25 protein-coding genes (1 of these 25 running past the window's edge) are annotated in these 57671 nt (G+C 71.5%); 11 read left to right on the top strand and 14 right to left on the bottom strand.

Annotated elements, in window-relative coordinates; genetic code table 11:
* Both GTY96_RS34235 and GTY96_RS34230 read right to left on the bottom strand, forming a co-directional pair.
* Positions 1-206 carry the start of a lamin tail domain-containing protein gene (locus tag GTY96_RS34235; protein ID WP_161666916.1) on the bottom strand. It extends 1516 nt beyond the left edge of the window, so the window shows 206 of its 1722 coding nt (coding positions 1-206); the start codon lies at positions 204-206; the stop codon falls past the left edge of the window.
* 158 nt (positions 207-364) lie between these two features.
* On the bottom strand, positions 365-1327 hold the full coding sequence (locus GTY96_RS34230) for an alpha/beta fold hydrolase (protein WP_143904758.1): 963 nt from the start codon (positions 1325-1327) through the stop codon (positions 365-367).
* A 129-nt stretch (positions 1328-1456) separates the two neighbouring features.
* On the opposite strand from GTY96_RS34230, the gene GTY96_RS34225 reads away from it, so the two are divergent.
* Positions 1457-2254 (top strand): phytanoyl-CoA dioxygenase family protein, encoded by a 798-nt coding sequence (locus tag GTY96_RS34225; protein ID WP_143904759.1) that lies wholly within the window; start codon positions 1457-1459, stop codon positions 2252-2254.
* A 20-nt stretch (positions 2255-2274) separates the two neighbouring features.
* The gene (locus GTY96_RS34220) at positions 2275-3123 is read left to right on the top strand and encodes a WbqC family protein (protein ID WP_161666915.1); all 849 of its coding nucleotides are present in this window, start codon (positions 2275-2277) and stop codon (positions 3121-3123) included.
* On the opposite strand, the gene GTY96_RS34215 is transcribed toward GTY96_RS34220, so the two are convergent.
* Complete coding sequence (locus GTY96_RS34215) at positions 3063-4928, bottom strand: ATPase (RefSeq protein WP_201756661.1); 1866 nt, start codon at positions 4926-4928, stop codon at positions 3063-3065. The genes GTY96_RS34220 and GTY96_RS34215 overlap by 61 nt on opposite strands.
* Positions 4929-4994: 66 nt before the next feature.
* Here GTY96_RS34215 and GTY96_RS34210 point away from each other — a divergent pair, with 66 nt between their 5' ends.
* The gene (locus GTY96_RS34210; protein ID WP_143904761.1) at positions 4995-6656 is read left to right on the top strand and encodes an acyl-CoA dehydrogenase family protein; all 1662 of its coding nucleotides are present in this window, start codon (positions 4995-4997) and stop codon (positions 6654-6656) included.
* Between the two features lie 55 nt (positions 6657-6711).
* On the top strand, positions 6712-7455 hold the full coding sequence (locus tag GTY96_RS34205; RefSeq protein WP_161666914.1) for a phytanoyl-CoA dioxygenase family protein: 744 nt from the start codon (positions 6712-6714) through the stop codon (positions 7453-7455).
* A gap of 448 nt (positions 7456-7903) precedes the next feature.
* Here GTY96_RS34205 and GTY96_RS37355 read toward each other — a convergent pair whose 3' ends face one another.
* Positions 7904-8653 (bottom strand): hypothetical protein, encoded by a 750-nt coding sequence (locus GTY96_RS37355; protein ID WP_201756660.1) that lies wholly within the window; start codon positions 8651-8653, stop codon positions 7904-7906.
* 172 nt (positions 8654-8825) lie between these two features.
* Entirely contained in the window at positions 8826-11840 is a 3015-nt protein-coding gene (locus GTY96_RS34195; RefSeq protein WP_161666913.1) for an error-prone DNA polymerase, read from the bottom strand.
* Between the two features lie 570 nt (positions 11841-12410).
* Between GTY96_RS34195 and GTY96_RS34190 the strand changes: the two genes are divergently transcribed.
* The 5 genes from GTY96_RS34190 (at position 12411) to GTY96_RS34170 (ending at position 23183) form a co-directional block, all read left to right on the top strand.
* A complete protein-coding gene (locus tag GTY96_RS34190) occupies positions 12411-12908 on the top strand; it encodes an NfeD family protein (protein ID WP_143904764.1) in 498 nt (165 codons plus the stop codon).
* Positions 12899-13981: an SPFH domain-containing protein gene (locus tag GTY96_RS34185; RefSeq protein WP_143904765.1), complete on the top strand. Its 1083-nt coding sequence runs from the start codon at positions 12899-12901 to the stop codon at positions 13979-13981. The genes GTY96_RS34190 and GTY96_RS34185 overlap by 10 nt, the downstream gene beginning before the upstream one ends.
* A 278-nt stretch (positions 13982-14259) precedes the next feature.
* Positions 14260-15762, top strand: coding sequence for an ATP-binding cassette domain-containing protein (locus GTY96_RS34180; RefSeq protein ID WP_161666912.1), 1503 nt, complete (start codon positions 14260-14262; stop codon positions 15760-15762).
* Positions 15763-15924: 162 nt separating this feature from the next.
* Complete coding sequence (locus GTY96_RS34175; RefSeq protein ID WP_161666911.1) at positions 15925-18816, top strand: CARDB domain-containing protein; 2892 nt, start codon at positions 15925-15927, stop codon at positions 18814-18816.
* A gap of 227 nt (positions 18817-19043) precedes the next feature.
* Positions 19044-23183, top strand: coding sequence for a CARDB domain-containing protein (locus GTY96_RS34170; protein ID WP_161666910.1), 4140 nt, complete (start codon positions 19044-19046; stop codon positions 23181-23183).
* Between the two features lie 83 nt (positions 23184-23266).
* Here the strand turns inward: GTY96_RS34170 and GTY96_RS34165 are convergent, their stop codons facing one another.
* The 5 genes from GTY96_RS34165 to GTY96_RS34145 form a co-directional block, all read right to left on the bottom strand.
* Entirely contained in the window at positions 23267-24241 is a 975-nt protein-coding gene (locus tag GTY96_RS34165; RefSeq protein WP_143904769.1) for an SDR family NAD(P)-dependent oxidoreductase, read from the bottom strand.
* A gap of 34 nt (positions 24242-24275) precedes the next feature.
* A complete protein-coding gene (locus tag GTY96_RS34160) occupies positions 24276-24809 on the bottom strand; it encodes a hypothetical protein (protein WP_143904770.1) in 534 nt (177 codons plus the stop codon).
* A 58-nt stretch (positions 24810-24867) separates the two neighbouring features.
* Complete coding sequence (locus GTY96_RS34155) at positions 24868-26385, bottom strand: Y-family DNA polymerase (RefSeq protein WP_161666909.1); 1518 nt, start codon at positions 26383-26385, stop codon at positions 24868-24870.
* A 13-nt stretch (positions 26386-26398) separates the two neighbouring features.
* Entirely contained in the window at positions 26399-27256 is an 858-nt protein-coding gene (locus GTY96_RS34150; protein WP_161666908.1) for an ImuA family protein, read from the bottom strand.
* Positions 27257-27516: 260 nt separating this feature from the next.
* Complete coding sequence (locus GTY96_RS34145) at positions 27517-28734, bottom strand: vWA domain-containing protein (protein ID WP_143904773.1); 1218 nt, start codon at positions 28732-28734, stop codon at positions 27517-27519.
* Between the two features lie 267 nt (positions 28735-29001).
* Between GTY96_RS34145 and lon the strand changes: the two genes are divergently transcribed.
* A complete protein-coding gene (gene lon / locus GTY96_RS34140; protein WP_143904774.1) occupies positions 29002-31461 on the top strand; it encodes an endopeptidase La in 2460 nt (819 codons plus the stop codon).
* Between the two features lie 198 nt (positions 31462-31659).
* The gene (locus GTY96_RS34135) at positions 31660-32640 is read left to right on the top strand and encodes an aldo/keto reductase (protein WP_161666907.1); all 981 of its coding nucleotides are present in this window, start codon (positions 31660-31662) and stop codon (positions 32638-32640) included.
* A gap of 39 nt (positions 32641-32679) precedes the next feature.
* On the opposite strand, the gene GTY96_RS34130 is transcribed toward GTY96_RS34135, so the two are convergent.
* The 4 genes from GTY96_RS34130 to GTY96_RS34115 form a co-directional block, all read right to left on the bottom strand.
* The gene (locus GTY96_RS34130; RefSeq protein WP_143904776.1) at positions 32680-33648 is read right to left on the bottom strand and encodes an FHA domain-containing protein; all 969 of its coding nucleotides are present in this window, start codon (positions 33646-33648) and stop codon (positions 32680-32682) included.
* Positions 33636-34964 carry a S1 family peptidase gene (locus GTY96_RS34125; protein WP_143904777.1) on the bottom strand — a complete coding sequence of 443 codons (1329 nt, stop codon included), beginning with the start codon at positions 34962-34964 and terminating at the stop codon, positions 33636-33638. Before GTY96_RS34125 ends, GTY96_RS34130 begins: the two co-directional genes overlap by 13 nt.
* A 70-nt stretch (positions 34965-35034) precedes the next feature.
* On the bottom strand, positions 35035-35703 hold the full coding sequence (locus GTY96_RS34120) for a hypothetical protein (protein ID WP_161666906.1): 669 nt from the start codon (positions 35701-35703) through the stop codon (positions 35035-35037).
* A gap of 55 nt (positions 35704-35758) precedes the next feature.
* On the bottom strand, positions 35759-57671 hold a 21913-nt coding region (locus GTY96_RS34115; protein ID WP_161666905.1), incomplete at its 5' end, for a non-ribosomal peptide synthetase.

Raw genomic sequence — 57671 nt, 5'->3', positions numbered from 1 at the left:
GTGCCCGCGTCGGTCGCCGGGGTGTTGACCTGACAGCGGTTGTTGCAGCGATCGTTGTCGACGCGGTTGCCGTCGTCGCAGGCTTCGCCAGTCTCAACGATGCCGTTGCCGCAGACAGGATCCTTCGCGTCATCACCACCACACGCCGACAACACCAACAGCACCGCTGACAATGGGACCAGCAAGTGCCGGGAAGACCAGGACATGGAGACTCCGTGTTGAGTACTGAGCCTCCTGCAAACCACAAAATTACAGGGCGACGCAAACCCGTCCGGTCACTTTTGGCCGTGCTGTTACGCGGCTCCTGAGCCACCGGTTTCTTAAAACCTGACAACCTGGGGGGAGGGGCTCCAGCGACGCTGTTTCAGCTCGAGATGACAGGCGGTTGCGGGGATGCCGAAGCCTCCAGATCGTGAGCATCCAGGAAGCCCCGAACAGCCTGGGCGATCTCCGTGCCCGCCTCCAACAGGCCCGCGTGGCCCGCGTCGTCCACCTGGAGCCAGTCGGCCTGGGGCAGTGCGCGGTGCAGCCGCTGCACCTCCGACAGGGGCACGAGGAGGTCGTCTCTCGCGGCGATGATCTGCACGGGCACGCGCACGGACGGGAGGACATCCCAGGCGTGGCCCTCCGTGAGGCCTCGCAGCGTGCGCCAATAGGCCTGGGGACTCATCCGGTGGAGCGCGATCAGGAACTCGGCGATGTCCTCGCGCGGCGCCCTTGCGCGCAGCGCTCCCACGGCCCGGGCCAGCGGATCCGCGAAGCGGCTGGCGATGACGGCCTTCACCGCGGGCGCCACCACGGGCACCCACGGCGTGCCGGCGCGCAGGGCCTGACGCGCCGCGGACAGCGCGACCCGGGAGCCCCAGCGCGAGTCCCCTGACCACGGCACCCCGGCCGTCCCCGCGATGAGCGTCATGGACGGCACCAGCTCTGGGCGTCGGCGGTACAGCTCCAGCAGGATGCGCACGCCCATGGAGAAGGCGATGTGGTGCGGCGGCCGGCCATCCCCGCGCGCCATCGCCGCTTCGGTGACCCGCTCCAGGTCGTCCACGTGCACCGGCACGCGGTAGTCCCCGCCGCTCGAATCGTCGCTCCCGCCGTGGCCTCGGTAGTCCCAGTGCACCACCCGGTGGTCCTGCTCCAGGTCGGCGACGATGTGACGCCAGAAGTTCTCCGACGTGCCGATGCCGTTGGTCAGCAGCACCGTCGGCCGAGCCGCGAGCGCCGCGTCCCGTGCGGCCTCCGGCAGGCCCGCGCTGTGGGTGTGGACCGCCACCCGGGTGCCATCCGGGGCGGAGACGAGGAGCGTGTCGCGGCGATAGGGCATCCACCGTCCACCATGCGACCGGGCAGGTTCGGGTGCAAGGGTTCCCGACCCCTCCCGGTGGGATGCCCGCCCCGCCCTCTCCGCACGAGGGCTTTGACGCCCGCGCCACGCCGGGCGATCTTGGCGTGGATGCTGAGTGTGGAGGCCGAAGGGTTGGACGTGGGGGCGGTGCTCGCCCACTACGAGGCGCAGGGTTTCGCACGCCTGGGTCGCGTGCTGGATGACGCGGGCGTGGAGTCCCTGCGTGAGCGGGCGGACGACCTGATGCTCGGCCGTGTGGTGTACCCGGGGTTGTTCTTCCAGCCGGACGCCGCCTCCGGGCGCTACGAGGACGCACCCCTGGGGTTGGGCTGGCAGGGGCCGTCCCTGGAGTACCGCAAGCTGGAGAAGCTGGAGAAGGACCCGCGCTTCCTCGCATGGGTGGAGAACCCGCTGTTCGAGCGGATCGCCCGCGCGCGCATCCCCGGCGACATCGTCCTGTACCGCGCCATCCTCTTCCACAAGGGCCCGGCGGGCGGCAGCAACCTGCCCTTCCACCAGGACGGCGGGAAGCTGTGGGGCCTCACGCGGGAGCCTGACCTCCAGATCTGGACCGCGCTGGACGACGCACCGGAGGGCGGCGGCTGCCTGGAGGTGATCCCCGGCAGCCACCGCGAGGGGCTGGTGACGGCGCTCGGCGGCGTGATTCCACCAGACCGCGTGGCGGCAGCGGACGTGGAGGCGCGCGTGGTGCCCCTGCCCGTGCGGGCCGGGGAGGCGCTGCTCGTCCACAACCACGTGTGGCACCGCTCGGGACGCGGCCGGCCCGGGCAGCGGCGGCGCGCGTTCTCCGCCTGCTACATGAGCGCGGACACCACCTGCGTGCGCAAGAAGAAGGCCCCGCGCGTGTTCCCGCCGGTGTTCCGCCACCCGGTGCGCGGCGGCTGAAAGGCCCTATCATCCCAGGCGTGTCCGGCCACCCTGGAGTCCTCGTCGCGGAGCAGCCCCACTACCTGCCGTGGGTGGACTTCTACGAGCAGGTCGCGCGCGCCGGAACGCTGGTGGTGCTGGACGACGTGCAGTGGCTCCGGCGCGGCTGGCAGCGCCGCACCCGCGTCGCCCTGCCCGCTGGAGTGCCCACGCCACCGCCCACGGAGCCCGGCTTCCAGTGGCTGTCCATCCCCTTGGAGGATCCGCACCGCGACACGCGGATCCGCGACCTGGCGGTGGACGCGAGCCAGCCGTGGGCGCGCAAGCACCTCCAGGCGCTGGTGACGCTCTACGGAGGCCGGCCCCACTTCCGCGCGCAGGTGCTCCCCCTGTTGGAGCCCTTCTACGACGCTGTGGCGCGCGAGTCCGGCCCGGGCTCGCTCCTGCGCGTGCTGCTCTCCAGCATGGCGCTCTTCCACGCACCGCTGGGCCTCGCGCCGAACATGGTGTGCTCCTCCACGCTGGAGCGCCGGGGCGAGGACAAGACGCAGCGGCTGGTGGAGTACTGCCTCCAGATGGGGGCTCACACCTACTACTCGGGGACGGGCTCCACGGTGTACCTGAAGCCGGAGCGCTTCCGCGCGGTGGACGTGCGCCTGTTGTGGCAGCGCTTCCGGCACCCGGACTACGCCCAGGGGCGCGAAGGGCGTTTCGTCACGGGGCTGTCCATCGTCGACGTGCTGGCCAACGTGCCCGTGGAGACGGTGCGCACGTGGCTCCAGCCGTCGCCGTGGGGGCCGTTCGCGGGGGACGGCCCCCAGCCGCTTCAGCGCGCCGACGCGGAGGTCGGCGCGGACGGCTCGGGCTTGTCGAAGCGCACGAAGTAGCTGCGCACGGCGGCGTCGAGCAGCGCCGGATCCAGGCGCGGCGTGGTGCCCTGGTAGTTCGCCATGTCGATGACCTGATCCAACAGGTCGCGCGGCTGACACGCGGCGAAGGGCCGGTGGGCCGGGCGGTAGTGCTCGTCGATGAGGTAGTCGACGGCGCGCGCGTCGTACGGCACGCCGCGCTTCTTGCACATCACCTGGAAGATCTCATGGAACTGCTCCTCGTCCGGGCGCTGCACCTCCAGCTTGTAGCGGACGCGGCGCAGGAACGCGTCATCCACGAGGGCGCTGGGGTCCAGGTTGGTGGAGAAGGCCGCGAACACGTCGAAGGGCACCTGGATCTTCTTGCCGGTGTGGAGCGTGAGCATGTCCACGTCGCTCTCCAGCGGGACGATCCACCGGTTGAGCAGGTCCTTGGGGGACACCTTCTGCCGGCCGAAGTCGTCGATGAGGAGCATGCCGTTGGTCGCCTTCATCTGGAACGGCGCCTCGTAGTACTTCACCTCCGGGGTGTAGACGAGGTCGAGCATCTCCAGCGTCAGCTCACCGCCCACCACCACGAGCGGGCGGCGGCAGCGCACCCAGCGGCGATCGTACGAGGGCATGCCGGGCTCGTCCTCGACGGCGCGGTGGATGTTCGCGTCGAACATCTTCACCACGAAGTCGTCGATGAGCAGCGCGTGGGGGACGAAGATGTCCCCGTCGTAGCAGTTGACCATGCCCTGGCAGATGGCCGTCTTGCCGTTGCCCGGGGGGCCGTAGAAGAAGATGGCGCGCCCGGAGTTCATCGCCGGACCGATGCCGTCGAAGATGTAGTCGCGGATGATGAGGTCGCCGAACTTGTCCTGCATGCGATGGCGCGTGATGCGGTTGCCGCGCACCGTCTGCTGCTTCACGGCGGCGACCCATTCGTTGAAGGGCACCGGCGCCGGGCCGTTGTAGCGGTTGCGGTCGAGGATCTGCCGCAGCACGTCCGTCACGAAGGTCGTGAGCTGGTAGATCATCGTGGAGCGGCCGACGCCGGAGGCGCCGCCACCGCGGATGTCGATGTACTTCTGGCGGCGCAGGCCCTCGATGACCTCGTCCACCAGGGCGGTGGGCAGTTGCAGGCGCGTGGCCACGTCCATGCCGCGCATCTCGCCCGCGAAGAAGATGGCCTTGAGGACCAGCTCCTCCACGAACGTCGTGTTCAGGCCGGCCTCCTGGAGCGTGCGCGGCTGCGTGGGCCAGAAGCGGTTGGTCGCCGGGGCATCCGAAGCCTCGCCGCGCCGGAAGCCGCGCCGCTCCGGGCCCACATATCCCTGGGGCGGAGGAGGCGCGGCCCCGCCGCGGCGATCCGCGCCGCTGGGGCTGGGGCCACGGCGGTCGCCTTCCGGGGCCGAGGCCCCCCTGCGCTCCGCGTCCGGCCCACGCCGGTCCGAGGCGGAGGCCGCGGGGCGCCCCTCCGAGGGCGGAGGGGGGCCAGGGGGCGCGGTGCGCCGCTCCGTCTGCACGTCCAGGTTCTCTTCGTTGAAGGGCGGCGGCGCGCCCGGCGGCGGCACGCGGGGGCGCGGCATCGGGTCGAAGATGACGGACGGCAGCGGCGCGGACTGCGCGGGGCGTGCGCGGGCCGACACCTCCGACGGGGTGGCCGCGATGGGCTGCCCCGACGGGGCGAGCGGTCGGGCGCGGGGAGGCGCCGCCAGGACGGGGTTCGCCGGCGCGGCGGGCGTCTCCAGGGGGGTGATGTTGCGATTCAGGTCCTGCTCGGCGTCGGGGGAAGACGGACCTGGGCCAGGAGGGGGCCTGCGAAAGAAGTCGGTCATCACGGCTCCGGCGGAGGGGGAGGCCACTCTACCCCACCGCCCTGTGCGAGGTGTTAACTTCGGGCCATGAGCTTCTTCCAGGCGCCCCCCGGTCTTGGCAACCAGTACGACGATGACGCGTTCCTGCAGGGCTATCTTGCCCGCACCCTTCCGGAGGACATCCTCCGTCCGCTCACCGATGACTTCCGGGAGCTGGGTGAGCTGAGCGGCAAGCACTTCTACGAGTTCCAGCAGCGCGACCGGCTGAACGAGCCCGTGCTGACGCAGTGGAGCCCGTGGGGGCAGCGCATCGACCACATCGAGGTGTCGCCGCTGTGGAAGGAGGCGGAGGCGCTGACGGCGCGCAAGGGCCTGATCGCGACGGCCTACGAGCAGAAGAGCGGCGCGCTCAGCCGGGTGCACCAGTTCGCGCTCAACTACCTGATCCAGCCGTCGCTGGACGTCTATTCGTGTCCGCTGGCGATGACGGATGGCGCGGCGCGCTCGCTGCTGTCGCTGGGCAACCAGGCCCTCATCGATCACGCCCTGCCCCGCCTGACGTCGCGCGATCCGGCGACGTTCTGGACGTCGGGCCAGTGGATGACGGAGCGCACGGGCGGCTCGGACGTGGGTTTGACGCTGACGGAGGCGCGCCAGTCGCCTGAGGGCTGGCGGCTGTACGGGACGAAGTGGTTCACGTCCGCGACGACGGCGCAGATGGCGCTGACGCTGGCGCGCCCGGTGGGCAACGGCCCCGGCGGCAAGGGGCTGGCGCTCTTCTTCGTGGAGACGCGGGACGCGGCGGGCCAGCTCAACCGCATCCAGATCAACCGGCTGAAGGACAAGTTCGGGACGCGCAAGGTGCCCACGGCGGAGCTGACGCTGGACGGGACGCTGGCGGTGCCGGTGGCGGGGCTGACGGACGGCATCCGCAACATGGCGATGATGCTCAACGTGACGCGGACCTGGAACGCGATGGGCGCGACGTGGAGCATGCGGCGCGCGCTGGCGCTGGCGCACGACTACGCGAAGCGCCGGGTGCAGTTCGGTGCGCCGCTGTCGGAGAAGCCGCTGCACGTGGACACGCTGGCGGGGCTGGAGGCGGAGTTCCAGGCGGGCTTCCTGCTGGCGTTCCGCGGCGTGGAGCTCTTGGGCAAGCTGGAGACGCGCACGGCGACGGAGCAGGAGCAGCTGTTGCAGCGGCTGGTGACGCCGCTGGCGAAGCTGACGACGGGCCGGCAGGTGGTGCACGTGACGTCGGAGGTGACGGAGTCCTTCGGCGGCGCGGGCTACGTGGAGGACACGGGCCTGCCGCGCATCCAGGCGGACGCGCAGGTGCTGTCCATCTGGGAGGGCACGACGAACGTGCTGTCGCTGGACTCGCTGCGCGCGCTGGCGAAGGAAGGCACGCTGGAGGCGTTCTTCCACGAGGTCGAGGGCCGGCTGTCGAAGGTGACGGACACGGGCCTGCGGCCGTGTGTCCAGACGGCGCACGACGCGCTGGAGCACGCTCGGGCCTGGGTGTCCGGCGCCATGGCGAACCCGACCACGATGGAGGCCGGGGCGCGGCGCTTCTCGCTGACGCTGGGGCGCACGCTGGAGCTGGCGCTGCTGAGCGAGCACGCGCAGTGGTGCCTGGAGCACGGGCACGGGCCGCGCAGCCGTGCCGCCGCGCGGCGGTTCCGGCAGAACGGCGTGGACCTCATCCAGGATGAAATCGACCTGGATGAGTCGCGGCTGCTGGGGTGAGCCGAGCGCGGGGACAGGTGCATGTGGACCGCGCGCCCATTATGAAGCGTGCGCCATGTCCGTCCTGAGCCCCGAGCAGTGCCAGCGCTTCGCCACCGATGGGTATCTCGTCCTGCCGTCCTTCGTGGACGGCGGGACTTGCGAGCGGATGCGGGCCGTCATCCAGGAGCAGTTGGCGACCGGTGAGGGCCCGGTGGAGTACGAGGCCGACGTGGCCTACCCGGGTTCTCCGGCGAGCCGGACGGATGAGGGCGGCCGGACGGTGCGCCGGTTGTTGAAGGCCCACGGGCGCTCGCCCCTCTTCGCGGCGTGGTTCGACGACGCGCGGATGGTGGAGGCGCTGGGGCGGTTGCTGGACGGGCCGGTGGTGCAGGCACGGGCGCACCACAACTGCGTGATGACGAAGCAGCCGCGCTATTCATCGGACACGGGGTGGCACCAGGACGTGCGCTACTGGGCCTTCGCGCGGCCGGAGTTGATCTCCACGTGGCTGGCCCTGGGCGCGGAGACGCCGGAGAACGGCGGCCTGAAGGTGCTGCCCGGGACGCACCGGATGGCCTTCGCGGCGGAGCGCTATGACGAGCGGCTGTTCCTGCGGCCGGAGCTTCCTGAGAACGCGGCGCTGATCGCGGAGACTCGGTACGTGCGGCTGGCGCCCGGGGACGTGCTGCTCTTCCATGCGCGGCTGTTCCACGCGGCGAGCCGGAACCACACGGCGGACACGAAGTACTCCGTGGTGGCCACGTACCGGAGGACCGACAATCCGCCGGTCCCCGGCTCGCGTTCCGCGCGGGAGTAAGCGCGGGGAACGGATGCCTCAGGGCGAATAGGGATATCGCTCGATGAGTTTTCCGTCGGGCGAGACGGCATAGAGTTCGAACCAATCGAGTTCGAAGTTCCCCCCGGGACCGATTCCCTCACAGGCGTCGACGCGACGATTCACCCGAACGCTGTATAGGACGCCAGAATGGCGGGTCCATCCAGCGTCGCGTCGCCATGGGCCCCACGTCTTCAGGCCACTCAAAGGGTGACGTGGCTGCTCCTCCAGCGCCCGTCCCTGCATCCACGTCAGGAGCAGGACGCGTCCGCACAGGAACTCCTGCATCTGGCTTCGATTCATTCCGCGGCGGAGCTGACGTTCCCGCGTCCGCGAGCAACACGGTCAGGACCAGCAGTGGACGCAGGATCACGAGTGTGGGGCGCGCCGCGCCTGGAGGATGAAAGGCGCGGCATACCGTTCAGCAGGACTACTTCGAGGCCTGCGCGAGGGCGTCTTCCACGTAGCGGACGCCCTTCGCGGTGATGGCCTTGCCCTTCTTCGTGTCCTGCGCGTACCCCGCGTGCAGGCGCAGCGCCTTGGCGGCGTTCGGCGCGGCGTACGTCACGCCCAGCCCGCTCCAGAAGCGCGACGTCGTGCCCGACGTGACTTCCACGTCCAGGGACTTCGCCAGGTACAGCGGGATCAGCGAGCGCAGGAGCTGGTCCTTCTCCTTGCCAGCGGAGACCAGGTCCTTCTGGCGCGCATGGCCTCGCAGCGCGGTCTCCAGCACCGCCACCGCGTCCTCGCTCGCCGGCTGCGCGGCCTTCTTCGCCGCGGGCGCCTTCTTCGCCGCCGTCTTCCTGCGCGCGGGCGCGGCCTTCTTCGCCGCCGGGGCCTTCTTCTTCGCGGCGGCCTTGCCGGCGCTCTTCTTCGCCTTGGGGGCCGTCTTGCGACGGGCCGCGGGCGCCAGCTCCATGCGGCCTTCGAAGGGCACTCCCACCACCGTCGCGTCCACCTGCCGCTCGGGCATCGCGTTGCGGAGGGACTCGATCACCTCGTGCATGGAGGCACGCGGAGGCTCGGAGTGCACCGGGCGGGAGACGCGGGTCGGCTGCGGCTCGCTCGCGGGCGGCTTCCCCTGCGCGTAGTACCGCACCCAATCGCTTGCCTCCTCCACCACGTCCTTCAGGCCCACGCGATCGAGCAGCGACCCCAACCACCGAAGACTGTTGCGCACTTGGAGAACCCTCCCGTTCTGATCCACGCTACTACACTCCAGACGGACGCAATCTATATCGCCAGCAATACGGGTTGTTCCATGCCCCCGTGGGTCTTCACTGCACTCCTCCCTCCACCCACCGGGTGGATCAGGGAACAGACGTGCAGATGTAGCGCCGTCAGGCCAAGCCTCACTGCCGCACCGACACCACGCTGCGCGCCTTCACGTTCGTCACCTTCCCCGAGCGCTCCAGCATCCCCTCCCCCACGAGGAACAACGCGCCATGGATCTCCTGCCTGCACCTCGCGTACACCTCCGAGGGCACCACCAGGTTCGCGATCCCCGTCTCATCCTCCAGCGAGATGAAGCAGATCCCCTTCGCCGTCGGTGGCATCTGTCGGCAGATCATCATTCCCCCCACCCTCACCCTCCGACCCGCGGACACCCGCTTCAACCCCTCCGCCGTCACCGCCCCCATCCGATTCAACGTGGGCCGCAACAGCTCCAGCGGGTGCTTCTCCAGCGACAGCCCCACCGTGTCGTAGTCCGCCACCACCCGCTCCTGGACGCCCATGGGCGGCAGCTCCACCGCCGTGCCGTCCATCGCCATCCCGAAGAACAGGTCGTCCGCGTCCAGCGGCCCCAGCGCCTGGATCTCCCACAGCGCCTGCCGCCGCGCGCCGCACAACGACGCCAGCGCCCCTGACAGCGCCAGCCGCGTCAGCTCGTGCCGGGGGATGCGCGCCCGGCGGGCCAGGTCTCCCACGCTCGCGTAGTCCCCCTTCCTCGCGGAGGCCACCGCCCGGCCCGCGGACTCGCCCAGCCCCCGCACCATCCGGAACCCCAGCCGCACCGCCCCGTCCTCCAAGGTGCAATCCCAGTCCGAGCGGCGCACGTCCACCGGCCGGACCTCCACCCCGTGCCGCTGCACGTCCGCCACCAACGTATGCGGCGCGTAGAACCCCATCGGCTGCGAGTTGAGCAGCGCCGTCGTGAACTCCGCCGGGTAGTGGCACTTCAACCAGCTGGACGCATAGGCGATCAACGCGAAGCTCGCCGAATGGCTCTCCGGGAACCCGTAGTGCGCGAAGCCCCGGAAGTGATTGAACCACTCCTCCGCCTGCTGGCGCGTGTAGCCCCGCGCCTCACAGCCCTCCACGAAACGGCCCCGGTACGGGAGGATCCGCGCCTCCGCTTGCTTGTGGCTCAACGCCCGCCGGAGCCCGTCCGCCTCCCCCGCGGAGAAGCCCGCCGCCACCATCGCGAGCCGCATCGCCTGCTCCTGGAAGAGCGGCACGCCCAGCGTCTTTCCCAGGATGCCGCGCACGTCCTCGCTCGGGTACGTCACCGGCTCCTGGCCGTGCCGCCTCCGCAGATAGGGGTGCACCATGTTGCCCACGATGGGCCCTGGCCGGATGAGCGCGATCTGCACCACCAGGTCGTAGAACTCCCGGGGCCGGAGCCGGGGCAACATGTTCATCTGCGCGCGGCTTTCGATCTGGAACACGCCCACCGTGTCCGCCTCGCACAGCATGTCGTAGACCTTCGGATCCTCCGGCGGCACCGTCGCCAGTGACAGCTCGCGGCCATGGTGCTTCTGGATCAACGCGAAGCACCGCGACAGCGCGGACAACATGCCCAGCGCCAGCAGGTCCACCTTCAACAGCCCCACCGCGTTGATGTCGTCCTTCTCCCACTGGATGACCGTGCGCCCCGGCATCGCCGCGTTCTCCACCGGCACCAGGTCCACCAGCGGCTCGCGCGTCATCACGAAGCCGCCCACGTGGATGGACAGGTGGCGGGGGACGCCCTCCAGCTCCTTCGCCACCGACACCGTCCGGAGCACGCGCCCGTCCGACGGCGACAGGCCCGCCTCCAGGAGCACCTCCGGCGTCACCTGGAAGCCGTGCGAGGAGGCGACCCTCGACAGCCGGTCCACCTGATCCAACGACAACCCCAGCGCCTTGCCCGCCTCCCGGAGCGCGAGCCGTCCCCGGTAGCAGATCACCTCGCACACCATGCCCGCCTTCTGACGGCCGTGCTTTTCGTAGACGTACTGCAGCACCTCCTCGCGCCGCTCGTGCTCGAAGTCCACGTCGATGTCCGGCGGCTCCCGGCGCTCCATGCTGAGGAAGCGCTCGAACAGGAGCCCCATCCGCACCGGATCAATGGCGGTGATGCCCAGCGCGTAGCAGACCGCCGAGTTCGCCGCGCTGCCCCGCCCCTGACATAGGATGCCCCGCCCGCGCGCGAACATCACGATGTCCCACAGCGACAGGAAGTACCCCGCGAAGTCCATCGCGGCGATGAGCCGCAGCTCGTGGTCAATCTGCTTCGTCACCTCCGGCGGCACGCCTCCCGGGTAGCGCGTGCGCAGGCCCGCCTCCGTCAGCACCCGCAGGTGCGTATCCGCCGTGCGCCCTTCGGGCAGGTCCTCTTCAGGAAAGTGGTACCGCAGCGCGTCCAGCGAGGCCCCACAGCGCGACGCCAGCTCCACCGTCTGCTCCAGCGCCTCCGGCCGATCCGCGAACAGCCGCGCCATGTCCCCCGGTGACTTCAGCGTCCGCTCCGCGTTCGGGAACAGCCGCGTGCCCGCCTGATCCACCGGCACCCCGTGGCGGATCGCCGTGAGCACGTCCTGCAGGGGTTGCCGCTCGCGGTGGTGCGTGTGCACGTCGTTGTGCACCACCAGCGGCACGCCCAGCGCGCGGGCCAGCGCCTCCGCCCGGGCCTCCCGGGCCGCGTCCCCCGCGGACAGCGAACGGCTCAGGCCCACGTGGAAGCCGCCGGGAAACGCCTCCGCCAGCGGGGCCACCGCCTCCAGCGACGCGGGGCCCGGCAGGAGCGCGAGCAGCCCCGACGCGTGCTCGGCCAGCTTGCGCCAGGGCAGGCCCGCCTCGCCCTTGGGGTGCGTCATCCGGCTGTGGGACACCAACCGGCACAGGTTCGCGTACCCGCCCGCGTCACGGGCGTACACCACCACCGGGGGGCCGTCCTCCAGCGTCAGCTCCGCGCCCAGCAGCAGCTTCACCCCGTGCTCCTTCGCCGCGAGGTGCGCCTTCACCGCGCCGTACAACCCGTCCCGGTCCGTCAGCGCCAGCGCGGACAGCCCCAGCCGCGCCGCGGTGGCCACCAGCTCCTCCGGATGGGAGGCGCCGTGCAGAAAGGAGAAGTGGGACCGGCACACCAGCTCGGCGTAGCTCACACCGGATTAAGACACTGAGCGGGCGTTCAGGCGCTAGATTGGATCTCCGCTTGGAGACAGCGCAACGTCGTGGGTTGTCGCCGTGCGGCATTGAAGACAAACGTTCTCCAGTTCCCACTGCCTTGTCTCGACGTTTGATTTGTCTTTACTCGCGATGGCGTCTCCACCGCCGCCCCGAAGTTCCCCGGCCCCATGCTGGGATGACCGGCACCGCGTCCTCGGGCACCGTGCGCAGGTCGATGGCCGGGCCGCCGGGCGGAGGCTCGCTCCGTCCCTGCCCCGGGGGGCTTGGACGGTGCAGCGGAAGTGCCGCCTCGGGGCTTCCGCCTACCGGCGGAACAGGGGGGCGGCCCACGAAGGATCGTGGCCGAAGCGCACCGGTTCCCCCCTTCCTTTTGTGCCCTCGTAGTACAGTCGGGCGCCAGGAAGGGCGAAGGACGGCATCGGCTTTTCCCCTGGCTTCAGACCCTTTAGGTCCTTGCCGGGAACCCACCCTCCTTCGGACGGATTCCTGATGCCCAGGCCGCCCGGTTTGACAGGAAGCCGAAGCGGCTGCCAAACAAGGACCTCATGGACACCACCGCCTGGCAGCTCTGGTTGATTGCCGCGATCGTCCTGGGGGCGCTGGAGATCAAACTCTCTGGCTTCGTGACCCTCTGGTTCGCCGTGGGCGCGCTGATGGCGTCGCTCACCGCCGGCGCGGGGCTGGGCTTCAACGGCCAGCTCGTCGTCTTCACGCTGGTGTCCGCCGCCCTCTTCGGCGCGTCCCGCACCATCTTCAAGCACGTTTTCATGCGCGACGCGGTGCATTTGAAGACGGGCACCGAGGCGATGCTGGGCCAGGAGGCCGTGGTGACCGAGGCGCTGTCCGATCCTCACGGAGGCACCGTGCGCATCAACGGCGAGCTGTGGATGGCGCGCTCCCTGTCGGGCCCCCTGCCCGAAGGCGAGCGCGTCACCGTGGAGCAGATTGAAGGCCTCAAGTTGTGGGTGCGACGCCCGTCGGCGTCCCACGAAGTCGCGCTGCAATCCGCGCAGCAGAAGAAGGAGACGGCAGGATGGGACTGACCATTGTTTTGCTCTTCGCGGCGGCCGCCGTCGTGTTCGGGCTTGTCACCGGTGTGCGCATCGTTCCCCAGGCCAAGGTGATGGTCGTGGAGCGGCTGGGGAAGTTCCACCACGTGGCCTCCAGCGGCCTCAACATCCTCATCCCCTTCATGGACAGCCCCCGCGCCATGGAGATGCGCGCGGGCAACCGCTTCACGCGCAACACGCTGGTGGACCTGCGCGAGCAGGTCATGGGCTTCGAGACCGTCCAGGTCATCACCCATGACAACGTCAACATGGAGGTCGGCTCGGTCATCTACTACCAGATCGTCGACCCGGGCCGCGCCCTCTACCAGGTGGAGAACCTGGCGCTCGCCATCGAGCAGCTCACCATGACGAACCTGCGCAACGTCATGGGCGGTCTCACCCTGGACCAGACGCTCACCAGCCGTGAGACGGTCAACTCCAAGCTGCGCAACGTGCTGGACGAGGCCACCGAGAAGTGGGGCGTGAAGGTCACCCGCGTGGAGCTGCGAGAGATCGAACCGCCCCAGGCCATCAAGTCCGCCATGGCCAAGCAGATGACCGCCGAGCGCGAGCGCCGCGCGGAGGTCACCAAGGCCGAGGGCGACAAGGCCGCCGCCATCCTCCAGGCCGAAGGCGAGAAGATCTCCCGCATCCTGCGCGCCGAGGCCGAGCGCGACGCGGAGATCGCCCGCGCCGAGGGCCACAAGCGCGCCGTCATGCTGGAGGCCGAAGGCAAGGCCGAGGCCACCCGCCTCACCTTCGAGGCCATCCACACCGGCCGCGCCACGCCGGAGGTGCTGGCGCTGCGCTACCTGGAGACCCTCCAGGAGCTGGGCAAGGGAGACAACAAGATGTTCGTCCCCTATGAGGCCACCGCCGCGCTGGGCTCCATCGCCACGCTGAAGGAGGTGTTCGCCAAGGACGACGCCCCGGCCGAGGCCCCCCGGGCCCCTGCCCGCCCGCCCTCCGCCGCCGCGATGAGCGCCCAGGCCCTGGCCCGCAGCGCCGCGGTCCCGGCCCCCCTCCCGGCCACCCGCCGCGTGCAGCCGCCGCCGTCGGACGAATAGCCGCCTCCCGCGGGAATCGTCGTCAGGGCACCGGCGTTTTCCCGTCGGTGCCCGCGTCCGCGCGCAGGTCCGGGCTTGCAGTCCGCCCGGGCCTCGCCGCATGCTCCCCCTGAAGCATCCGCTGTCCACGTGGGAAGACGTCACAGGCCTTCCCCTGCACGAGGTCCGCATCCCCTTGAAGCTGCACGCCTGAAACCCCGGTCCCTGGCTGTACCCCGCCGCCGCGCGTCCCTTGAGGGTCGTGCGTGCTGGCTTCCGGATTCAGGAGTCGCTTCATCATGCCCTCGTCCTCCGTGCGCGCGCACCGCGCCTGCTTTTCGTTCACCGATGTCGTCCCCGTCCTCACCGACGTGGAGTTCCACCTCGCCCCGGGCTGGACGGGCCTCGTCGGCCCCAACGGCGCTGGCAAGTCCACCCTGCTGCGCCTCTTGTCCGGGGAGCTGATCCCCACGTCCGGGCAGCTCCAGTTCGAGCCTCCATCGCCCCTCGTGTGCCTGTGTCCGCAGGGCGTGGAGGCGCTCACGCCCGACATCCTGGCCTTCTCCGAGTCCTGGGACGCGCTGGCGCGCAGGCTCCAGGGACAGCTGGGCCTGGACGTCACCGCGCTGGCGCGCTGGCCCACCCTGTCTCCGGGGGAGCGCAAGCGGTGGCAGGTGGGCGCGGCGCTCGCCCGCGAGCCGGACGTGCTGCTGCTGGACGAGCCCACCAACCACCTGGACGCGGAGGCGCGCGCGTGGCTCGTGGCCGCGCTGCGCCGCTTCCGGGGCGTGGGCGTCGTCGTCTCCCATGACCGCGAGCTCCTGGAGACGCTCACCCAGGCCACCCTGCGCGTGCACGGCGGGGGTGCGCACCTGTACCCGGGCCCCTACTCCACCGCGCGCGGACACTGGGAGGCGGAGCGAGAGGCCGAGGTCGCCTCGCACCAGCAGTCGAAGGCGGAGCGCGACCGCGCCGCCCAGCTCCTGGACAAGGCCCGGCGCGAGCACCAGGGCGCCACCCAGTCGCGCAGCACCGGCCGGCGGATGCGCAACAAGAACGACAGCGACGCGCGCTCCATCATGGCCTCCACGCTGGCGAGTTGGGCCGAGTCCCGTCTGGGCCAGCAGGTCACCGTGAAGCGCCGCGAGTTGGAGCGCGCCGAGGCCGCGGTGGGCGCCTTCACCGTGGACAAGACTGTGGGCCGCTCCGTGTTCGTGGACTACGTGCGCTCCCCCAACCCGTGGCTCTTCACGTTCGACACGCCGGGCCTCAGGGCCGGCGACGTGGAGCTCCTGGGCCCCACGCACCTGGACGTGGACCGCGAGGCGCGCATCCGCATCGAGGGCCCCAACGGCGCCGGCAAGACGACGCTCCTGCGCGCGCTGCTGGAGCAGGCGCGCGTGCCTCGCGAGAAGATCCTCTATCTGCCCCAGGACCTGGGCGAGACCGACGCCCGCGCCACGCTCGACGCGGTGCGTGAGCTCCCCCCGGAGGAGCGGGGCCGGGTGCTGTCGCTGGTGGCCGCGCTGGGCGTGGACCCCCACCGGCTGCTCGCGTCCGGGCAGCCGTCACCCGGCGAGGCGCGCAAGCTGGCCATCGCGCGCGGCCTGGGCCAGCACGCCTGGGCCCTGGTGCTGGACGAGCCCACCAACCACCTGGACCTGCCGTCCATCGAACGGCTGGAGGCGGCGCTCGGCGACTACCCCGGCGCGCTGCTGCTCGTCACCCATGACGCACCCTTCGCCCGCGCGTGCACCACCACGCGGTGGCTCGTCGACAACAGACGTGTCGCGGTGGATTGAGCCTCCCACCCCAGGGGTGGAGTAACGGCAGACCTCTGTGTGAAAAACCTGAAACTCTTTTTTACACGGATGTTTTGCTCCTAGAAGGACGGTCCGGGGCCGGTCGATGTCACACCGGTCCTGTATGTCTCAGCGCCTTCACCCCCCACACCAGGAGTCCGTATGTCACGACGTTCGCCGTCATGGCGGCATTCGTGTCTGTTCATCACGGGAGCGCTCACGCTCGCCGGCTGCACGGGCGCGTCCACTCCGGAGGAAGTGCCTTCTCCCCAGCAGCAGTCCAGCGCGCTCGCGTCCGGGCCCGACCTGCGCATCACCGGGTTGCAGGCCCCCGACAGCGCGCGTCCGGGCGAAACCTTCACCGTCACCGCGAGGGTTTGCAACACCGGCAACCAGCCCGCGTATGTCGCCGGGAACACCCTGCAGGTGTATCTGTCCACCACCGCGACCCAACAGGTGCCCGCGCCGGGTGCTCCGCCTCCGCCGCCCACGAGTCAGATCACCCTGGGCCAGACGGACGTGGGGCCGCTGGACGCGGGCCAGTGCGTCTCGCGCTCGCTGAGCGTTCCGGCCAACCCGCCCTCGGGCTTCATGGGCAACGGCGCCTACTACCTGGGCGCGAGCGTCGACACGCAGCAGGTGGTGGCGGAGACGGATGAGACGAACAACGGCTTCGTCCGGGGGCTCTTCGGCGTAGGCAACCAGCCCGACCTCGTCGTCACCCGGGTGGACGCGCCCGCCAGCCTGAACCCGGGCCAGCCCTTCACCGCGTCCGCGACGGTGTGCAACGTGGGCACCCTGGAGAGCCCTGGGACGTTGGTGGAGCTGTACCTGTCCACGGTGAACGGGCTGACGCTGCCGTCCGGTCCCCCGCTCACGACCCAGGCGATGGTCGCGGGCGCGACCCTCGGCAGCCTGTCCCCGGGCCTGTGCCGCACGGTGTCGCTCAACGGCTACGCGCAGCCGCCGCCCGCCTCGCCGCCGAACGAGCCGCTGTACCTGGGCGCCATCGTCGACCCGCAGCGCGGCGTGACCGAACTGCGCGAGGACAACAACACCTTCGTGCAGGGCCTGGTGGGCGTGGGTTCCCGCCCGGACCTGACCATCCGCTCCGTGACGGGTCCCGCGAGCGTGCGCATGGGGGACTCCTTCCCGGCGACCGTGACGGTATGCAACGCGGGCACCGTGGCCTCGAATCCGGCGGACGTGCAGGTGCTCCTCTCGACGGTGCCCTCGCTGGCGGCCCCGGGGACGATGCCCCGTCCGACCACCGAGGCCCCGGTGGCGTCCTTCAGCGCGCCGCCGCTGGGGAATGGCCAGTGCATCACGCGCACGGTGCAGGCCTATGCCATCCGCCCGCCCATCCCGCCGTCCGAGGACCCCCTGTATCTGGGCGCCATCGTGGACCTGCCCCGCAGCCAGCTGGAGCTGCGCGAGGACAACAACACCCGCGCGGACACGCTCCTGGGCGTGGGCTCGCGGCCCGATCTCACCATCGCGACGCTGGACGTCCCGCCCACGGTCGCGCCGGGTCAGCCGTTCACCGCCACCGTGAAGGTGTGCAACGTGGGCACGGTGACGTCCCCCAACGCGCCCGTGGAGGTCTATGTCACGTCCGAGCCCACGCTGAGCGTGGTGAGCGGTCCACCGCCGATGTCCCGCATGTTGGCGGGCACGACCTTCGCGCCGTCGCTGGAGCCGGGTGAGTGCGCGACCCGCCCGGTGAATGCCTCCGCCTATCCTCCGCCCGGGACGCCCCTGCCGAACGCGACGCTGTACGCGGGCGCCATCGTGGATCCGACCGCCTCCGTGCTGGAGCTGCGCGAGGACAACAATGTGTCCCCCCTGCCGCGGATCAACCTGGGCACGGGCGCGGACCTGGTCGTGCGCTCGCTGACGGCGCCCGCAAGTGTCCGGCCCGGCAATCCCTTCCTGATGGACGTGACGGTCTGCAACGAGGGCAACCAGTTCGTGCCGTCGTCCACCGTGGGCCTCTTCATGTCCTCCACGCCCACGGTGACGGCGCCGCCCGATACCGGCTCGCCGCCGCCGACCCAGGTGCAGGTGGGAACGGTGGCGGTGTCGTCGCTCGCGGCGGGGGCCTGCGCCGTCTCCTCGAAGACGCTGACCGCCATCCCTCCGCCCGAATCCTCGCCGGCGCAGCCGCTGTACCTGTCCGCCGTCGCGGACCAGCCCTATCAGGTGGCCGAGCTGCGCAAGGACAACAACGTGCGCACCTCCGGCCCCATCAGCGTGGGCTCCGGACCGGACCTCGTCGTGAGCAGCATCACGGGCCCGAGCAGCGTCACCCCGGGCGGCGCCCTCGCGCTGTCCGTGCAGGTCTGCAACGTGGGCACCGAGTCCGCGGCGCCCTCGCAGGTGATCGCCGTGGTGTCGACGGAGGAGACGCTGGCCCAGGACCTCCCATCCCAGGCCCCCCCCACCGAGGCGCCCGTCGGCATGGCGCCCACGCCCACGCTCGTCGCCGGCCAGTGCATCACGGTCTCCGTGAACGGCTATGAGTCCCCGCCGCCCTACACCGAGCCCGGCAGCCCCCGCTTCCTGGGGGCGCGCGTGGACCCGGCTCGGCAGGTGGCGGAGCTGCGCGAGGACAACAACACCCGCGTGACGTCGCGCCTGAGCGTGGGCAATGGACCGGATCTGGTCATCCAGTCCGTGACCGCGCCCACCGGCGCCCCGCAGGGCGTCCCCTTCGTCGCGCAGGTGAAGGTCTGCAACGTGGGCTCCGCGCCCATGAGCGGTTCCGTGCCGCTGGACCTGCTCATCTCCACGGAGCCGTCCGCCTATGTGCCCGCGCAGGGACGCCCGCCGATGACCCAATTGCAGATGCTCGTGGGCGGCTTCAACCTGTCCCCGCTCAGCGTGGGCCAGTGCACCACGGTCCCGGTGCAGGGCACCGTGATGCGGCCTCCCGCGGCCACGTCCGGACAGCCCCTGTACCTGGGCGCCATCGTCGATGCGCCGGGCGCCCTCCCCGAGCTGCGTGAGGACAACAACACCTGGATGGGCGGCGTCTTCACCCAGGCGCAATAGGCCACACGCGGCGGGGCCGGCCCCCTTCAGCAGCGAGTCGTCGGCTGGGTACGTATCCACCCGGCCGGCGATTGTCTTTTCCGCATTCGCGACGACAGCAGGATTGTTTGAATTTCATCGGCTTCGCGCCGTTGAAGACTTCCCACGAATGTCCTCGCGGCGTCGCGCCGGGCCTGGCGGCGGGCGCTTCGTGGACGGCATCGCCACACATCCCAAGGAGAACACACATGTCACGGCTATCGCCGTCATGGAGACACACGTGTCTGCTCATCACGGGCACGCTCCTCATCACCAGCTGCGGAGGTGACAGCGCGCCCTCCGACGCGGCCCTCGCGAAGAGCCAGGGCCATTCGCTCAATCAGGGGGCGGACCTGGTCATCACCGAGCTGCGCGCGCCCGAAAGCGTCCGCGACGGGGAGGCCTTCACCGTCAACGTGAAGGTCTGCAACCCGGGGTCCGCGCCCGCGTACCCCAACGGCGGCCCGCTGATGCTTCAGGTGTACCTGTCCACCACCGCGACCCAGCAGGTGCCCGCGCCCGGGGCTCCGCCCACATCCCAGCAGATCACCGTGGGCGAGGTGGACGTGGGGCCGGTCGACGCCCAGCAGTGTCTGACGCGGGCCGTGAGCGCCTCCGCGATCCGGCCCCCAGGGGCGCCTCCCGCGACGGCCTACTACCTGGGCGCCAGTGTCGACACCTCGCAGCGGGTGCAGGAGCTCAATGAGACCAACAACGGCTTCGTGCGCGGCCTGATGGGCGTGGGCAACGGGCCGGACCTCGTGGTCTCCGACGTGAAGGCGCCCGCCAGCGCGCGGCAGGGAGAGGCCTTCCTGGTGGACGTGCGCGTCTGCAACGTGGGGACCGCCTCCGCCCCTTCGTCCCGCGTGGGGCTGTACGTCTCCACGCAAGCCCCCTTGAGCGTCCCGCCCCCGGGTGCGCCGCCCCCGACCCTGGCGCCAGCGGGCGACGCGTTCGTCCCGCCCCTGGACGCGGGCGGCTGCGTCTTGGTCCAGACGCAGGCGTTCGCTCAGCTTCCCCCCGCGGCCACCACGCCCGGGCAGCCGCTATACCTGGGCGCCATCGCCGATCCGGACCTGTCGATCACCGAGCTGCGCGAGGACAACAACACGCGCGTCGCGGGCCGCCTGGGCATCGGCTCCCTGCCCGACCTGGTGATCACCGAGGTGAAGGGGCCGGCCAACGTCCGGCCGGGGGATCCGATCTCCGCCTCCGTGACGGTGTGCAACGTGGGCACGACCCTGGCCGCTGACGTGCGCGCGGAGGTGCTCCTGTCCACGCAAGCCACGGTGTCCCCCACGCCGAACCCCAGCCCGACGGAGTCCCCCGTCGGTCAGGCGCAGGGGCGTGCGCTCGACGCCGGACGCTGCGTCACCCTGCCCGTGCAGGGCTTCGCGTACCCGCCCCCCGCCTCGCCGCCGGATGCGCCGCTGTTCCTGGCCGCGCGCGTGGACGGGATGCTGAACGTCCCGGAGCTGCGTGAGGACAACAACACCTTCGTGAAGGGGCTCGTGGGCGTGGGGTATGGCCCCGACCTGGTGATCCAATCGCTGAAGGCGCCCGCCAACGTCGGGCAGTCCTCGCCCTTCACCGTCGAGGCGAAGGTCTGCAACGTGGGCACGGGCCCTCAGAACAACACCGCCCACCTGGAGCTGTTCCTCTCCACGGAGAACCCGGTGACGGCCCCGCCGCGCAATGGTCCCCTGGCCACGCGGACCCAGGTCCCCGTGGGGGGCGCGGAGGTTTCCTATCTGAACGCCAGCCAGTGCCAGACGCTGTCGGTGACCACCTACGCCCAGACACCCGCGGACGCCCTCCCCAATCAGCCCTTGTTCCTGGGAGCGGCCGTCGACACCTTCGGGAACGTCTCGGAGCTGCGCGAGGACAACAACGCCTTCACCCTGGGGGTGCTGGGCGTGGGGTCGGCGCCGGACCTGGTTGTCACCGATGTGCGCACCGCCGCGAACCTCCGGGACGGTCAGCCCTTCACCGCGACCTTCACGGTCTGCAACCAGGGCCTCGGCACCGCGTACGCGTATGGACTCTCGCTGTTCCTCTCCGCGGACGCGGCGCCGCCCGTGTCGCGACCCGCGCCGTTCCCCCCGCCGTACACGAACTTCCTGCCTGGATACGCTTTGCAGGGACGTGCCCTGTCGAACGGCGCCCTGGCGCCCGGGCAGTGCACCCCGCAGCGCGCCACCTTCAACGCCCTGCGTCCGCCTGACGCAGGATCCATGCCCATCCCGAGGCCCTTGAACCTGAGCGCGGTCGTCGACTACCAGGGGACCGAGCAGCGCCTGGACAACAACGGCTTCGCGGTGGGGCTCGTGGGCGTGGGGAACGGACCGGATCTCGTGGTCTCCGAGCTCCGCGGCCCTGCCAGCGCGCGGCCCGGTGAGTCCATCACCAGCACCGTGAAGGTCTGCAACGTGGGCACCCAACCGTCGAACACCTCCACGCGCGTGGCGCTCTACCTGAGCACGGACACCCCACTGCAGGGGCCGAATCCACTGGGCGGCCCGATCCTGCCCAACGGCTCACAGCAGCTCGTGAGCGAGGCGGACGTGCCCTCGCTGAGCGTGGGAGCCTGCTTCACGCGGGACCTGCTCGGACCGGCGTCGCCGCCTCCCAACGCGCTGCCGTCGCAGCCGCTGTACCTGGGCGCCAGCGTCGACCCGGGGGCGACGCTCCAGGAGCTGCGCGAGGACAACAACACCCTCGTGGCGGGCATCCTGAGCGTGGGCAACGGGCCGGACCTGGTGATCACCGCGCTGGAAGCGCCCGGCACCGTCGCGCCGTGGGAGCCGTTCGCCGCGAGCGTGCGCGTCTGCAACGTGGGCACGGAGGCGTCGACCTCCAGCGAGGCGGCGGTCATCGTGTCCACGGAGGAGACCTGGACCCTGCCTCCGCCGGGCGGGCCGATGCCGTTCCCGTCCCCCCCTCAGTTCCTGGCGGGCATGCTCAACGTCGCGCCGATCCAGGCCGGTCAATGCACGAGCGTGCTGGGGATGATGTCCGTCTCCACGCTGCCCGGGACTTCCCCGGAGCAGCCCGTGTACTTGAGCGCCGTCGTGGACCCGTTCCAGAACCGCGCCGAGCTGCGTGAGGACAACAATGTCTTCCTGCGGGGACGGCTGGGGGTGGGCTTCGCGGCAGACCTGGTCATCACCTCGGTGACGCCGCCCGCCAGCATCTCGGCGTCGAGGCCCTTCACCGTGACCGTCACCGTCTGCAACCAGGGCGCTCAGGACACGATGTCCGGGCCCCGGGTGACGCTGCACCTGTTGACGGGCTCCTCGTTGTCCCTGCCTCCCCAGGGTGCGCCCCCGGTGCCGCCCGGCGAGTTCCTGGGCGAAGCCTCCCTGCCGCCACTGGGAGCGCATGCCTGCGTCTCCGCGCCGGTGACCGGGAGCTTCTCTGGATATGTCCAGACCGGGCCGGAGCAGCAGACGTACTCCGTGGGCGCCAGCGTCGACCGGACCTGGAGCATCCAGGAGGTGCGCAAGGACAACAACACCTTCGTCGGGCCGCGCGTCGGCGTGGGTGAAGGGCCAGACCTCGTCATCACCGCCCTCGGTGGACCGGCCAACGTCCAGCCCGGAGCGCAGATGCAGGTGCCCGTCACCGTCTGCAACCAGGGCACGCAGTCTTCCGACTCCCGGGTCGTGGACTTCTTCCTCTCCCTGGAGCCCACCCTGCCGGAGCCGGCCTTCCCGGGAGATTCCCTCCCGCCGTCCCCCAGCCAGGCCCTGCTGGGCTTCGTGGAGATCCCGCCCCTGCCCCAGAGCGCGTGCGCCACGCGCGAGGGCTCCGTCTCCGCCGTCATGCCGCCGGGCGCGCCACCGGACGCGGCGCTCTTCCTGGGCGCCGCCGTGCGCCGCGGCTCCTTCTCCGCGGAGCTGCGCGAGGACAACAACACCTTCGTGCGAGGCCGCATCGGCGTGGGGTACGCACCGGACCTGATCATCACGGAGGTGACCGCGCCCTTCTCCGTGCGCGGGGGGGATTCGTTCTCCACCACCGTGAAGGTCTGCAACCAGGGCACCGCCGACACGGGCCCGAACGGCGGCCGGCTGGAGCTGTTCCTCTCCACCCAGCCCGTCCTGGAGTTCCCGGGCGCGGGGCCGATGTCCTCCAATCAGGTCATCCTGGGGGGACTGGACGTGGGCTCGCTGCCCGCGCAGCACTGCACGACGCGCCAGCTCATCACGACCGCCCAGACGCCGGCCTCGGCCCCGGGCTCCGGGCTGTTCTACATCGGCGCGCTGGTGGATTCGCGACGGGGCGTGATGGAGCTGCGCGAGGACAACAACGCCTTCGTGCAGGGCTTCCTCGCGGTGCTGCCGTAGCCTTCAGCCACGGGCGGTAGGACGGCGGGTGTCGGCCGGGGCCTTCACGAGCCCTGGGCGGCACCCGCCGCCGTTCCAGGGGCTCAGCGCTCCATGACGCGCCATGCGCGGTACCACGCCACCAGCCGGGCCACGCCCTCGTCCACGGACACGCGGGGGCGGAAGCCCGTCTCCTGCTCCAGCCGCGAGGTCTCCGCCCAGGTGGAGACCATCTCCGCGGGCCCGGCGGGCACGGACTTCACGCGGGCTGGCGCGCCCCAGTGCCGCTCCAACAGCGCGACGAAGTCCCCCAGCGCCACCGGCTCGCCGTGCCCCACGTTGAGCAGCCGGTGCGGCGGGCTCCCCGCTGGAGGCCGGTCGAGCACCCGCAGCACCGCCTCCGCCACGTCATCCACGAAGGTGAAGTCGCGCCGCATCCGCCCATCGCCGTGCAGCGTCAGGGGTTCGCCTCGCGCCAGCGCGCGCAGGAACAGGAGCGGCGCCATGTCCGGGCGTCCCCAAGGCCCATACACCGTGAAGAAGCGCAGGCCGCTGGTGGGCAGCCGGTGCAGATGGCTGTAGGCGTGCGCCATCAGCTCGTTGGCGCGCTTGGTGGCGCCGTAGAGGTTGAGCGGTTGATCCACGGGCGCGTCCTCGCGGAACGGAGCGGGCGTGGCCGCGCCGTACACGGAGCTGGAGGATGCGTAGACCAGATGCGCGACCCGCGCCTCGCGGCACGCCTCCAGCACGCGCACGAAGCCCGTCACGTTGGTGTCCGCGTACGCGGGCGCCTCGCGGTCCGGGGCCCGCACGCCCACCCGCGCCGCCAGATGCACCACGCCCTCCGGACGCGCGCGCTCGAACGCCTGGCCCAACCGGGCCGCGTCCGTGATGTCGCCCGGCAGGAAGGTGAAGCCGCGAGCGCCGGACAGCCGCTGGAGTCGCGATCTCCGGAGCGCTGCGTCCCCGGGGGCCGCGTCCAGGGCGTCCAGCGCCACCACCGTGTCGCCTCGGGAGAGGAGCCGCTCACAGACCTGGGCGCCGATGAAGCCCGCCGCGCCCGTCACCAGGATCCGCATGCCCCCCTCTTCACGCGCTCGGGAGGAAGGGCCATCACGGCACCAGTTGCACCGCGTCGACGACGGCCCGGCGCAGGAACGAGTTCCAGTCCGACTGCGACTGGTAGACGCTGACGATGGGCTGGGAGCGCACCGTGTCCGTCCAGAGCACCTGCCCCTCGGGGTCCACCACGCCCAGCCGCAGCACCACGTCCACCCGGCCCAGCACCGCCGCGCCCGACGTGTCCAGCCAGTCCAGGATGACCACCACGCCGGCCTCGGCCTTGTTCTGCTGGATGAAGGACGTCACCTCGTCGGTGAGCGGCACCGGGGCCTGGGACTGACGCGTGGCCACCACGTCGAAGCCGCGCGTGGCGAGCACCGACTCCGTCTGGCGGGCAATCACCGTGCGCGGATTGCTTTCGCCGATCAGGTCCTGGCGGAACGAGCCGGACGGCAGCACCTCCACGCGTGAGCCCGCCACCACCACCACCTTGCGGATGCTCCCCTGCGGGCGCACCTGCGGGGCGGCGCAGGCCGAAAGGACCAGGGACACGAGGAGGGCCGGAAGGATTCGTGCGGAGCGCATGGCCTCACGCTAGGCCACAAGCGCCGGGGCCTCCACCGGGACCGCGCCCGCCCACCCCTCAATCGAACAACCCCTGCAGGTAGAAGCCCCCATCCCGGCCGTCCCGGAACACCCAGGCGGGCCCCAGCCCCTCGAAGTGAACGCGGTAGTAGTCCCTCTGGTACGGGGTGTCCGTCCACCACTCGCCACCCAGCCGCTCCGGCCCGGCCATCGCCGTCACCCGGTGCCGCCGTCCCGCGAGCCGCGCCGCCAGCAGCTCCCCGGACGCCGCCAGCTCCGCGTCCAGCCGGGCCGGCTGGGCCAGCAGCCGCGACGGACGCTCCCGGGCCGCCCCCGCCTCGCGCCAGACGGTGATGGGCGCCGCCGGATCCGCCACCGGGGACAACAGCCCCCGCCGCGCTTCCGGAGGATGGAAGGCCCTGGGCGCATGCGCGGACTCCGGCCGGTGCACCGCTTCCAGGGACGCGGAGAACAGCGCCTCCTCGCCCAGCGTGGTCGCCAGCCGCGACAGCACCCCCTCCAGGGCCGCGTCCCCCTCCGGCGCGTCCCCCAGCGCCAGCTGCTGGCCCAGGTCCAGGTCGTGCGCGTCCACCCGCACCGCGACCTCCGCCACCGGGCGCTCCAGCCGCAGCTCCCCCAACGCGTGCCGCGCCAGCTCCAGCAGCGGCTTCGCGCGCGCCGTGGGCCGCGCCAGCAGGAGCGGCACCTGGGCCTCGCCGGTGGGGTCCAGGCGCAGGACGAAGGTGAGCCGCACCGCCGCCCGCCGCCGTCCGGACAGCCGGGCCCCCAGCCGGTCCAACAGCGTCTTGAGCGCGAACTGCACGGGTTCGAAGGTGTCCGAGGGGGCGTCCAGCACCACCCGGTCCTCCAGCGCCTCCTCCAGCGGCTCGGGGGTGAAGGGCGTGTCGTCCACGCCCCGGCACCGCGCGTGCGCCCGCGCCGCGCCCGCCCCTCCGCGCGCCGTCACCGCTCCGGCCGGCAGCGCCGCCACCTGCCCCAGCGTGGTCAACCCCAGCACGGCGAAGGCCCGCGCCGCGGCGTCCTCCAGCGCGCCCAGCGGCAGGGGCGACAGCGCTCGCGCGCCCTGCCCTTCCGGCACCACCTCCACCCGCTGGGAGCCATGCCGCGCCAGCATCCGCGAGGTGAACGCCTCCGACGCCACCGCCACGTGCGCCCGGTAGCCCTGCCGGGCGCAGACCTCCAGCACGTTCGCGCCCAGCGCCGGTTCGCCCCCCACCAGGTGCGCCGCGCTCGCGTCGAACCACAGCCCGTCCGGCGCGTCGCGCTGGAAGCCCGGACACAGCCCGAGCAGCGACTCTCCCAGCGCGCCCAGGGCCCGGGCCTCGTCCGCGGGCCGGTAGGAGAAGTGCCGCAGCACGGGCTCCAGCGCCGTCGCCGCCGTCAGCGTCATCCCCGGGCGCACGCCGGCCTTCAGCGCGCGCGTGGAGGCGAAGGCCACCCGGCGCTGGCCGCGCACCTCCTCCACCAGCGCGAGCGGCTGGCCCGCGAGCGAGGGCGCTTCGATGACCTTGCGCTGCACCGGGAAGCGCGTGACGTGCAGATAGCCCCTCCGCATGGCGCGTCCCCCTTCAGCAGGTGCCCGGCGGCGGTAGCGCCTCGCCCAACGAGGGCATGGGCGCGTCGCGGCCAGGCCGCTGCCCCAGGATGCCCAGGCCGTTGCGCACGCGGTCGCCCGGCTCGCGGTAGAAGCCCGGCCCCGAAGCCCCGGGTGCCACCGCGTCCGCGTCCAGCAGCGGCGCCCCGGCATCCAACCCCACCTCCGGGTACAGCTCCCGCCAGGGGCGCACGACGCGCGCGCCCACGCCCCCGCCCCGGCTGCGCTCCAGCTCCACGGACCAGCCCTGGATGCCCAGGGCCTCCAGCCGCAGCCGCGCCAGCCCATCCGCGGGGGCCTCCGGGGACGTCAGGAGCAGCACCAGCGCCCCGCCTCGCGCCGCGGCGTCCGCGAGCTTCCGCGCCTCCGGCAGGGACAGCCGCGCCGGGCGCCCCGCCGCGCCCACGCCGTGCGTCAGGTCCACCACCACCGCGGTGAAGGCACCGCTGCGCGCGAGCTGCACGGCGGCCCACACCCGCTGCGCGAAGGCCCGGGGCCGCACGACGAGCAGCCGCTCCAGGTCCACGCCCAGCGCCGCCGCGGCGGGGGGATAGAGCTCCTTCGGGCCGTCCACCCACGCGCACAGACGCAGCTCCCGGTGCGCGGTGGCCACCGCGCGCAACGCCAGGCTCGCGCGCCCCGACGCCGCCTCCCCGCACAGCTCCACGGAGTGCCCCAGCGGAAGGCCGCCCAGGGGCAGGAGCGCGTCCACCGCGTCCACCCCCGTGCGCAGCACCGACAGCGCGCGCCGGGGCGCCGCCTGGAGCTGGCGGATCCGTTCACGCAGCTCCTCCACCACCCCCACCGACGACCGCTCCACCGCCGCGCCCATGTCGACTCCTCGCCTCCGCAACCCCCGCCACCGATGCGGGTGTGAGGCCAGTATGCGAAGCCGTCTGACACCCCAGCAGGCGGCACTCCGAGCGCGTGGAACCTGTCGCGTCGGGCCCGTCACTCGACAGAGCGAGGACGGATCCACGCGCGTCCCCCGCTCCCTCGGCGGACATGACGGGTCACGCGCGCGGAAACGAAGAAGGGCCCCGCGTGCTGCTCGCGGGGCCCTTCGGGATGCGCGTGCGGATCAACGGCGGGCTAGCCGGCGCACAGCACCTTCACCTCCACCTTCGTGTCGCCCACGCGCCGCAGGCACGGGCCCAGGAAGAACAGCCGCGCGGAGCGGTCCTCGCCGGACGGCGCGTAGCGGATGTCCCCGTTGGCCACCGTGCACGTCTGCACCGAGCCATCCGCTCGCGTGACGTAGACCACGGCGAGCCGCGGATCCGGCAGGTTCACCACGTCCACGCTCTGCGCCACCGTGGCCATGTCCGCGATGTCCAGCAGCGTCCGCTGGTAGCTGCTCTTGCAGATGGAGTCCAGGTTCGCCCGCGTCGCGTCGAACGCCTGCGCCATGTCGCTCTGCCGGTACCCGGGCCCATAGGAGGTCGGGCAATCGACGTTGCGCACGTAGGTCGTGCCGCCCACCGTCTCCGTCGTCAGCTCCGCGCGCTTGTCCGTCAGCGCCACCGGCCCGATGGTCGCCCACAGCACCTCGCGCGAGGCCCCGCGACTGTCATGCAAGGCCTGGAAGTACTGGTAGTACGTGCTGACGGGGGTCAGCTTGTCCCCCTGGGCGGTGCAGGCGTCCACGGACGGGTCCAGGGTCAGCGTCACCGGGGGCGGCCGCACGGTGGAGCTGCAGTCCTCCTCGTCGGACACCACCACCACCAGCAGGCGCGCCCCGTCGCGGAGGAAGCCCCCGTTGCCCCCTTCGGCCAGGGGCTGGGTGGCCAGGGGCGAGGCGACGGCCAGGCGCACCGCCTCGAAGGGTGTCTCCTGGCCGCTGCCAGAGGTTCCCTGGTTCACCAGACGCTGGAACTTGTCGAGGAGCAGCGGGTCCGTGCCCTCGATGAAGCGCTCGGCGGTGGGCTGACCCGCCTCGTCCTTCACCGGCTGGAGGCGACCTTCCTGATCCGGGAATGAACGGGTGCTGTCCGTCCCGTCCGGCAGGAGCAACCGCTGGTAGACGGAGGTGGTGATGACCCCCACGCGGAAGTCCTGCGCCACGCCGCTGCCTTCCTTCAGCGCGGCCAGGAAGGCGGGCAGCTCCGTCGCGATGCCCTGCTGCTCCTCCTGCATGGAGCCGGAGTTGTCGATGACGAAGAGGATGTCCGTCTTCTGGGGCGCGACCACCGGAGGGGTCGCCTCGCAGGTGCCTGGGACCGTGGAGCCGGCTTCATCCACGGGGGAGTGACAGCCGAGCGCCAGGAGCGCGGACAGCGACAGCAGGTGGGCGCAGGTGTGGAGCTTCACATCGGCCTCCAGTGCGGGGACGCGCTCGCGCACCGCATCAAGCGAAAAGAGGGGGCAAGCATGCCCCACCCCCCTGCCGGACGCGAGACTTCTGGGCCGTTAAGAGAGGAGCGTCGTACAGCCGACGAGGCACGGAAAATACGCACATCACGTTTGCCATGTCCGGTTTGGTTGTTACGTTGGTTCATCCGTCGCAGAAATCAACCGGATGGTTCACCGGCCCGGCCGCTTGCTGACCGGGTTCAAGCAAGGAAGAGGCCGAACTCCATGTCTGACGAGAAGAAGAAGGGCACCGCGGCCAGCGCCATGCCCACCGCGATGGCCCCTCCGGGGCTCATCAACAAGGAAGACATCCCGCAGGTGCTGCCCATCCTGCCCCTGCGCAACAGTGTCTTCTTTCCCGGGGGCGTGCTGCCCCTGGCCGTCGGCCGCCAGAAGACGATCGCGCTGATCAAGGACGCCGTTCGTGACGACCAGGTCATCGGCGTCGTCACGCAGCGCCGCGCCGAGGAAGAGGATCCGGGCGCGTCCGACCTGTACACGATGGGCACCGTCGCCCGGATCGTGAAACTTCTGAAGATGGGCGAGGACAACTATTCGCTCGTCGTCCAGGGCCTCGCGCGCTTCCGCGTGATGGAGCTGGTGCAGGAAGCCCCCTACCTGAAGGCCCGCGTCGACGCGGTGGAGGACAAGACCTCCTCCGAGAACGTCGAGGTGGAGGCCCTGGGCATCAACCTGAAGAAGCTGGCGCGCGAGGTCATCGAGCTGATGCCCGAGCTGCCGGCCGCCGCCACGGAGCTGGTGGAGAGCATCACGCACCCGGGCCACCTGGCGGACCTCATCGCCGCCAACGTGGACGTGCCCATCGAGGAGAAGCAGGCCGTGCTGGAGACGGTCGACCTCAAGGCGCGCATGAAGCTCGTGCTGGAGCTGCTCAACCGCAAGCGGGAGATCCTCAAGCTCTCCAACAAGATCGACTCCGCCGTGAAGGGCGAGATGTCGAAGACCCAGCGCGAGTACTACCTGCGCCAGCAGCTCAAGGCGATCAAGGAAGAGCTGGGGGAGATGGGCGAGGAGGAGGAGGAGCTGGACGAGCTCCAGGAGCGCCTGAAGAAGGCCGCCCTGCCTCCGGAAGTGGAGAAGGTCGCCCAGAAGGAGCTCAACCGCCTGAAGACGATCCCGGCGGCCTCCAGCGAGTACACCGTCGCGCGCACGTACCTGGATTGGATCGCGGACCTGCCGTGGTCGAAGGTGTCCGAGGACAACCTGGACATCGAGAACGCGCGCCAGCAGCTGGACAAGGATCACTTCGGCATCAAGAAGGTGAAGAAGCGCATCCTGGAGTACCTGGCCGTCCGCAAGCTGAAGAACGACATGCGCGGGCCCATCCTGTGCCTCGTCGGTCCCCCGGGCGTCGGCAAGACGTCGCTGGGCCAGAGCGTGGCCAAGGCCACCGGCCGCAAGTTCGTGCGCCTGTCGCTGGGCGGCGTGCGTGACGAGGCGGAGATCCGGGGCCACCGGCGCACCTACGTGGGCGCGCTGCCGGGCCGCTTCATCCAGAGCATGAAGAAGGCCGGGACGAAGAACCCGGTCATGATGCTGGACGAAATCGACAAGCTGGGCGCGGACTTCCGCGGCGACCCGAGCGCGGCGCTGCTGGAGGTGCTGGACCCGGAGCAGAACAGCACGTTCAGCGACCACTACCTGGACGTGGCGTTCGACCTGTCGAAGGTCATGTTCGTCGCCACGGCGAACCAGCTCGACCCCATCCCCGGGCCCCTCCGGGACCGCATGGAGATCATCGAGCTGACGGGCTACACGTTCGAGGAGAAGCAGGCCATCGCCCGCATCCACCTCGTGCCGAAGCAGCTCCGGGAGCACGGCCTCAACGGGGACCACATCGAGGTCCAGGACGAGGCGCTGCTCATCCTGACCACGTCGTACACCCGCGAGGCGGGCGTGCGTAACCTGGAGCGCCGCATCGCGGACATCTGCCGCGCGGTGGCGGTGGAGGTGGCCGGCGGCAAGCTGGAGAAGCAGGTCATCGGCGCGGAGCGCGTGAAGGAGATCCTCGGGCCCGAGATGTTCTACTCGGAGGTCGCGGAGCGCACGGAGGTCCCCGGTGTGGCGACGGGCCTCGCGTGGACCGCGGCGGGTGGCGACCTGCTCTTCATCGAAGCGACCAAGATGGCGGGCAAGGGCGGCATGACCCTCACCGGCCAGCTGGGCGACGTGATGAAGGAGTCCGCCACGGCGGCGCTGAGCTACCTGCGCAGCAAGGCGGAGTCGCTGGGCATCAGCCCGAACTTCCTCGAGAAGACGGACCTGCACCTGCACTTCCCCGCGGGCTCCATCCCCAAGGATGGTCCTTCGGCCGGCGTCACCATCCTGACCGCGCTCACCAGCCTGCTGACGGGCATCCGGGTGCGGCACGACACGGCGATGACGGGCGAGGCCACGCTGCGCGGCCTGGTGCTGCCAGTGGGCGGCATCAAGGAGAAGGTCCTGGCGGCGCACCGCGCGGGCATCAAGCGCGTCATCCTGCCGGAGCGCTGCCGCAAGGACCTCATCGACGTGCCGGATCAGGCGAAGAACGAGCTGGAGTTCATCTTCGCCACGCACATGGACGAGGTCCTCAAGGCCGCGCTGGAGACGTCTCCGTTCAAGGAGGGCGCCGCGATTCCGGCCCCTGCCACGGACGCGCCTCCGGCGGAGGTCCGGGCGTAACGGCGGACCGCCGCCGCTGAAGTGACTCGGGCAGGTTCCCCTTCATGGGGGACCTGCCCGTTGTCTTTTCCCGGGCCCCCTGCCCCGCTTTGGGTTGATGCGCTCGCGCCTGGGGGGCATACGCAGGGAGCGGATGGAGCAGGCACCTGACGGGCGGCCCCGCGCCGGGCACGCCACGGACACGCGAAGGAGCGCACCATGAAGTACGCCAACCTGGGTCACACGGGCCTGCGGGTCTCCCGCATCTGCCTGGGCTGCATGAGCTACGGCACGCCGAAGTGGCGCCCGTGGGTGCTGGACGAAGAGGCCGCGCAGCCCTTCTTCCGCCGCGCGGTGGAGCTGGGCGTCACCTTCTTCGACACCGCGAACATGTACTCGGACGGCGCCAGCGAGGAGGTGACGGGCCGGGCCCTGCGCAAGTACGCGAAGCTGGACGAGGTGGTGCTGGCGACGAAGGTCTACTTCCCCACCGGCAGCGGCCAGAACGAGCGCGGCCTGTCGCGCAAGGCCATCACCCAGGCGTGCGAGGCGAGCCTCAAGCGGCTGGGCGTGGACACCATCGACCTGTACCAGATCCACCGGATGGATCCGAACACGCCCATCGAGGAGACGCTGGCCGCGTTGGATCAGCTCGTGCGCCAGGGCAAGGTGCGCTACCTGGGCGCCAGCTCCGCGTACGCGTGGCAGTTCATGCGCGCCCTCGGCGTGTCCGAGCGCAACGGCTGGGCGCGCTTCGTGTCCATGCAGAACCACTACAACCTGGTCTACCGCGAGGAGGAGCGGGAGATGCTGCCCCTGTGCGAGGCGGAGGGCGTGGGCGTCATCCCCTGGTCCCCGCTGGCCCGGGGGCTGCTGGCGGGATCGCGCAAGTCGCTGGACGACCGCGAGGCCACGACGCGCGCCAGCTCCGACACGCTGTCGCCGGTGCTCTACAACCAGCCCGGGGACTGGGACGTGGCGGAGGCCGTGAAGCAGGTGGCGGACGCGCGCAAGGCCCCGCCCGCGCAGGTGGCCCTGGCGTGGCTGTTGTCCAAGCCCGTCGTCACCGCGCCCATCGTCGGCGCGACGAAGCTCCAGCACCTGGAGGACGCGGTGAAGGCCGTGGACCTCAAGCTCACGTCCGAGGAAGTGAAGGCGCTGGAGGCCCCCTACAAGCCCCACTCCGTGCGGGGGCTGTAAGGCTCACGGGCCGCGCGCGGCGGGGGCTTCCGCCGCGCGTCAGCTCTCCTTGGCGAGCGAGTCCACCTTCTTCTGGAGCGGCGCGGCCTCCTCGAAGAAGGAATCCATCGAGTGCGCGGGCGCCACGCGCAGCACGGGCGGCAGGAGCGACCGGGGGAACTCCAGCGCCTCGCTGAAGGCCTCGTTGCCCAGCAGCTGCGTCACGTTCGTCAGCACCAGCACGCCCACCGACGCGATGACGAGCCCGCGCACGAGCCGCTTCGCGCGCCAGCGCGTCACGTAGCGCAGGTGCCAGTAGAGCCCCCACCCCATCAGCGCCAGGATGGCCAGCGTGCGGACGAAGCCCAGCCCCGCGCCCAGCGAGAAGCTGAAGCTCAGGAGCGCGAACAGCGGCGGCGCCACCGCGAAGCCCAGCAGGAGCAGGGCGCCCAGCGTGGCGTGCACGCGGAAGTGGAAGCTGCGGCGCGCGATGCGGCTCGCCAGCGACCAGCCGCCCGCCCACAGCAGCGCCAGCCCCAGGGGCAGCACGCTGGACAGGATGAGGTCGCCCCAGTCCGTCTTCTGGAACTGGGTCATCCGCTCGGAGAGGAACGACACCACCACCAGCGCCTGCATCGCCAGCGCGAAGGCCCGGGGGCGCTCGAAGAAGTGTTCGCGCGGCGCGGCGGGGGCCTCGTTGACGACGGTGTCCTCCACCACGAAGGTGCGCGGACGGAAGCGCAGCACCGTGTCCCCCACGGACACGCGCGCGTCCGGGGTGATGACCAGCTCCTTCAGCGCCGCCCAGGGCTCCACGCTGAAGGTGCCGTTCACGCTGCCCACGTCGTGGAGGACGACCGCGCCGTCCTCGCGCCGCTCCAGGCGCAGGTGTTCGGCGGACACCTTCGGGTCGTCCAGGATGATGTCGTTCGCGTAGCCGCGCCCCACCGTCACCGGCAGCGTGTCCAGCCGGTGGCGCGCCTGGACCGCGTCGCCTTCCAGCACCTCCAGGAAGATCACTTCGTCCACGACAGCCCCTCCAGGTAGCGGCGCGCCAGCTTGCGGGCGTTCTCCACGGAGAAGCCGCCCAGCGTGAGGCTGGTGTCCACGCCGTGCGTGGTCGCGTTCAGCGTGGCCGCGCGCAGCACCAGGTCATAGAGGCCCGGGAAGCGGCGGTAGGCGCGCAGGCAGAGGGCCGCGCGCACCGTGAGGCCGTTCACGTCCACGAACTCCGACTTGCAGCGGAAGTTGGTGACGTCCTCGCGCGTGGCGGCCACCGGATCCGGATCCTGCGAGAAGATCGTGCTGTAGAGCGCGGAGAAGCGCATCGCGCCCAGCTTCTGGCTCGTCACGTGCTGGTGCAGGTAGGCCACCACCCCCGTGCGGTGGCTGGAGGACAGGAAGATGTCCTCCTCCGAGGAGCACTGGTAGCTCGTCACCGTGTAGGGCGTCTCCGGATCATGCGGCGTGTCGCCCCAGCACTTGAGGAACGGGTTCCAGCGGCCGGGGACGCGGTACTCGCCCAGCGCCTGCTTCGGCAGGTCCGCGGCCAGCAGCCGGTCGGTGATGCGCTGCTGGTTGGCGAGCAGCTGCTCTCGCACGGACGCCATCAGCGCGGCGGAGTCCGGCGGGGCCTCCAGCGCCAGCGCCCGGTCGAGCAGCGCCCGCGCGCGGGCCACCGGGACGAGGAAGCCCACCTGGTTGCCCATGGTGGCCACGTTGACGCCCACGACGCCGCCCTCGCCGCTGAGCGTGGGCCCGCCGCTCATGCCGGGGTTGATGGCGCCGGTGAAGTGCACGCGCTCGTAGAGGGCGTCGCGCACGAGGCCGTTGTAGGTGCCCTCCACGATGGTGGTGCCCAGGTCGCGCGGGTTGCCCATGGCGAACAGGCGCGTGCCCTGCGGCGGTTCGTGCTCCTCCAGCTTGAAGAAGTCGCTGACGGGGGTGTCCACCTGGATGACCGCCACGTCGCTCACCACGTCCACCGCGAGCAGGCGCACCGGCACCGTCGCGTCGCCCCGGTCCAGCTCCGCGGTGTAGTCCTCCGGGTGGAGCACCAGGTCGGAGACCACGTGGTAGTTCGTGAGCGCGTGGCCCTTCGCGCTCACGAAGAACGCGGAGCCGATGGAGGACTTCGTGCCGGAGCGGCGCTCGATGATGCGCACCTGCGCGACCCGGCCCTGGATGCGGCGGAAGAGGTCGTGGGTGGCCGGGGGCAGCGTGGCCACCGGCAGGGGCGGCACCACCGCGTCCGCGACGCCGGCATCCGGCGCGGGGGGAGCCGGCGGCGCGGGGGGCGCCATGGGCCCCTGCGCGAGCACGGCGACAAGAAGGAGGGAGAACATGAGCGGCGGCACCGTATCCCAGCGCGAGCCCGGCCGGGGGACGCCGTGGAGGCGGCTGGAAGCCCCAAGGCTACGGAGACGCTGGCCCGTCCTCCATCCGTCGGCGGCGCCAGGCCGCATAGGACACGATCAGGGCTCCAGCCAGGGCCCCCGCCAGCGCCCCCGCGAGCCGCTTGGGGATGACGCCCGCCACCGGGGCCTCCATGCGGAAGGTCTCCAGCGAGGCGCGCACCCCGGGGGCCAGGGCGTCCCAGCGGTCGGCTGGCGCGCTGACGGTCACCACGGCGTGGCGGCCCTCGGAGGCCAGCCCTGTCACCAGCACCGTGCGCACCTGTCCCGCCTCACGCAGCGTGCCCAGGACCTCCACCCGGGGCACCGGCCCGCCCACCCGGTCCATGCGCTCCGGCGTCAGCGCCAGCCCCAGCTCACGCTGGAAGTGCTGGACCACGGCGGTGGAGAACGCGTCCCGCTCCGACGGGCTGGCGGAGAAGCCTCCGTCCACCACGGCGATGAGGAACGTGGCCGCGTCCGGCCCCTCCCCGTCCGCCAGCGCCGCGGACAGGCCGCGGGTGCGGACGCCATCCTCCGACACCGCGCCCGCGTGCGAGCCGGCATAGCGCTCCCAGCGCGTCATCCGGAACGCGTCCGGCGGGCGGAAGCTGTAGCCGTCCCGCCGCAGCTCCGTGCCGAGCGCGCCGGACAACGTCAGCCAGAGACCGGTGAGGACGGGCAGGAGCACGGGCCCCGAGGATAACCCCGAAGCCCACGCCGCGCCCGCTCCCCTGCCCCGGCGGCTACCCGATCTTCTTCTTCGCGTCGTCGACCGGCGCCGTCTGGGAGCCGATGCGGGCCTGGAGCTCCTTCGCCACGTTCGTGATGAGCGGCTTGCGCATCATCGTCATGTGCGAGCCCGGCATCTCCACCACCTCCACGCCGCCGGTGACGAGCGCCTCCCAGCCGTGGTGCTCGCGCGTGTCCGGCCGCTGGCTGGCGCGCAGCAGCACGAGCGTCCCGTCGTGCGGCTTCGCGTCGTACTGGGTGAACGCGCGCGAGGTGGACTCGAACACCCGGTACAGGTTGCGCACGCGGTCCACGCCCACGTCGGCGATCTGCGTGTCCTCCTGGCTGCCCACCTCGTAGAAGTAGGCCACCCGCTCCGGCTGCGTCATGCGGGAGATGCGCTCGCGCAGCTCCGTGGGATCGCGCCCGGTGGTGGCCGCCAGCATCATGGTCAGCTCGGAGGTGAGCATGTCCTCCAGCACTTGCTCCGGCGTCTTGTCCGGCACCATGTGCTGCACGGTGTACGCGTCGATGCTCGCCAGCAGCGCCACCTCCTCGCCCCGCGCGCGCAGCTGCCGCGCCATCTCGAAGGCGATGATGCCGCCCAGCGACCAGCCCGCCAGGTGGTACGGCCCGTGCGGCTGCACCTCGCGCACGGAGTCCAGGTACAGCGCGGCCATCTCCGCCACGGTGCCCAGCGGCTCCTCGCCCTCGGTGCCTCGGGCCTGGAGGCCGTAGCACGGCTGATCCGCGTCCAGCTCGCGCGCCAGATCCACGTAGCAGAGGACGCCGCCGCCCGCGGGGTGGATGCAGAACAGCGGAGGCTTCGTGCCCTCCGGCTTCAGCGCCACCAGCGGCGACCACGCCTTCGCCTCCTGCTCCAGCAGCGCGGACAGCTGCTCCACCGTCGACGCCTGGAACAGCGACGCCAGGGGCAGGTCGCGGCCCGTGAGCTGCTGGATGCGGCCCATCAGCTGCACCGCCAGCATGGAGTGGCCGCCCAGGTCGAAGAAGTCATCGCGGATGCCGATGGGCGACACCCCGAGCGTCTCCTCCCAGACACGGACCAGCTGCAGCTGCAGCGGCGTGCGCGCCACCACCAGGGCGGCGGCCTCCGCGCGCGTGGTGTCCGGCGCGGGCAGCGCGCGGCGGTCCACCTTGCCGTTCGACGTGAGCGGCAGCGCCTCCAGCGGCACGAAGGCGGACGGCACCATGTACTCCGGCAGCGTGCGCCGCAGCTGCTCGCGCAGCTCCTGGCTCCCCGCCACGCCCTGGCCCGGCGCGCCCACCAGGTACGCCACCAGGCGCTTATCGCCCGGCACGTCCTCGCGCACCAGCACCACGGCCTCGCGCACGCTCGGGTGCGAGAGCAGGCCCGCCTCGATTTCACCCAGCTCGATGCGGAAGCCGCGCACCTTCACCTGGAAGTCCGCGCGCCCCAGGTACTCCAGCGTGCCGTTGGGGCGCCACCGCGCCAGGTCACCGGAGCGGTAGAGCCTCGCTCCGGGCCGCGTGCTGAACGGATCCGGGAGGAAGCGCTGCGCCGTGAGCTCCGGCCGGCCCAGGTAGCCACGGCCCAGGCCCGCGCCGCCCACGTACATCTCCCCGGTGACGCCCGGAGGCACCGGCTGTCCGTGCGCATCCAGCACGTACACCTGGAGGTCGGGGATCGGCACGCCCACCTCGCTGCCGCGCCCGCCCTCCGCGTCCGCCGCCTTGAGCGCCCGGTAGGTGACGTGGACGGTCGTCTCGGTGATGCCGTACATGTTGACGAGCACCGGAGCGGTGTCCGCGTGCCGCGCGTACCAGGGCCGCAGGCTGCCGAACTCCAGCGCCTCGCCGCCGAACACCACCGTGCGCAGGGACAGGCCCTCGGAGTCGCCCGTGCGCTCCTCGTGCTGGATGAGCTGACGGAAGGCGGACGGCGTCTGGTTGAGCACCGTGACGCCCTCGCGCTTGAGCAGCGCGTGGAAGTCCGCCGGCGTGCGGCTGACCTCGTAGGGCACCACCACCAGCTTGCCGCCGTACAAGAGCGCGCCCCACATCTCCCAGACGGAGAAGTCGAACGCGTACGAGTGGAACAGTGTCCACACGTCCTTCGCGCCGAAGTCGAACCAGGGCTTCGTCCCGTCGAAGAGGCGCACCACCTGGGCGTGTTCGATCTGCGCGCCCTTGGGGCGGCCCGTGGAGCCGGACGTGTAGATGACGTACGCCAGGTGATGCGGCGCCACCCCGCTGTCCGGCGTCGTGGTGGGCGCGGAGGCCCACGCGGCGGCGTCCGCGTCCAGGCACAGCCGCTTCGCCGCGCCCGACGGCACCACCTCCAGCAGATGCTGCTGGGTGAGCACCACCGGCACGCGCGCGTCCTCCACCATGAACTCCAGGCGCTCGCGCGGGTACGCCGGATCCATGGGCAGGTACGCGCCGCCGGCCTTGAGGATGGCCAGCAGGCCCACCATCAGCTCCAGCGAACGCTCCACCGCGAGGCCCACCAGGACCTCCGGTCCCACACCCAGCGAGCGCAGGTGGTGCGCCAGCTGGTTGGCCCGCGCGTCCAGCTCCCGGTACGTGAGGCGCTGCTCCGCGTAGGTGACCGCGACGGCGTCCGGGGTGCGCGCCGCCTGGGCCTCGAACAGCGAGTGCAGGCAGGCCTCCACCGGGAAGTGGGCGTTGGCGTCGTTCCAGCCCGCCACCACCTGCCGGCGGTCCTCCGGCGTGAGCAGCGGCAGCTGGTGCAGGCGCGCATCCGGATCCGCCGCGACGCCCTCCAGCAGCACGCCCAGGTGCCGGGCGAGCCGTTCGGCGGTGGCCGCGTCGAACAGGTCGGTGTTGTACTCGAGCCCGCCCTCCATGCCGTTCGCCGTCTCCGTCAGGCCGAGCGACAGGTCGAACTTCGCCGTGCGGTGCTCCACCTCCACCCCTTCCAGGGTGAGGTCGGTCAATGAGAACGCCCCTTCCGGCGCGTTCTGGAGCGTCATCGACACCTGGAACAGCGGCGTGCGGCTGGTGTCGCGCGTGGGCGCCAGCTCCTCCACCAGCTTCTCGAACGGCACCTCCTGGTGCGCGTACGCGCCCAGCGTCGTCTCCCGCACCCGGCCCAGCAGCTCGCGGAACGTGGGGTCGCCGTCCAGCTTCGTGCGCAGCACCAGCGTGTTGACGAAGAAGCCGATGAGCCCCTCCGTCTCCGCGCGCTGCCGGCCCGCGATGGGCGTGCCCACGCTCACGTCGTCCTGCCCCGAGTAGCGCGCGAGCAGCGTCTGCCACGCGGCCAGCAGGACCATGAACGGCGTGGTGCCCTCCTGGAGCGCCAGGGCCTTCAGCGTCGCCGTCAGCTCCCGGCCCACCTTCACCGGAACACTGGCGCCGTGCGACGTCTGCACCGCCGGACGCGGACGGTCCGTGGGCAGCTCCAGCGCGGCGGGCGCGCCGGACAACTGCTGCTTCCAGTACGCGAGCTTCTTCTCCAGCACCTCGCCCTGGAGCCAACCCCGCTGCCAGCCCGCGTAGTCCGCGTACTGAACCGGCAGCTCCGGCAGCGACGGCGTGCCCCCGGAGGCGAAGGCCTCGTAGGACGCGGCCATCTCCCGCACCAACACGCCCATGGACCAGCCGTCCGAGACGATGTGGTGCATCACGAGCAGGAGGATGTGCTCCTCCTCGGCCAGCTTGAGCAGCTTCACGCGCAGCAGCGGACCGGTGGCCAGCTGGAACGGACGCACCGCCTCTTCGTCCGCGAGGCGGCGGGCCTCGTCGTGGCGCTCCGGCTCCGAGATGTCGGAGAGGTTCACCACCGCCAGCGGCAGCGACACCGCCGGGTGGATGACCTGCGTGGCCTGTCCGTTCTCCAGGTGGAACGACGTGCGCAGCGATTCGTGGCGGCGCACCAGCTCCGTGAAGCTCTGCTCCAGCGCCATCACGTCCAGCGAGCCCTTCAGGCGAAGGACCATGGGCACGTTGTAGGCCGGGCTGGACGCGTCGAGCCGATGCAGGAACCACAGGCGCTGCTGCGCGAACGACAGCGGCAGGCGGCCCTCGCGGGGCAGCGGCACGATGGCGGGCGCCTGGGTGCCCGCGCCGGCCTGGAGCGCCTGGTCGATGAGGACGGACAGCTTCTGCACCGTGGGCGCGTTGAAGACGTCCCTCAGCTGCAGGTCGATGCGGAAGATGCTCCGGACGCGCGACAGCACCTGCGTGGCCAGCAGCGAGTGGCCGCCCAGCTCGAAGAAGTCATCCGTCGAACCCACGCGGTCCACCCGCAGCAGCTCGCTCCACGCTCCGGCGAGCAGCTCCTCGGTGGGCGTGCGCGGCGCGATGAACCCATCCGCCTCCGCGCGCTCCTCGCTCGGCGCGGGCAGCGCCTTGCGGTCCACCTTGCCGTTGGACGTCACCGGCAAGGCCTCCAACACCACGAAGGCGGACGGCACCATGTACTCCGGCAGCGTGCGCTCCACGTGCTCGCGCAGGCCCTGGCGGTCCAGGGACTCCACGTCGCCCGCGACGTACGCCACCAGCCGCTTGTCGCCGGCCACGTCCTCGCGCACCACCACCACGGCTTCACGCACGCCGTAGGCGCCCATGAGGGCGGACTCAATCTCCCCCAGCTCGATGCGGTAGCCGCGCACCTTCACCTGGTGGTCGACGCGGCCCAGGTACTCCAGCGTCCCGTCCGCGCGCCAGCGGCCCAGGTCGCCGGAGCGGTACAGCCGCGCGCCGCCGTCCGGGTCGAACGCATCCGGGATGAACTTCTCCGCCGTGAGCTCCGGCCGGCCCAGGTAGCCGCGGCCCACCTGCACGCCGCCGATGTACAGCTCACCCGGCACGCCCACCGGCACGGGTTGCAGGTGCGCGTCCAGCACGTACATCCGCGTGTTGGGCAGCGGCCTGCCGATGCGCACCGCGCCGGAGCCCGCGTCCTCCGGGGCCACGACGTGCACCGAGCAGCCCACCACCGTCTCCGTGGGGCCGTACTCGTTGATGAGCCGCGTGGCCGGCGCGTGCTTGCGCCAGAACGCCAGCTCCTCCGCGAAGAGCGCCTCGCCGCCGATGACGAAGGCGCCCGTGCGCCCCGCCGCCGCGTCCGCGCCCAGCAGGTCGGACAACAGCCGCAGGTGGCTGGGCGTCAGCTTCACGAGGCTGAAGCCCGTGCCGTCGCGCAGCACGTCCCCCAGGCCCTCCACGCCCCGGGCCTCGGACACCATCACCACGCCGCGCCCGGCGACCAGCGGCGCCAGCATGCTGGTGACGGTCAGGTCGAAGGCGAGCGAGGAGTGCACCGGCGCTCCCGCGCCCGAGTCCAGCCCGTAGGCCGAGAGGCACCACGTCAGGTAGTTGGACACGCCGCGGTGTTCAATGGCCACGCCCTTGGGGCGGCCCGTGGAGCCGGACGTGTAGATGACGTACGCCAGGTTGCCTGCCGTCACCGCCGTCACGGGCGCGTCCTCGCGCTCGCGGGAGATGCTCCGCTTCCAGTCGCCATCCAGGCTGATGAGCTGCTGGGTGGTGACGGGCAGCTCGTCCGCCAGCGAGTCCTGCGTCAGCACCACCGGCACCTGCGTGTCCTCCAACATGAAGGACAGCCGGTCCAACGGGTACTTCGGATCCAACGGCACGTAGGCGCCGCCGGCCTTGAGCACGCCCAGCACGGCGATGACCATCTCCAACGAGCGCTCCAGGCACAGGGCGACCTTCACCTCGGGCCCCACGCCCAGCCGGCGCAGGTGGTGCGCCAGCTGGTTGGCCTTCGCGTCCAGCTGCCGGTAGGTGAGGTGCTCGCCCTCGAACGTCGCGGCGAGCGCGTCCGGGGTGCGCGCCACCTGCGCTTCGAAGCGCTGGTGGATGCACGCCTCCCGCGGGAAGTCGGCCCGCGTGTCGTTCCACGTCTCCAGCAGTTGATGGCGCTCGCCGTCGGTGAGCAGCGGCAGGCGCTGGACGGGCACATCCGGCTGGGACGCCACGCCTTCCAGCAGGACGCGCAGGTGCTCCAGCATCCGCTCGGCGGTGCCGGCGTCGAACAGGTCGGAGTTGTACTCCATGGCGCCGCGCAGCTCGCCGTCCACTTCGGACAGCGTCATGTTCAGATCGAACTGCGCGGTGCGGTGCTCCAGGGGCACGGCGCGCAGCGTGAGTCCCTTCACCTCCAGCTCCGGCACCGGCGCGTTCTGGAACGACAGCAGGACCTGGAACAGCGGCGTGCGGCTGGTATCGCGCGTGGGCGCCAGCTCCTCCACCAGCTTCTCGAACGGCACCTCCTGGTGCGCGTACGCGCCCAGCGTCGTCTCCTTCACCTGGGCGAGCAGCGCGCGGAAGCTCGGGTTGCCCTCCAGCTTCGTGCGCAGCACCAGCGTGTTGACGAAGAAGCCAATGAGCCCTTCCGTCTCCGTACGGCCGCGGCCCGCGATGGGCGTGCCCACGCTCACGTCGTCCTGCCCGGAGTAGCGCGCGAGCAGCACCTGCCACGCGGCCAGCAGCACCATGAAGGGCGTGGCGCCCTCCTTCAGCGCCAGGGCCTTCAGCGTGTCCGTCACCGGCTTGCCGACGCGCAGGTTCACGCTGGCGCCCCGGTAGGTCTGCACCGCCGGACGCGGACGGTCCGTGGGCAGCTCCAGCGCGGCGGGCGCGCCGGACAGCTGCTGCTTCCAGTACGCCATCTGCTGGGCCAGCACGTCCCCCTGGAGCCAGCCGCGCTGCCAGCCCGCGTAGTCCGCGTACTGGACCGGCAGCTCCGGCAGCGACGGCGCGCGGCCCGAGGCGAAGGCCTCGTAGAGGGCCGCCATCTCGCGCACCAGCACGCCCATGGACCAGCCGTCGGAGACGATATGGTGCATCGTCGCGAGCAGCACGTGCCGCTGGGCCTCCAGCTTGAGCAGCTTCACGCGCAAGAGCGGGCCGTTCGCCAGATGGAACGGACGCTGCGCTTCCTCGTTGGCCTGCCGCTGGGCCTCGGCCTCGCGGACGTCCTCGGGCTGACCGGACAGGTCCACCACCGGGAGCGACAGCGCCGTTGCGGGCTGGATGACCTGGGCGGGCTGGCCCTCGCGCATCGGGAAGGTGGTGCGCAGCGACTCGTGGCGGCGCACCAGCTCCGTGAAGGCCCGCTCCAGCGCGGAGATGTCCAGCGTCCCCTCCAGCCGCACCGGCAGCGGGAGGTTGTAGAAGGCGCTGTCCGGCTCCAGCTGGTTGAGGAACCACAGGCGCTGCTGGGCGAACGACAGCGGCATCCGCTCCGCGCGGGGCAGCGCCACCAGCGGCGGCGCCCTCACGCCCCGGCCCTGCGCCACGAGCGCGTCCACGCGCCGGGCGAGGTCCGACACCGTGGGCGCCTCGAAGAGCGTCCGCAGCGGCAGCTCCACGTCGAAGGCCTCGCGGATGCGCGAGGCCAGCCGCGTGGCCATGAGCGAGTGGCCGCCCAGCTCGAAGAAGTGATCCTCCGCGCCCATGCGCTCCACGCCCAGCAGCTGCGCGAAGAGGGCCGCCAGCAGCTCCTCCGTCGGCGTGCGCGGGGCCACGAAGCTCCGCGTGCGCGACACCTCGCCCGTCGGCGCGGGCAGGGCCTTGCGGTCCACCTTGCCCGCGGGCGTCATCGGCAGGGCCTCCAGCACCACGAAGGCCGACGGCACCATGTACTCCGGCACCTCGCTCCGCAGGTGGCGGCGCAGCTCCACCACGTCCAGCGGCCCCGCCTGCTGGGCCACGACGTACGCCACCAGACGCTTGTCGCCCGGCGAGTCCTCGCGAACCACCACCGCCGCTTCGCGCACCTCCGCGTGGTGCAGCAGCACGGATTCGACTTCGCCCAGCTCGATGCGGAAGCCGCGCACCTTCACCTGGAAGTCGATGCGGCCCAGGTACTCCAGCTCCCCCGTGGACTGCCACCGCACGCGGTCTCCCGTGCGGTACAGCCGCATGCCTGGGTCGGTGCTGAACGGGTTCGGGATGAACTTCTCCGCCGTCAGGTCCGGCCGGCCCTGGTAGCCGCGCGCGAGGCCCACGCCCGCCACGTACAGCTCGCCCGCCACGCCCACCGGCACCGGCCGGAGCGCGTCATCCAGCACGTACACCTGCACGTTCGCCCACGGCTTGCCAATGGTCAGCCGGTCCGGCTTCGCGCCATCCTCGGTGAGCGTCGCGCAGACGGTGGCCTCGGTGGGGCCGTAGGCGTTGATCATCAGGCGCCCTGCCCCCCACTTGCGCGCCAGCTCCACGCTCAGCGCCTCACCGGCGGAGATGACCGTGCGCAGGCCCTCCAGCCCCTCGGTGCCCAGCTGCGCGAGCACCGAAGGCGTCAGCGTGACGGCGTTGATGCGCTGCTCCTTCAGCAGCGCGCGCAGCGGTTCATCCGGCAAGAGGCGGTCGCGCGGCGCGAGCACCAGCGTGGCCCCGGCGACCAGCGTTCCGAACACCTCGCACACGCTGGCGTCGAAGCTGGACGCCGCGTACTGCAACACGCGGATGCCCGGCGCGTAGCGATGCGCGCGGCCCGCCTGGAGCGCCGTGTTCACCAGACCCTGGTGCTGCAACAGCGTGCCCTTGGGGCGGCCCGTGGAGCCGGACGTGTAGATGACGTACGCCAGGTTGGCGGAGGTCATCGCCACGGTCGGCGCCGTGGTGGGCAGGGCCTGGAGGACGTCCCGCACGTCGTCCAGGTGGAGCCCTTCACGCCCCTCGGCGTGCAGGCCCGGCATGGGCTCGCCGCGCGTCACCAGCACCGTGGCGCCGCTGTCCTCCAGCATGTAGTCGAGCCGGTCGATGGGGTACGCCGGGTCCAGCGGCACGAAGGCGCCACCGGCCTTGAGCACGCCCAGCATTCCCACCACCAGGTCCAGCGAGCGGTCCAGGCAGAGCGCCACGCGCACTTCCGGCCCGACGCCCCGGGTGAGCAGGTGGTGCGCCAGCTGGTTGGCCCGCGCGTCCAGCTGCGCGAACGTGAGCGACGTGTCCTCGTGGACGAGCGCCACCGCGTCCGGCGTGTTGCGCGCATGCGCTTCGATGAGCGACGGGATGCACGCCTCACGCGGGAAGTCCACGCGGGTGTCGTTCCACACCACCAGGACCTGCCGCGCCTCGTCCTCCGTCATCAGGGGCAGCGCCATCACGCGCTGGCCCATGTCGGTGGCGATGCCCTCCAGCATCATCACGAAGTGCTGCACCAGCCGTTCGGCGGTGGCGCGGGAGAACAGGTCGGAGTTGTACGCGAGCCGGCCCAGGAAGCCCTCGGCGGCGTCCGCCAGCGACAGGGACATGTCGAACTTCGCCGTGCGCGCTTCCGCCTCGTAGGTCTTGAGCGTGAGGCCGGCCACGGACACCTGTCCTGACAGCTCCTCCGCCTGGAGCACGAACATCGCCTGGAAGAGCGGCGAGCGGCTGGTGTCGCGCACCGGGTGCAGCTCCTCCACCAGCTTCTCGAAAGGCACCTCCTGGTGGACGTGCGCCGACAGCACCGTGTCACGCACCTGGAGCAGCACGTCGCGGAAGGTGGGATTGCCGGAGAGCTTCGCGCGCAGCACCAGCGTGTTGACGAAGAAGCCGATGATGCCCTCCGTCTCCGAGTGCCCGCGGCCCGCGGCCGGAGAGCCCACGCTGATGTCGTCCTGGCCCGCGTGGCGAGCCAGGAGCACCTGCCACGCCGCCAGCAGGAACATGAACGGCGTCACGCCCAGCTCGCGGCACAGCGCCTTGAGCCGCTGGGAGAGCGGCTGGGGCACCTTCACCGCCACGCCGCCGCCCGAGTACGTCATCACCGCCGGTCGCGGGAAGTCCGTGGGCAGCTCCAGTCCGGAGGGGGCACCGGACAGCTGCTGCCGCCAGTACTCCACGTGCTTGCCCATGACGTCGCTGCGCAGCCAGTCGCGCTGCCAGCCCGCGTAGTCCGCGTACTGCACCGGCAGCTCCGGCAGCGGCGACGGCTTGCCCTCGCGGAAGGCCGCGTAGAGCGTGGCGATCTCCCGGACGAGCAGGCTCATGGACCAGCCGTCCGTGATGATGTGGTGCAGCGACAGGAGCAGCACGTGCTCCGTCTCCGACATGCGGAGGAGGAGGGCGCGCAGGAGCGGCCCCGTGGCCAGCCGGAAGCCGCGGTTGGTCTCCGCGTCGGCCAGGCGCTTCGCCTCGGCCTCGCGCTCCGCGTCCGGCAGGCCGCCCAGGTCGACGACCTGGAGCGACGCGGGCGTGGGCGCGTGGATGCGCTGCACGGGCTGATCGCCTTCCGCGTGGAAGGTGGTGCGCAGCGATTCATGGCGGCGCACCAGCTCCGTGAAGGTCCGCTCCAGCACGCCCAGGTCGAGCGCTCCCTCCAGCCGGACGGGCAGCACGATGTTGTAGAACGCGCTGTCCGGCTCCATCTGGTCCAGGAACCACAGCCGCTGCTGGGCAAGGCCCAGCGGCAGCGAACCCTCGCGCGGCAGCGGCACGATGGGCGGGGCCTGGAGTCCCTGCTCCGAACGGACGGACTGGTCCACCCGCTGGGCGAGGTCCGCGATGGTGGGCGCCTCGAAGAGCGCGCGCAGCGGCAGCTCCACGCCGAACGCCTCGCGGATGCGCGAAGCGACCTGCGTGGCCAGCAGCGAGTGCCCGCCCAGCTCGAAGAAGTTGTCGCGCACCCCTACCCGCTCCACGCCCAGGATCTCCGTCCAGACCGTGGCCAGCAGCTCCTCGGTCGGCGTGCGCGGCGCGGCGAACTCCGCCTCGCTGCGCTCCGTGCGGGAGTCGGACGGCGCGGGCAGGGCCTTGCGGTCCACCTTGCCCGCGGGCGTCATCGGCAGGGCCTCCAGCACCACGAAGGCCGACGGCACCATGTACTCCGGCACCTCGCCCTTCAGGTGACGGCGCAGCTCCGCCGCGTCCAGCTCGCTGTCCTCCTGCGCGACGATGTAGGCGACGAGCCGCTTGTCGCCCGGCGAGTCCTCGCGCACCACCACCGCCGCCTCACGCACCTCCGCGTGGTGCAGCAGCACGGATTCGACTTCGCCCAGCTCGATGCGGAAGCCTCGCACCTTCACCTGGAAGTCGATGCGGCCCAGGTACTCCAGCTCCCCTGTCGCCAGCCACCGCACGCGGTCCCCGGTGCGGTACAGCCGCGCGCCCGCGTCGGTGCTGAACGGATGCGGGACGAACTTCTCCGCCGTCAGGTCGGGCCGGCCCTGGTAGCCGCGCGCCAGGCCCACGCCCGCCACGTACAGCTCGCCCGCCACGCCCACCGGCACCGGACGCAGCGCGGCGTCCAGCACGTAGACCTGCACGTTCGCCCACGGCCTGCCAATGGTCAGCCGCTCGGGGTCGACGCCGCCCTCCGTGAGCGTCGCGCAGACAGTGGCCTCGGTGGGGCCGTAGGCGTTGATCATCAGGCGGCCCGCGCCCCACTTGCGCGCCAGCTCCACGCTCAGCGCCTCACCGGCGGAGACGACGCTGCGCAGTCCGTCCAGCCCCTCGGTGCTCAGCTGCGCGAGCACGGAAGGCGTCAGCGTGGCCGTGGTGATGCGCTGCTCCTTCAGCAGCGTGCGCAGGGGCTCGTCCGGCAAGAGCCGGTCGCGCGGCGCGAGCACCAGCGTGGCGCCCGCGGCCAGGGTGCTGAAGATCTCCCAGACGCTGGCATCGAAGCTGGACGCCGCGTACTGCAACACGCGACTGCCCGGTCCGACCCGCTTCGCCTCGGCGGCGCGCAGGGCCGTGTTCACCAGACCCTGGTGCTGCAACAGCGTGCCCTTGGGGCGGCCCGTGGAGCCGGACGTGTAGATGACGTACGCCAGGTTGCGCGACGCCACGCCCGAGCGCGGCGCCTCCTCCGGCATCCGTTCGATGGTGTCCCAGTCCAGGTCCAGCTGGAGGGTGAGCCGGCCGTCCGTGGGCAGCGAGTCCATCAGCGACTCCTGCGTCAGCAGCACCGGAGCGCCCGAGTCGGACAGCATGTAGTCCAGGCGCTCGACCGGGTACGACGGATCGAGCGGGATGAACGCGCCCCCCGCCTTGAGGATGCCGAGCATCGCCACCACGAGGTCCAGCGAGCGCTCCAGGCAGAGCGCCACGCGCACCTCCGGCCCGACGTACCGGCGGCGCAGGTGGTGCGCCAGCTGATTGGCCTTCGCGTCCAGCTCCGCGTACGTGAGCGACGTGTCCTCGTAGACGAGCGCCACCGCGTCCGGCGTGGCCTCCGCGTGGGCCTCGATGAGCGAGTGGATGCACGCCTCGCGCGGCAGCTCCGCGCGCACGCTGTTCCACCCCACCAGCACCTGGTGCCGCTCCTCCGCGGACAGCAGGGGCAGCTCGCCCACGGCCGCCTCGGGCCGGGCGACGATGCCCTCCAGCAGCACGTGCAGGCGCGCCATCATCCGCTCCGCCGTCGCGCGGGCGAACAGATCGGAGTTGTACTCCAGGCGGCCCACGAAGCCCGGCGCCGCGTCCAGCATGGACAGGGCCAGATCGAACTTCGCGGTGCGCGCCTCCGCCTCGTAGGCGCTCAGCGTGAGGCCCGGGACGGACAGCTTCGCCGCCAGCTCCTGGTGCAGCACGAACCACACCTGGAAGAGCGGCGAGCGGCTGGTGTCGCGCACCGGCTGCAGCTCCTCCACCAGCTTCTCGAACGGGACCTCCTGGTGCGCGTGCGCGCCCAGGACCGACTCACGCACCCGCGCGAGCACCTGGCGGAACGAGGGCTCCCCCTCCAGCCGGGTGCGCAGCACCAGCGTGTTGATGAAGAAGCCGATGAGCCCTTCGGTCTCCATGCGGCCACGGCCAGCCACGGGCGACCCCACCGTGACGTCGTCCTGACCCGCGTGGCGAGCCAGCAGCACCTGCCACGCCGTGAGCAGCAGCATGTACGGCGTCACGCCTTCCTTCAGCGCCAGCGCACGCAAGGCATCCGACAGCTCGCGCGGCAGCGTGAACGGCAGCGTCTCACCCCGGTACGTCTGCACCGCCGGACGCGGGAAGTCCGTGGGCAGCTCCAGCGCGGAGGGCGCTCCGGACAGCTGCTGCTTCCAGTAGCCGACCTGCTTCTTCAGCACGTCCCCCTGGAGCCAGCCACGCTGCCAGCCCGAGTAATCCGCGTACTGCACCGGCAGCTCCGGCAGCGGTGAGGGCTTGCCCTGGCGGAAGGCCTCGTAGAGCGCGGCCACTTCCCGCACCAACACGCCGCGCGACCAGCCGTCGGACACGATGTGGTGCACGGTGAGCAGCAGCATGTGGCGCACGTCCGACAGCCGCACCAGCGTGGCGCGCAGCAGCGGGCCCGTGGCGAGGTTGAAGGGCCGGCCCGCGTCCTCGTCCGCCAGCCGCTGCGCCTTCGCCTCGCGCTCCGCTTCGGGCAGGCCGGTGAGGTCCACGAGCGGCAGCGGCATGGGGGCCGCCGCGTGGACGACCTGCACCGGGTTGCCACCCTCCGCGCGGAAGGTGGTGCGCAGCACTTCGTGTCGGCGCACCAGCTCCGTGAAGGCCTGCTCCAGCGGAGCCACTTCCAGCGCGCCGTCCAGCAGCACCGGCGCGGCGATGTTGTAGAAGGCGCTGTCGGGCTCCAGCTGATCCAGGAACCACAGGCGCTGCTGCGCGAACGACAGCGGCAGCGTGTGCTCGCGCGACAGCGGCACGATGGCCGGCGCCTCCAGACCGAAGCCCTGGCGGACGGCATCGTCGACGCGGGCCGCCAACGTCTCCACCGTGGTCGCCTCGAAGAGCGCGCGCAGGGGCAGCTCCACCCGGAACGCGCTCCGGATGCGGGAGATCATCTGCGTGGCCAGCAGCGAGTGACCGCCGAGCGCGAAGAAGTCGTCCTTCACGCCCACGCGCTCCACGCCCAGCAGCTTCAACCACAGCCCGGCGATCAGCTCCTCGGTCGGGGTGCGCGGCGCCACATGGGCGCGGCCCGCCTCGGTCTCCTGCTCCGGCGCGGGCAGCGCGCGGCGGTCCACCTTGCCATTGGGCGTGAGCGGCAGCGCGCCCAGCGTGACGAAGGCGGACGGCACCATGTAGTCCGGCAGCCGCGTCTTCAGGCCCTGGCGCAGCGCACCGGCCTCCAACGTGTGGCCGGGCACCGCGACGACGTAGGCCACCAGTCGCTTGTCACCCGGCACATCCTCCCGCGCCAGCACGACGACTTCCGCCACGCCGGGCAGGCCGCTCATCGCCGCCTCGATCTCCGGCAGCTCGATGCGGAAGCCGCGCACCTTCACCTGGAAGTCGACGCGGCCCAGGAACTCCAGCGCGCCGTCCGGCAGGTAGCGCACGCGATCCCCGGTGCGGTACACGCGCGCGCCGGGCTCCGGGTGGAACGGATCCGCGAGGAAGCGCTCCAGCGTGAGGCCGGGCTGTCCCAGGTAACCACGGGCCACGCCCGCGCCGCCGATGAACAGCTCGCCGGGCACGCCCACGGGGACGGGCTGCATCGCCGCGTCCAGCACGTACATGCGCGCGTTGGGCAGCGGCCGTCCCAGCGGCACGGAGGCGGTGGCGGGCAGCGCCGTGCCCCGCTCCACCTTCCACGTCAGCACGCCGACCGTCGTCTCGGTGGGGCCGTAGTGGTTGAACACCTCGCAGCCCGGCACGAGCGCGTGCACGCGCGCCACGAGCGCGGGGTCGGAGGCCTCGCCGCCGAGCACCAGCCGCTTGCGCGGCAACACGCGCTCGGGCGACGGCGACGACAGCAGCGCCGTCAGGTGCGAGGGGACGATCTTCAGGCAGTCCACCGCGTGGCGCTCGAAGTAGTCACCCAGCGCGGCCGGGTCGGAGGCCCGGTCGCGGGAGATGAGGTGCAGCGTGCCGCCGCCGCTCAGCGTCGGGAAGACGGCGGTGTGGCCCAGGTCCGCGGCCAGCGTGGACACCGACGCGAAGCTCGCCGCTGGGGGCAGCTCCAGCCGGAGCGTCACGCCTTCCACGTAGTGGTTGAGCTGGCGGTGCTCGATGGCCACGCCCTTGGGCCGGCCCGTGGAGCCAGACGTGAAGATGACGTACGCGAGCGAACCCGCGTCGCCCAGGCGGGGCGGATCCTCTTCACGCTCGCGCTGGAGAAGCGCGGCGTCGGAGTCCAGGCACACGAGCCCCTTGGCGGCGTCCACCACGTGCCCCGCGAGCGAGGTCAGGGTGACGACGAGCGAAGCGGCCGCGTCCTCCAACACCGTGCGCAGGCGCTCCGGCGGATGCGACGGGTCCAGCGGCACGTACGCGCCGCCCGCCTTGAGGATGCCCATCATGCCGACGATGGCGTCCGGGGTGCGCTCGGTGAGCAGGCCCACGCGCGCATCCGGTCCCACGCCGCGCGCGCGCAGCCAGTGCGCGAGCTGGTTGGCCTTGCGGTTCAACTCCCCATAAGTGAGCTGGCCGTCATCGCAGACCACCGCCACCGCGCCCGGCGTGCGGGCCGCGTGGAGGGCGAAGCGCTCATGGACGCACGTGTCGCCCGCGGGCGCCGCGCCGGTGGCGTTCCACTCCACCAGCAGCTTCTGGCGCTCGGCGTCCGGCAGCAGCCGCGCGTGCTCGTGGCGCGCGTGAGGGTTGGCGGCGATGGCTTCCAGAGCGCGGAAGTAGTAGCCCGCCAGCGCCTCTGTCTGGTCCGCGTCGCGCTGCGTGCCGTTGGTGCGCAGCACCAGCATCAGCGCGCCGGTGTCCGGACGCTGGAGGAACAGCGTGCTCAGCGGCAGCTCCATCCACGCGGTGGACGGCGTCTCCTCCAACAGGCGCACGCCTTCGAGTTGCGACAGGCCTCCGGCCACGTGGAAGTGGACGAAGTTGAAGATCGTGTCGAACAGCCGCTGGCCGCCCAGCTGCTGCTGGAGCCGGCCCATGGGGTAGCGGCGGTGCGGCCAGATGTCGCCGTCCGCGCGCGAGACCTGGCGCACCAGGTCCAGCCACGATCCATCCTCCAGCGTCACCGGGAACGGGATGCTGTTGAGGAACAGGCCCACCATCCGCTCACTGTCGGCCGTCTCCGGACGGCCGTTGGAGACCACGCCCGTCACCACCGAGCGGCGGCCCTCCATCAGCGAGCGCACGCGCAGGTGCGCCGCCAGCAGCACGGTCTTGAGCGGCACGCCGGCCGCCTGCGCCACGCGCTGCAAGCCTTCCTGGAGCGCGAGGGGCACATCCAACTGCCGCATGCTCAGCACCGGCTCCTGACCGGCGGGCAGCGGCGCGCGGGGCGCCGGACGATCCACTTCCGCGAGGCGCGACCTCCAGAACTGCTCGCCCTCTCCGGAGGTGAGCGACTGGTGCTCCAACGCGACGAACTGGCGGTAGGTGACGGCCAGCGGGGCCACCTCCGCGACGGGCGTCCCGCGCAGGAGGTTCACGTACCCTCGGAACAGCTCCGAGAGCAGCGTCGCGAGGCTCCAGCCGTCCAGGATGGCGTGGTGGAAGATGAGTGAGAACTGGAGCGTCTTCTCCGTGCGCCGGTAGAGCGCGAAGCGCAGCAGCGGCGCGCGGCTCCAGTCGAACGGACGGCAGCGGTCCTCCTCCACCCGCTTGCGCAGCAGCGCGTCCTGCTCCGCGGCGGGCACATGGCGCACGTCATGGAGCTCCAGCGGGACCTGGGCCTCTCGGTGCACGAGCTGCAACGGCTGCTCGTAGCCGGTGAGGTCGAACGAGGTGCGCAGGATGGCGTGGCGCCGGGCCAGCTCACCCAGCAACTGGTGCAGCTTCGGCGCGTCCAGCGCCATCTCCAGGTGGTAGCTGGTGGCGTCGTGGTACATGCCGGACGCCTGATCCAGCTCGCTCTGGAAGAGCATGCCGGCCTGGAGCACGGCCACCGGGTACGCGTCCTCCACGTCGGCGGGCAGCCGCGCGCGGTCCGCCTCGGACAGCAGGCTGAAGGGCTCCGAGCCAGGGACGGCCCGCGCCGCATCCTTCGCCGGCGCCGCGTGCACCAGGTTGCCCAGCGCGCGGATGGTGGGCTGGCGCAGCAGCTCCACCATGGGCAGGTCCAACCCGCGCTCACGCAGCTTCGCGATGAGCTGGATGCTGCGGATGGAGTCACCGCCCAGGTCATAGAAGCTGTCGTCGATGCCGACGCGCTCCACGCCCAGCACGTCCGCCCACACCTCGCACAACGCGGTCTCCTCCGCGGTGCGCGGCGCGGCGTAGGCGGTGGCCATCTGCGGACGCTCACTGCCTGGGACGGGCAGCGCGCGGCGGTCCACCTTGCCGTTGGGCGTGAGCGGCAGCGCGTCCATCGCCATCAGGGCCGCCGGCACCATGTACGCAGGCAGCTTGTCCTGGAGGAACGAGCGCATCGTGTCCACGCCCAGGGGCTCCGCGCCCTCTTCGGTGACGACGTAGGCCACCAGGGCCTTGTCGCCCGCGACCTCCTGCACGGCCACGGTGACATCGGCCACGGATGGGTGGCCGCGCAGCGCGGTCTCAATCTCTCCCGGCTCGATGCGGAAGCCGCGCACCTTCACCTGCTGGTCGATGCGGCCCAGGAACTCCAACGCGCCGTCCGCGCGGAAGCGGACTTGATCGCCGGTGCGGTACAGGCGCGAACCCGGCTGCTGGCTGAACGGATCCGGAATGAACTTCTCCGCCGTGAGCTCCGGCTGGTTCAGGTAGCCATGCGCCAGACCATCGCCGCCCGCGAACAGCTCGCCCGGAGCGCCCAGGGGCACGGGCTCCAGCGAAGCGTTGAGGACATACACGCGCGTGCCGTTGATGGGACGGCCGATGGGCACGGAGATGCCCAGCGCGCCCGCGCCCTCCACCGGGTAGCACGCGGTGAACGTCGTGTTCTCCGTGGGGCCATAGCCGTTGATGACGCGGCAGCCGGGCAGCTGCTCCATCACGCGGAGCACGTGCGCGGGTGAGAGCACGTCACCGCCCGCCAGCAGCTGGCGCACGGGCCGCAGGCCCTCCAGGTTGCCGTCCACCATCTGGTGGAACAGGCCCGCGGTGAGCCACAGCGTGCTCACGCCTTCGCGGGCGATGACCTGCCCCAGCTCATCCAGGGTGGGCGCACGCGGCGGGAACACCGCGAGCTTCGCGCCGTTGAGCAGCGCGCCCCACAGCTCGAAGGTGGACGCGTCGAACGCGAGCGGCGCCAGTTGGAGGAACACGTCCTGCGGCGTCAGGCGCACCCACTCCGGGCCGCACACCAGACGCACCACGGCGCGATGGGGCACGGACACGCCCTTGGGGCGGCCCGTGGAGCCGGACGTGTAGAGGACGTACAGCTCGTCCTCCGCGCCCGGGGCGGTGTCGAGGTCCGCGGACGGACGCTTCGCGAGCGCGGCCGCGTCATCATCCAGGCAGACCACCTGGAGCCACTGCGCGGGCAGCTCGTCCGCGAGCGCGGAGACGCTGACGAGCGCGGACAGCCCCGCGTCCTCGATGAGCAGCGAGAGGCGCTCGGTGGGGAAGCTGGGGTCGAGCGGGACGTAGGCGCCCCCGGCCTTCACGATGCCCAGCACCGCGACCGCGAGGTCCAGCGACCGCTCCAGGCAGATGCCCACGCGCTTGCCGGCCCTGACGCCCAGGGCCCGCAGGTGGTGCGCGAGCTGGTTGGCGCGTGCGTTGAGCTGGGCGGCGGTGAGCGAGTCACCCTCGAAGGTCACGGCCACCGCGTCCGGGGCGCGGGCCACCTGCGATTCGAAGACGCGCGACACGGGGAGTCCGTGCGGGTACGTCCGGGCGCGGTCGTTCCACGCGGCGAGCGTGTGCCGCTCATCGGGCGTGAGCAGCGGCAGCGCGCCGATGCGGCGCTCGGGGTCCTCCACGACGGCGCGCAGCAGCGACTCGAAGTGGGCGAACAGCCGCTCCACCGACGCGCGGTCGAGCACGTCCGTGTTGTGCTCCACCGTGACGGTGAGCCCGCCCTGCCACGGGAAGACGACGACGAGCAGGTCCCACTTCGCGGTCCCGTTGGTCTCCGCATCCAGCAGGCTCAGCTCCAAGCCGGGCAGTTGGAGCGGCGGCAGCGGCGCGTTCTCCAGCACGAACTTCACGTTGAAGAGCTGGCCACCCGGTTCACGCGGGGGCTTCAGCGCCTGCACCAGCGTGCCGAAGGGCAGGTCCTGGTGTTCGTAGGCGTCCAGCGTCCCCTTGCGCACGCGGTCCAGCAGCGCGCGGAAGGACAGGTCGCCTGTCACCTGCGTGCGAAGCACGAGCTGGTTGGTGAAGAAGCCGACCAGGGACTCCAGCTCCTCGCGGGCCCGGTTGGCGATGTCCGTGCCCACGACGATGTCGTCCTGGCCGGTGCGGCGGTGCAGGAGCGCGTCGAACGCGGCGAGCAGCACCATGAACAGCGTGGCACCCTCGCCCCGGCCCAGAGCCTCGATCCGCGACGTGAGGTCCGGAGACAGATGGAAGCGACGGCTGTCGCCGTGGAAGCGATCTCCCGCGGGACGCGGTGCATCCGTGCGCAGCGGGATGCGCGGCGCGCCAGCGAGCTGCTGCTTCCACCAGGCGATCTGCTGCTCCAGCACGTCGCCGCTCAACCACTGGCGGTGCCAGAGGGTGTAGTCCGCGTACTGCACGGGCAGCGCGGGCAGCGGCGAGGGTTCGCCGCGCAGGAACGCGGTGTAGAGCGCCTGGAGTTCGTGCATGAAGACGCCCACGGCCCAGCCATCCACCACGATGTGGTGCTGGACGAGGCACAGGACGTGCTCACGCGCGCTCAGCCGCAGGATCTGGGCCCGCAGCAGGGGGCCCTGCACGAGGTCGAAGGGCCGCGCGGCCTCTTCGTTCAAGCGCTTCCGGGCCTCGGCCTCCACCTGTTCAGTGGGCAGGGTGGACAGGTCCACCAGGGGCAGCACGAACGGCCGCGCCGGCAGGACGACCTGCATGGGCGCGCCCGATGCGTCCTGACGGAAGACGGTGCGCAGCGCTTCGTGGCGCCGGACGATCTCCTCCAGGCCACGGCGGAGCACTTCGACCTCCAGGTCCCCGCTCAAGCGGGCCGCGCTGGGCACGTTGTAGATGGGCGTACCCGGCGTGAGCTGTTCGAAGAGCCAGAGGCGCTCCTGGTCGAACGACAGCGGCAGCGCCCCGTCGCGGGGCGCGGGCTTGAGCGGCGGCGTCTTGAACTCGCGCTCGGCGCTCGTGGCTTCGTCCACGCGAGCGGCCAGGGCGGCCACCGTCGGGGCCTCGAAGAGCGCGCGCAGGGGCAGCTCCACCTGGAACTCGCCACGCAGCCGGGACACGAGCTGGGTGGCCATCAGCGAGTGGCCGCCCAGTTCAAAGAACGAATCCTCGGCGCCCACGCGCTCCACGGTGAGCACGCGTGAGAAGAGGGCCGCCACGCGCACTTCCGTGGAGGTGCGCGGGGCCACGTAGGCATCGGGACGCGCGAGCGTGCCCGTGGGGGCTGGCAGGGCCTTGCGGTCCACCTTGCCCGCGGGCGTCATTGGCAGCGCGTCCAGCATCACGAACGCCGACGGCACCATGTACTCCGGCATGCCGTCCTTCAGGTGCCGACGCAGACCGGCGGCATCGAGCGCCGCTCCCGCATGCGCCACGACGTAGGCGACGAGTCGCTTGTCGCCCGGCGCGTCCTCGCGCACCACCACCGCCGCCTCGCGGACCCCCGCGTGGCGCAGCAGCACGGATTCGACCTCGCCCAGCTCGATGCGGAAGCCGCGCACCTTCACCTGGTGGTCGATGCGGCCCAGGTACTCCAGCTCGCCGTGGGCCAGCCACCGCACGCGGTCTCCCGTGCGGTACAGCCGCGCGCCAGGATCCTGGCTGAACGGATCGGGGACGAACTTCTCCGCCGTCATGTCCGGCCGTCCCTGGTAGCCGCGCGCGAGTCCTTCGCCCGCCACGTACAGCTCCCCGGGCACGCCCACCGGTGCCGGGTGGTGCAGGGCATCGAGGACATACACGCGCACGTTCGCCAGCGGCTTGCCAATGGTCAGCCGCTCCGCCTTCGCACCGCCGTGCGTGAGCGTCGCGCAGACAGTGGTCTCGGTGGGGCCATACGCGTTGATCAGCGTCCTCCCCTGCCCCCACTTGCGCGCCAGCTCCACGCTCAGCGCCTCACCGGCGGAGACGACGGTGGACAGTGCGTCCAGCCCTGCCGTGTCCAGTTGCGCGAGCACCGACGGTGTCAGCGTCACGGTGGTGATGCGCTGCGACTTCAGCAGCGTGCGCAGCGGTTCATCCGGCAGCAACCGGTCGCGCGGCGCGAGCACCAGCGTGGCTCCCGACACGAGCGTGCTGAACACCTCCCACACGCTGGCGTCGAAGCTGGACGCCGCGTACTGCAACGCGCGGCGCCCCGTTCCCAGTCCCTTCGCCGCGGCGGCCTGCCGGGCGGTGTTGTTGAGGCCCCGGTGCGGCAGGAGCGTGCCCTTGGGACGGCCCGTGGAACCGGACGTGTAGATGACGTACGCCAGGGTGTCGGCGTTCGCGCTGGATGCAGGTGCGCTGTCCGACGGCAGCGTCTGGAGGTGCGCCGCCTCACGGTCCATGCACACCACGCGCAGGCCGTCGGTGGGGAGCTGCTGGTGGAGCGAGTCCTGCGTCACCAGCACGGGCGCGCCGCTGTCCTCGAGCATGAAGGACAGGCGATCCCGCGGATACGACGGATCCAACGGTACGAAGGCGCCACCGGCCTTCTGGATGCCGAGCATCGCCACCGCCAGGTCCAGCGAGCGCTCCACGCAGAGCGCCACGCGCACCTCGGGCCCGACGCCCAGGGTGCGCAGGTGGTGCGCCAGCTGGTTCGCCCGTGCATCGAGCTGTGAGTACGTCAGCGAGGTGTCCTCGAACACCAGCGCTTCGGAGCCCGGCGCGCGACGCACCTGGGCCTCGAAGAGCGTCGGGAACGTCACATCGCCAGAGACGTCTCCACGCGTGTCGTTCCACGCCACCAGCACCTGCTGGCGCTCCTGTGCGCCCATCAGCGCCAGCTCGGAGAGCTTCGCCGAGGGCCGGGCCACCGCGGACTCCAGCAGCACCCGCAGGTGCTCCGTCATCCGCCGCGCCGTCGCCGCCGCGAACAGGTCCGTGTTGTATTCC

This window comes from Corallococcus silvisoli, from assembly GCF_009909145.1.
Classification (GTDB): domain Bacteria; phylum Myxococcota; class Myxococcia; order Myxococcales; family Myxococcaceae; genus Corallococcus; species Corallococcus silvisoli.
Note: the sequence above shows the minus strand (reverse complement) of the source record. Positions and strands in the feature narration are given on the sequence as shown.

Bases quoted from the DNA above. Each gene is read 5' to 3' on its own strand.
- GTY96_RS34230 (WP_143904758.1), bottom strand. From the start codon at position 1,327: ATGCCCTATCGCCGCGACACGCTCCTCGTCTCCGCCCCGGATGGCACC.
- GTY96_RS34225 (WP_143904759.1), top strand. From the start codon at position 1,457: ATGCTGAGTGTGGAGGCCGAAGGGTTGGACGTGGGGGCGGTGCTCGCC.
- GTY96_RS34215 (WP_201756661.1), bottom strand. From the start codon at position 4,928: ATGACCGACTTCTTTCGCAGGCCCCCTCCTGGCCCAGGTCCGTCTTCC.
- GTY96_RS34210 (WP_143904761.1), top strand. From the start codon at position 4,995: ATGAGCTTCTTCCAGGCGCCCCCCGGTCTTGGCAACCAGTACGACGAT.
- GTY96_RS34205 (WP_161666914.1), top strand. From the start codon at position 6,712: ATGTCCGTCCTGAGCCCCGAGCAGTGCCAGCGCTTCGCCACCGATGGG.
- GTY96_RS34190 (WP_143904764.1), top strand. From the start codon at position 12,411: ATGGACACCACCGCCTGGCAGCTCTGGTTGATTGCCGCGATCGTCCTG.
- GTY96_RS34185 (WP_143904765.1), top strand. From the start codon at position 12,899: ATGGGACTGACCATTGTTTTGCTCTTCGCGGCGGCCGCCGTCGTGTTC.
- GTY96_RS34180 (WP_161666912.1), top strand. From the start codon at position 14,260: ATGCCCTCGTCCTCCGTGCGCGCGCACCGCGCCTGCTTTTCGTTCACC.
- GTY96_RS34175 (WP_161666911.1), top strand. From the start codon at position 15,925: ATGTCACGACGTTCGCCGTCATGGCGGCATTCGTGTCTGTTCATCACG.
- GTY96_RS34170 (WP_161666910.1), top strand. From the start codon at position 19,044: ATGTCACGGCTATCGCCGTCATGGAGACACACGTGTCTGCTCATCACG.
- GTY96_RS34165 (WP_143904769.1), bottom strand. From the start codon at position 24,241: ATGCGGATCCTGGTGACGGGCGCGGCGGGCTTCATCGGCGCCCAGGTC.
- GTY96_RS34160 (WP_143904770.1), bottom strand. From the start codon at position 24,809: ATGCGCTCCGCACGAATCCTTCCGGCCCTCCTCGTGTCCCTGGTCCTT.
- GTY96_RS34155 (WP_161666909.1), bottom strand. From the start codon at position 26,385: ATGCGGAGGGGCTATCTGCACGTCACGCGCTTCCCGGTGCAGCGCAAG.
- GTY96_RS34150 (WP_161666908.1), bottom strand. From the start codon at position 27,256: ATGGGCGCGGCGGTGGAGCGGTCGTCGGTGGGGGTGGTGGAGGAGCTG.
- lon (WP_143904774.1), top strand. From the start codon at position 29,002: ATGTCTGACGAGAAGAAGAAGGGCACCGCGGCCAGCGCCATGCCCACC.
- GTY96_RS34135 (WP_161666907.1), top strand. From the start codon at position 31,660: ATGAAGTACGCCAACCTGGGTCACACGGGCCTGCGGGTCTCCCGCATC.
- GTY96_RS34125 (WP_143904777.1), bottom strand. From the start codon at position 34,964: ATGTTCTCCCTCCTTCTTGTCGCCGTGCTCGCGCAGGGGCCCATGGCG.